Annotated in this window: 49 protein-coding genes and 1 pseudogene (2 of these 50 running past the window's edge); 21 read left to right on the top strand and 29 right to left on the bottom strand. The window is 49.4% G+C overall.

Annotated elements, in window-relative coordinates; all coding sequences use genetic code 11:
- The 3 genes in view from P2G85_RS06955 to hpaH are tightly spaced (at most 22 nt apart) and all read right to left on the bottom strand, a layout consistent with a single transcriptional unit that may run on beyond the window.
- Positions 1-567, bottom strand: partial view of a fumarylacetoacetate hydrolase family protein gene (locus tag P2G85_RS06955; RefSeq protein WP_275863377.1) — the 5' portion only. Its footprint begins 84 nt before the window's first position; only the first 567 of its 651 coding nucleotides appear in the window; the start codon lies at positions 565-567; its stop codon lies beyond the left edge, outside the window.
- A 22-nt stretch (positions 568-589) separates the two neighbouring features.
- Positions 590-1390 carry a 4-hydroxy-2-oxoheptanedioate aldolase gene (hpaI, locus tag P2G85_RS06960; protein WP_275863378.1) on the bottom strand — a complete coding sequence of 267 codons (801 nt, stop codon included), beginning with the start codon at positions 1388-1390 and terminating at the stop codon, positions 590-592.
- A gap of 11 nt (positions 1391-1401) precedes the next feature.
- The gene (gene hpaH, locus P2G85_RS06965) at positions 1402-2205 is read right to left on the bottom strand and encodes a 2-oxo-hept-4-ene-1,7-dioate hydratase (RefSeq protein ID WP_275863379.1); all 804 of its coding nucleotides are present in this window, start codon (positions 2203-2205) and stop codon (positions 1402-1404) included.
- Positions 2206-2705: 500 nt separating this feature from the next.
- Here hpaH and P2G85_RS06970 point away from each other — a divergent pair, with 500 nt between their 5' ends.
- From P2G85_RS06970 to hpaR, 4 genes are all read left to right on the top strand, one after another.
- Positions 2706-3731 (top strand): TRAP transporter substrate-binding protein, encoded by a 1026-nt coding sequence (locus P2G85_RS06970; protein WP_275863380.1) that lies wholly within the window; start codon positions 2706-2708, stop codon positions 3729-3731.
- Between the two features lie 5 nt (positions 3732-3736).
- Positions 3737-4264 (top strand): TRAP transporter small permease subunit, encoded by a 528-nt coding sequence (locus tag P2G85_RS06975; RefSeq protein WP_275863381.1) that lies wholly within the window; start codon positions 3737-3739, stop codon positions 4262-4264.
- Positions 4265-5563 (top strand): TRAP transporter large permease, encoded by a 1299-nt coding sequence (locus tag P2G85_RS06980; protein ID WP_275863382.1) that lies wholly within the window; start codon positions 4265-4267, stop codon positions 5561-5563.
- Positions 5564-5716: 153 nt separating this feature from the next.
- Positions 5717-6139 carry a homoprotocatechuate degradation operon regulator HpaR gene (gene hpaR / locus P2G85_RS06985; protein WP_275863383.1) on the top strand — a complete coding sequence of 141 codons (423 nt, stop codon included), beginning with the start codon at positions 5717-5719 and terminating at the stop codon, positions 6137-6139.
- Between the two features lie 49 nt (positions 6140-6188).
- Here the strand turns inward: hpaR and hpaC are convergent, their stop codons facing one another.
- From hpaC to P2G85_RS07000, 3 genes are all read right to left on the bottom strand, one after another.
- Positions 6189-6695 (bottom strand): 4-hydroxyphenylacetate 3-monooxygenase, reductase component, encoded by a 507-nt coding sequence (hpaC, locus tag P2G85_RS06990; protein ID WP_275863384.1) that lies wholly within the window; start codon positions 6693-6695, stop codon positions 6189-6191.
- A gap of 261 nt (positions 6696-6956) precedes the next feature.
- The gene (gene viaA, locus P2G85_RS06995) at positions 6957-8411 is read right to left on the bottom strand and encodes an ATPase RavA stimulator ViaA (RefSeq protein ID WP_275863385.1); all 1455 of its coding nucleotides are present in this window, start codon (positions 8409-8411) and stop codon (positions 6957-6959) included.
- A 9-nt stretch (positions 8412-8420) separates the two neighbouring features.
- Entirely contained in the window at positions 8421-10082 is a 1662-nt protein-coding gene (locus tag P2G85_RS07000) for an ATPase RavA domain-containing protein (protein ID WP_275863386.1), read from the bottom strand.
- Between the two features lie 281 nt (positions 10083-10363).
- Between P2G85_RS07000 and P2G85_RS07005 the strand changes: the two genes are divergently transcribed.
- The 5 genes from P2G85_RS07005 to P2G85_RS07025 all read left to right on the top strand — a co-directional run bounded on the left by P2G85_RS07005 (position 10364) and on the right by P2G85_RS07025 (position 15237).
- Positions 10364-10879, top strand: a complete 516-nt coding sequence (locus P2G85_RS07005; RefSeq protein ID WP_275863387.1) for an NUDIX hydrolase — start codon at positions 10364-10366, stop codon at positions 10877-10879.
- Positions 10880-10908: 29 nt separating this feature from the next.
- Positions 10909-11913, top strand: a complete 1005-nt coding sequence (gene ltaE / locus P2G85_RS07010) for a low-specificity L-threonine aldolase (protein ID WP_275863388.1) — start codon at positions 10909-10911, stop codon at positions 11911-11913.
- Positions 11914-12011: 98 nt separating this feature from the next.
- Positions 12012-12326 carry a cytochrome c gene (locus P2G85_RS07015; RefSeq protein WP_275863389.1) on the top strand — a complete coding sequence of 105 codons (315 nt, stop codon included), beginning with the start codon at positions 12012-12014 and terminating at the stop codon, positions 12324-12326.
- 274 nt (positions 12327-12600) lie between these two features.
- Complete coding sequence (yfcC, locus tag P2G85_RS07020; RefSeq protein WP_275863390.1) at positions 12601-14133, top strand: putative basic amino acid antiporter YfcC; 1533 nt, start codon at positions 12601-12603, stop codon at positions 14131-14133.
- A 108-nt stretch (positions 14134-14241) separates the two neighbouring features.
- Positions 14242-15237, top strand: coding sequence for a succinylglutamate desuccinylase/aspartoacylase family protein (locus tag P2G85_RS07025; RefSeq protein WP_275863391.1), 996 nt, complete (start codon positions 14242-14244; stop codon positions 15235-15237).
- 95 nt (positions 15238-15332) lie between these two features.
- Here the strand turns inward: P2G85_RS07025 and P2G85_RS07030 are convergent, their stop codons facing one another.
- Both P2G85_RS07030 and P2G85_RS07035 read right to left on the bottom strand, forming a co-directional pair.
- Positions 15333-15857, bottom strand: coding sequence for a lipocalin family protein (locus P2G85_RS07030; RefSeq protein ID WP_275863392.1), 525 nt, complete (start codon positions 15855-15857; stop codon positions 15333-15335).
- A 124-nt stretch (positions 15858-15981) separates the two neighbouring features.
- Entirely contained in the window at positions 15982-16239 is a 258-nt protein-coding gene (locus P2G85_RS07035) for a hypothetical protein (protein WP_275863393.1), read from the bottom strand.
- Positions 16240-16606: 367 nt separating this feature from the next.
- On the opposite strand from P2G85_RS07035, the gene P2G85_RS07040 reads away from it, so the two are divergent.
- Entirely contained in the window at positions 16607-17785 is a 1179-nt protein-coding gene (locus P2G85_RS07040; protein WP_275863394.1) for a dicarboxylate/amino acid:cation symporter, read from the top strand.
- Between the two features lie 286 nt (positions 17786-18071).
- Here the strand turns inward: P2G85_RS07040 and P2G85_RS07045 are convergent, their stop codons facing one another.
- The 5 genes from P2G85_RS07045 to P2G85_RS07065 form a co-directional block, all read right to left on the bottom strand.
- Positions 18072-19184: an NADH:flavin oxidoreductase gene (locus tag P2G85_RS07045; RefSeq protein ID WP_275863395.1), complete on the bottom strand. Its 1113-nt coding sequence runs from the start codon at positions 19182-19184 to the stop codon at positions 18072-18074.
- Between the two features lie 56 nt (positions 19185-19240).
- Positions 19241-22300, bottom strand: coding sequence for an SMC family ATPase (locus tag P2G85_RS07050; protein ID WP_275863396.1), 3060 nt, complete (start codon positions 22298-22300; stop codon positions 19241-19243).
- A 9-nt stretch (positions 22301-22309) separates the two neighbouring features.
- Complete coding sequence (locus P2G85_RS07055; RefSeq protein ID WP_275863397.1) at positions 22310-23443, bottom strand: exonuclease SbcCD subunit D; 1134 nt, start codon at positions 23441-23443, stop codon at positions 22310-22312.
- A gap of 219 nt (positions 23444-23662) precedes the next feature.
- Positions 23663-24643: a chemotaxis protein gene (locus P2G85_RS07060; protein WP_275863398.1), complete on the bottom strand. Its 981-nt coding sequence runs from the start codon at positions 24641-24643 to the stop codon at positions 23663-23665.
- Between the two features lie 243 nt (positions 24644-24886).
- A complete protein-coding gene (locus P2G85_RS07065; RefSeq protein ID WP_275863399.1) occupies positions 24887-26221 on the bottom strand; it encodes an MFS transporter in 1335 nt (444 codons plus the stop codon).
- Between the two features lie 449 nt (positions 26222-26670).
- Between P2G85_RS07065 and P2G85_RS07070 the strand changes: the two genes are divergently transcribed.
- Positions 26671-27897, top strand: coding sequence for a M20/M25/M40 family metallo-hydrolase (locus tag P2G85_RS07070; RefSeq protein ID WP_275863400.1), 1227 nt, complete (start codon positions 26671-26673; stop codon positions 27895-27897).
- A 320-nt stretch (positions 27898-28217) separates the two neighbouring features.
- On the opposite strand, the gene P2G85_RS07075 is transcribed toward P2G85_RS07070, so the two are convergent.
- Positions 28218-29105, bottom strand: coding sequence for a DMT family transporter (locus P2G85_RS07075; protein WP_275863401.1), 888 nt, complete (start codon positions 29103-29105; stop codon positions 28218-28220).
- A 243-nt stretch (positions 29106-29348) separates the two neighbouring features.
- Here P2G85_RS07075 and modF point away from each other — a divergent pair, with 243 nt between their 5' ends.
- The 4 genes from modF (at position 29349) to P2G85_RS07095 (ending at position 35888) form a co-directional block, all read left to right on the top strand.
- Entirely contained in the window at positions 29349-30803 is a 1455-nt protein-coding gene (gene modF, locus P2G85_RS07080) for a molybdate ABC transporter ATP-binding protein ModF (RefSeq protein ID WP_275863402.1), read from the top strand.
- Positions 30804-31020: 217 nt separating this feature from the next.
- On the top strand, positions 31021-31755 hold the full coding sequence (locus P2G85_RS07085; protein WP_275863403.1) for an IclR family transcriptional regulator: 735 nt from the start codon (positions 31021-31023) through the stop codon (positions 31753-31755).
- Positions 31756-31762: 7 nt separating this feature from the next.
- On the top strand, positions 31763-32602 hold the full coding sequence (locus P2G85_RS07090) for an arginase family protein (RefSeq protein ID WP_275863404.1): 840 nt from the start codon (positions 31763-31765) through the stop codon (positions 32600-32602).
- Positions 32603-32888: 286 nt separating this feature from the next.
- Positions 32889-35888 (top strand): DUF6701 domain-containing protein, encoded by a 3000-nt coding sequence (locus P2G85_RS07095; protein WP_275863405.1) that lies wholly within the window; start codon positions 32889-32891, stop codon positions 35886-35888.
- A 37-nt stretch (positions 35889-35925) separates the two neighbouring features.
- Here the strand turns inward: P2G85_RS07095 and P2G85_RS07100 are convergent, their stop codons facing one another.
- The 4 genes from P2G85_RS07100 to pcp form a co-directional block, all read right to left on the bottom strand.
- Complete coding sequence (locus tag P2G85_RS07100; RefSeq protein WP_275863406.1) at positions 35926-37218, bottom strand: DEAD/DEAH box helicase; 1293 nt, start codon at positions 37216-37218, stop codon at positions 35926-35928.
- Between the two features lie 134 nt (positions 37219-37352).
- Entirely contained in the window at positions 37353-38339 is a 987-nt protein-coding gene (locus P2G85_RS07105) for a GTP-binding protein (protein WP_275863407.1), read from the bottom strand.
- Positions 38340-38444: 105 nt separating this feature from the next.
- The gene (locus P2G85_RS07110; protein WP_275863408.1) at positions 38445-38708 is read right to left on the bottom strand and encodes a hypothetical protein; all 264 of its coding nucleotides are present in this window, start codon (positions 38706-38708) and stop codon (positions 38445-38447) included.
- A 174-nt stretch (positions 38709-38882) separates the two neighbouring features.
- Positions 38883-39521 carry a pyroglutamyl-peptidase I gene (gene pcp, locus P2G85_RS07115; protein WP_275863409.1) on the bottom strand — a complete coding sequence of 213 codons (639 nt, stop codon included), beginning with the start codon at positions 39519-39521 and terminating at the stop codon, positions 38883-38885.
- Positions 39522-39684: 163 nt separating this feature from the next.
- Between pcp and P2G85_RS07120 the strand changes: the two genes are divergently transcribed.
- Positions 39685-39933: a hypothetical protein gene (locus P2G85_RS07120; protein WP_275863410.1), complete on the top strand. Its 249-nt coding sequence runs from the start codon at positions 39685-39687 to the stop codon at positions 39931-39933.
- Positions 39934-40121: 188 nt separating this feature from the next.
- Here P2G85_RS07120 and P2G85_RS07125 read toward each other — a convergent pair whose 3' ends face one another.
- Together P2G85_RS07125 and P2G85_RS07130 are read right to left on the bottom strand one after the other, a co-directional pair.
- A complete protein-coding gene (locus P2G85_RS07125) occupies positions 40122-41135 on the bottom strand; it encodes a linear amide C-N hydrolase (protein WP_275863411.1) in 1014 nt (337 codons plus the stop codon).
- A gap of 99 nt (positions 41136-41234) precedes the next feature.
- Positions 41235-42128, bottom strand: coding sequence for a LysR family transcriptional regulator (locus P2G85_RS07130; protein WP_275863412.1), 894 nt, complete (start codon positions 42126-42128; stop codon positions 41235-41237).
- A gap of 199 nt (positions 42129-42327) precedes the next feature.
- Here P2G85_RS07130 and guaD point away from each other — a divergent pair, with 199 nt between their 5' ends.
- Complete coding sequence (gene guaD, locus P2G85_RS07135; protein ID WP_275863413.1) at positions 42328-43647, top strand: guanine deaminase; 1320 nt, start codon at positions 42328-42330, stop codon at positions 43645-43647.
- A 112-nt stretch (positions 43648-43759) separates the two neighbouring features.
- Here guaD and P2G85_RS07140 read toward each other — a convergent pair whose 3' ends face one another.
- Both P2G85_RS07140 and P2G85_RS07145 read right to left on the bottom strand, forming a co-directional pair.
- Entirely contained in the window at positions 43760-45088 is a 1329-nt protein-coding gene (locus P2G85_RS07140; protein ID WP_275863414.1) for a diguanylate cyclase, read from the bottom strand.
- A gap of 18 nt (positions 45089-45106) precedes the next feature.
- Positions 45107-45526, bottom strand: coding sequence for a hypothetical protein (locus P2G85_RS07145; protein ID WP_275863415.1), 420 nt, complete (start codon positions 45524-45526; stop codon positions 45107-45109).
- Positions 45527-45934: 408 nt separating this feature from the next.
- Between P2G85_RS07145 and trpB the strand changes: the two genes are divergently transcribed.
- Positions 45935-47158 carry a tryptophan synthase subunit beta gene (trpB, locus tag P2G85_RS07150; protein ID WP_275863416.1) on the top strand — a complete coding sequence of 408 codons (1224 nt, stop codon included), beginning with the start codon at positions 45935-45937 and terminating at the stop codon, positions 47156-47158.
- A 159-nt stretch (positions 47159-47317) separates the two neighbouring features.
- Here the strand turns inward: trpB and P2G85_RS07155 are convergent, their stop codons facing one another.
- The 4 genes and pseudogenes from P2G85_RS07155 to P2G85_RS07170 form a co-directional block, all read right to left on the bottom strand.
- Positions 47318-47662 carry a TrkA C-terminal domain-containing protein gene (locus P2G85_RS07155; protein ID WP_275863486.1) on the bottom strand — a complete coding sequence of 115 codons (345 nt, stop codon included), beginning with the start codon at positions 47660-47662 and terminating at the stop codon, positions 47318-47320.
- A 9-nt stretch (positions 47663-47671) separates the two neighbouring features.
- A pseudogene (gene rimK / locus P2G85_RS07160) lies at positions 47672-48529 on the bottom strand (30S ribosomal protein S6--L-glutamate ligase); the annotation flags it as partial.
- Between the two features lie 78 nt (positions 48530-48607).
- On the bottom strand, positions 48608-49060 hold the full coding sequence (locus P2G85_RS07165) for a RimK/LysX family protein (RefSeq protein WP_275863417.1): 453 nt from the start codon (positions 49058-49060) through the stop codon (positions 48608-48610).
- A gap of 373 nt (positions 49061-49433) precedes the next feature.
- A complete protein-coding gene (locus P2G85_RS07170) occupies positions 49434-50339 on the bottom strand; it encodes a LysR family transcriptional regulator (protein ID WP_275863418.1) in 906 nt (301 codons plus the stop codon).
- A gap of 88 nt (positions 50340-50427) precedes the next feature.
- On the opposite strand from P2G85_RS07170, the gene P2G85_RS07175 reads away from it, so the two are divergent.
- Positions 50428-51438: an NADH:flavin oxidoreductase gene (locus P2G85_RS07175; protein ID WP_275863419.1), complete on the top strand. Its 1011-nt coding sequence runs from the start codon at positions 50428-50430 to the stop codon at positions 51436-51438.
- A 668-nt stretch (positions 51439-52106) separates the two neighbouring features.
- On the opposite strand, the gene P2G85_RS07180 is transcribed toward P2G85_RS07175, so the two are convergent.
- From P2G85_RS07180 to P2G85_RS07190, 3 genes are read right to left on the bottom strand one after another with little or no spacing between them, the layout of a single operon-like run.
- Positions 52107-52823: an ABC transporter ATP-binding protein gene (locus P2G85_RS07180; RefSeq protein WP_275863420.1), complete on the bottom strand. Its 717-nt coding sequence runs from the start codon at positions 52821-52823 to the stop codon at positions 52107-52109.
- On the bottom strand, positions 52804-53559 hold the full coding sequence (locus P2G85_RS07185) for an ABC transporter permease subunit (protein ID WP_275863421.1): 756 nt from the start codon (positions 53557-53559) through the stop codon (positions 52804-52806). The genes P2G85_RS07180 and P2G85_RS07185 overlap by 20 nt, the downstream gene beginning before the upstream one ends.
- Positions 53534-54535: an MqnA/MqnD/SBP family protein gene (locus tag P2G85_RS07190; RefSeq protein ID WP_275863422.1), complete on the bottom strand. Its 1002-nt coding sequence runs from the start codon at positions 54533-54535 to the stop codon at positions 53534-53536. The genes P2G85_RS07185 and P2G85_RS07190 overlap by 26 nt, the downstream gene beginning before the upstream one ends.
- Before the next feature lie 204 nt (positions 54536-54739).
- On the opposite strand from P2G85_RS07190, the gene P2G85_RS07195 reads away from it, so the two are divergent.
- A complete protein-coding gene (locus tag P2G85_RS07195; RefSeq protein ID WP_275863423.1) occupies positions 54740-55294 on the top strand; it encodes an NAD(P)H-dependent oxidoreductase subunit E in 555 nt (184 codons plus the stop codon).
- Positions 55291-57671, top strand: partial view of an NADH-quinone oxidoreductase subunit NuoF gene (gene nuoF, locus P2G85_RS07200; RefSeq protein WP_275863424.1) — the 5' portion only. It continues 757 nt past the right edge of the window; the window shows 2381 of its 3138 coding nt (coding positions 1-2381); the start codon lies at positions 55291-55293; its stop codon lies off the right edge, out of view. The genes P2G85_RS07195 and nuoF overlap by 4 nt, the downstream gene beginning before the upstream one ends.

Genomic DNA, 57671 nt, shown 5'->3' on the forward strand with positions numbered 1-57671 from the left:
AACACGTTCCCCCGCAAACCCTACCGCTATGATGTCCCCTTTTTCCAGGGTCATAATGTGTGAGATTTTATTGATCAACTGCTCAACCGAACGCGCCTGACGGTTCAAAGGAAACCCGCTTTTGACTATCCCGTTCACGGCTGTGATGAGCTCCAGGCTGGTCAGGTCTTCAATATCCGAACGCGGCACCGGTGCCGACAAAGTCGCAGAGCCATCCATGCACTTGCCCTTAATGTCCGGACGGTAATAACTGGTTTCTGGCAGAGAAAAGTCATGCAGCAGGGCATAACCTTCAACGTAATCCAGCGCCTCGGACTCCGACACCCGGCAACAGCGCTCGCCGATGATCACCGCCAGACTGGCCCCGACCACCAACTCGTTATCAGTATGCGGCCAGTGGATTGGCGCGTCATTTTGATTCCAGGTATTGTGGGGTTTGAAATAGAGCACGGGCTCTTGTGGCGCTTGTTTATACGGCGCCTGGCCAAACGTCTCCGAGAGGTTATCCAGTTGCTGCTGATCATTCAGAGCAACACAAACTACCTTTCCTTGTAATCTTGCATTCATAGTGGTTCCTGCGATTTGTAACCTAGTAAACGTTATCGACAACCGGGCTGTCAGCGTCTTGATTGTGTTTCAGCTGGTAGGCCAGACTTTCCGCCCCCAGACGAAGAATAAGGGTATCGACTCCCGCACCAATGAACTTAACGCCCTGTCTGGCGTACTGCTTTGCCTCTGCTGGATTGAGAGAAAGAATGCCCGGAGCCTTGCCGGCCGCTTTGATCACTTCAATCGCGTGATTAATGGCCGCAACTACTTCAGGATGGCCGGGATTGCCAATATGTCCCATCGAGCCGCACAGATCAGAAGGCCCGATAAAAATCCCGTCAATGCCCTCAACCGCCGCGATCTGCTCAATATTGTCGATGGCTTCTTTTGTTTCGACCTGGACGAGCACGCAGACATGGTCATTGGCGCGATGCAAATAATGTGGAATCCGGTTCCACTGTGACGCACGGGCTAAGGCACTACCAATCCCACGCGTCCCCAGAGGGGGATAAAAACAGGCCTGAACAACTTCACGCGCTTGCTGCGCGTCGTTGACCATCGGTATTAAAAGTGTTTGCGCACCGATATCAAGCAGGCGCTTAATCAAAGTCGGATTGCCGTCTTCAGCCCGGACAATCGGCGCCGCACTATGAGGAGCGAGTGCCTGTAAGTGATGTTTGATTTCGGTTAACCCAAAAGAGCCGTGTTCCCCGTCAATCAGTACCCAGTCAAACCCGGCGCTACCACAAATTTCGGCGCAGCTGGTATCCGGCAGACCCATCCACAGGCCCCACAAGGTGTCATCACTGTTCAGTCCTATCTTAAATCTGTTGCCAATCATCCTGCTGCTCCCTAGACAAATTTCACCGAGATACCGCCCAGTGGACCAAAGTCGGCGTGGATCGTGTCACCTTCTTTGACTGCCACCGGACGGGTGAAAGAACCCGCGAGAATAACCTGGCCGGGTTCAAGCGAGACACCATGGGGAGCAAAACGCTTACACACCCAGCATATGCCGTTAGCCGGATGGCCAAGTACACCCGCTGCCAGTCCGGTTTCCTCAATCTGGCCGTTGAGATAAAGCATTGCGCCGGCCCAGCGTAGATCAATTTCATTAGGCTTGATCGGTCTGCCGCCGAGGATAATGCCCGCATTCGCGGCATTGTCGGCAATCGTGTCATACACTTTGCGTTGGTAGCCGGTTTCCGGGTCGGTGCGATGGCAACGCGCCGCAATTAGTTCCAGCGCAGGTATCACATAATCGGTGGCATTAAGCACATCAAAAATGGTGATGTTTTCCCCTTCCAGCTTGTCCTTCAGGACAAACGCCAGCTCCACCTCAATCCGGGGATCGAGAAAATCTGCCACCTTGATCTGTGCGCCATCACTAAAGAACATATCATCTAAAAGGACACCATAATCCGGCTGATCAATGTTCACGGCCATCTGCATTGCCCGCGAAGTCAGGCCGATTTTGTACCCTTTCACCTCAGCGCCTTCCCGCTGTTTGCGGCTCACCCAGTTGTTCTGAATCCGATAAGCATCGTCCATCGTCATATCTGGATAATCGAGAGTAAGCGCTGCAATTTGCTGGCGGTTTTTCTCCGCTTTATACAGGCGCTCGGCTGCAACCTGGATTTGGTCTTCTGTTAACATGTCACTTCCTTTTGTGTCTAAACTGACTCTTTGGCCATTCCATCTGGCAAGCCGTGTCAAGTAATTTTCACTGACCAGACCCACACTTAATTAACATGTTAAATACTTTAGTTAATATGTTAATTAAAGTCCAATCGCCAATCTTGTATATATAAGCTCATGTTTTAAAAGAATATTAGTTCAAAATCGAATTAAACAGTTTGTTAGACTGTAAAATGATTGCAGGATTAATGTGGTTAAGCTCACGTAAAGTGACTACTTTTTCATCAAGCTAATTGTGTTCGCCCTCATCCACGAGTGTTTGTACACAAAGTCATTTTCGAATAATTGATCTAGTTAACATATTAAGCATTATCACTACATTTAATTAACATTACAGTGTCGATTTCATGAGCACTTAGTTAATATATTAAGTAATAAACATAACGACTCACTTTGTGGGCATTGCTCAGGGAAATCATCGAGCAAAACAATAAACCGTGAAACGAAAGGAAAATGTTATGCGAGTAACCAAAGTCGCCTCACTCACCACCGCTGCTCTACTGTTTTTGAACTCGTTTTCCGCCAACGCCGAGCCGGAAAAAATCATTAAAGTCAGTACCTGGGGCTCCCCCAACCATGGCATTAACAAAACAGTCTGGCCCACGTGGGGTCAGTGGATAGAAGAAGCCACTGAAGGACGTGTTGCGATCAAAGTAGAATATGATCTGGCGCCTCCTCATACTCAAATTGACGTTGTCACGGACGGCATCGGTGATGTCACCTGGATTTTCCATGGTCACAAGGCAGGTCGTTTCAAACTGACTCAATTACCTGAAATCCCAACCTTCTTAGAAGGGATGAGCTCTGAGCTGATGTCTCAGGCTTACTGGCGTACCTATGAAAAATACCTGCAAAAAGGGCGTGAGCACCGAGGCGTTGAAGTGATGGCACTGAGTGTGCACGGTCCCGGCCAGTTGATCACCAAAGGGCCGGTTAAATCGCTGCAAGCCATCGAAGGCAAAAAGCTGCGTGTTGGTGGTGGCGTAATCTCTGAAATAGCCAAAGACATGCAGGTTACTCCGGTGTTTATTCCGCCAACCAAAGTGTACGAATCCATCTCACAAGGTGTGGTTGAAGGCGCTTACCAGCCGGTTGAAGCACTCAGCTCCTTCCGACTTGCCGAGGTTGCCGACAACACTTTAGTGGTTCCCGGTGGTTTATACCGTGGCAGTTTTGCGATTGTCATGAACCGCGATGCCTTAGCTGACCTGTCAAAACAAGACCGTGAAGCGATCGAGAGTGTCTCGGGTGAAAAGCTCTCGCGCTTATTTGGCAAGATGTGGGATGACGCCGATGTCAGCGCCTACCAAGCGGCTGTCGAAGGCGGACATACCTTTACTCCGGCAACACCAAATATGATAGCCACTCTCAAAGAGTCCAGTGCTCCGCTACTGGATAACTGGTACAAAGTGGCGAAAAAGCGCAAGGTAGATGGGCCTGCTGCTTACAAATACTTCCATCAACAGCTTGAACAAGGATTGTAGTCATTATGAATGGTTTTAGTCTCGCTAAGACCATACGGCGAGGGCTGGAAACCCTCGCCGCCATCAGCCTACTACTCATGATGTTGATTACGTTTGTTGATGTGACTGGTCGTTATTTTTTCAACCACCCAATCATGGGCTCAACTGAGCTGATTGAAGTGCTGCTTGCGGTCATGGTGTTTATGGCGTTCCCGCTGGTGTCGTGGCAAGAAGAAAATATTTGTGTCGATTTGCTGGACAATTACTTTCCTGAAAAGTGGGTGAATATACGTCAAATTGTCATCAACCTGATCTGTTCGGGCTCACTCATTCTGGTCGCGCTGATGAACTGGAAGCTAGCCGGACGTTCGTTAGAGTACGAGGAAGTCACCGAGATCCTGGAAATGCCGCTCGGTTATGTCACTTATCTTATATCTATTACTGGTTTTATCGGTGGCCTGCTGACACTGCTCAATGCCATCGTCTATACCAAGAGTTGCTTTACTAACACGAAAGCACACGACTATCTTTCCACCAAAAACAAGGAGGCCTAAATGATTGAGTCAATAATTGGGTTTACGGTACTGATCATCATGGTACTCCTCAGGTTGCCGCTGGCCTTCGCGATGGGCGTGGTTGGCTTTATCGGCTTCTGGTACATCAATGACTATAACTGGACTGCCGCCATGTCGATGGCTGCAAGGCGTATCATCGATACCGGCCAGGATTACGGCCTGTCGGTGATCCCACTGTTTATTCTGATGGGCAACTTTGTTACCCGTGCAGGTTTGTCCAATGAACTGTACCGGGCATGCAATGCCTTTGTCGGCCACAAAAAAGGCGGCCTGTCGATGTCGACCATTCTGGCGTGTGGCGGGTTTTCAGCGATCTGTGGCTCTAGCCTGGCGACGTCCGCGACCATGTCTCAGGTGGCAATGCCGCCAATGCGCAAATATGGTTATTCTGACGCCCTTGCCGCCGCTTCGATTGCCGCGGGCGGTACGCTGGGTATTTTGATCCCGCCAAGTGTCATGTTGGTCATATACGGGCTGTTGACCGAAAGCAGTATCCGCGAGCTGTTTGCTGCCGGCTTTATCCCCGGATTGCTCGGCATCGCGCTTTATCTGGCGGCGGTGCAGTGGGTGGTCTTCCGCTCTCCGGACAGTGCTCCTCCCGGAGAAAGAGTTGCATGGAAAGATCGCTTTATCGCACTTAAAGGCATATTCTCGACCTTATTGTTGTTCGTCCTGGTCATGGGTGGCATCTATATCGGTGCATTTACCCCGACGGAAGCGGCCGGGATTGGTGCGACTGGCGCGTTTGCCCTCGCCGCCTACCGGCGCAAACTCAACTATCAGGTACTGCGCGAGATCCTGGTCGATACTGCCAAAACTTCCGCATCCTTATTTGCGGTGGTCATTTGTGCGCTGATCCTGTCAAATTTTATCAACCGGGCCGGGTTGCCGGTCGCATTGGTTGAGATGATCCAGGCAGCCAACGTCTCTCCAATGATGGCACTTGGGTTGATTCTGTTGGTCTACATCATTCTTGGCTGCGTATTTGAAAGTATGTCGATGATGCTGCTGACCGTGCCGATTTTCTTCCCGGTGGTGGTTGAACTCGGTTTTGATCCTATCTGGTTTGGTATCGTGGTCGTGGTCGTCACCGAAATCAGCTTAATTACGCCGCCGGTTGGCCTGAACGTATTTGTCCTTTCAGGTATCATCAAAGACATTAATACCGGTACCATCTTTAAAGGCGTGTTCCCGTTCTGGGTTGCAGATATGGTCCGCCTCGCCATCATCGTGCTGATGCCGGCACTGGTATTGTTTTTACCCAAGATGCTTTACTGAAACAAAAGAGCTTTCTGCCAGAAAGCTCTTTTTGGTTCCGGGAAATACTTATCCACAACAACTGTAGGGAAATTAATTAATAATCAATGAGATGACTTATTTTCCCTACTGATATAACTTGTATCACAATTACAACAAAATAAGGGGCTGCCTGTGACAAAGTATGAAGACTCATTACCTCTACAGTTAATCCGCGCCCGTGACGTGGCGATGGATTACTTTCGTCCGGTTCTTTCCGAAAATGACCTTACCGAACAACAATGGCGGGTGATGCGGGTACTCGATACCAAAGGCGAAATCGATTTCACCACCCTATCGCGAGAAACCTGCATCCTCAGCCCAAGCCTTACCGGCATTATCGGCCGACTGGAAAAACTCGGCTATGTTGAAAAAAGAAAATGCGCTCACGATGGCCGTAAATCTTATATTTACCTCACACCAAAAGCGCTGAATTTGGTTGAACGACTCAGACCACAAATTGAAGAGCAGTATGTCTCGCTGAAGCAATCCATTGGCGAAGACAAGTATCAACAACTCTCTGCACTTTTGAACGAACTTATTGACTCTAAAAAATAAAAACACTCACCATTGGTGAGTGTTTGTTGTCGCTATCCACCGCTAATTCTTAGGCTACTTGCGCGACTTCCACCTCTGCGGGCAGATGTTTAAACTGGCGGTCAAAATACATCAGTGCATCTTTATTTGTCGTCGTTATCGACTCAACTTCCACAAAAAATACCGTATGGGTACCGACTTCATTCATCAGGCAGATTCTGCCTTCCAGAGTCGCAAGTGCATCTTCTAAAACCGGTACCTGATGGGCGTTAAGGCTCCAACCCGGCAACTTGAATCTATCCGCCATTTCCAGGCCTGTCATACCAGCAAAGTGCATCGACATTTCCTGCTGTTCACTGGCACAAACATTCACGCACATTCTGCCGTTCGCCTTAAATATTTCATTTGAAGCACTATTTCGGTTAACGCATACCAAAACAGTCGCCGGACTATCGGTTACCGAACAAACCGCCGTTGCAGTGATCCCAACCGTGCCTGCCTCTCCGCCTGTGGTAATCACATTAACGGCGGCAGCCAGTTTGGACATCGCGTTTCTGAATTCTTGCTGTAGAGACATGGTATCTTCCTTTATCGCTGAACATTTACTGGCCTTCTTCGCTGAAAGCTCGTTGAGTAATGCTAGTGTCGTTCAAATTGATGTGGGAGAACATAGACATAACCCTCAATCGCTTGCACTTTTCGTAGGGTACAACCATAGACAGCAGATAAAGCCAGTTACAAAAACGGCCGCCAAGTGATTGGCGACCGTCATCAGTCAAAACTAGCAATTCATCATTGTACCGACGGCACCTGGTAAAGGGAAAACCGGGTCAGCAAATCAGGCATTTGAAACCCGCTTCAGCAACCGGCCCACCACATTCGGATGATACGACCAGGTGTGATCAAACATCGCCATCAACGCCGGGTTACCGTATTTGGATAAACTGATCGCGTGGAAACGGTTTTTTTTCACTTTGAGGCTGGCAACTTTCTCCAACACTTCTTCCGGCTGTTTCGGGGCAATAAAATCAGAAATCACCACCATATCGGCATTTTTATATTTGTCGCTGCCCATCAGGTCGATCGACTTGATGAGCACCGGCTCTAAATCGGTGCCGCCATGGAAGCTGTAACTGAGAAAGTCAGCCGCTTCACGCAAGCCGTCCTGCCTGGTCAGCTCATAAGTAATATGCTCACTGGAAAAAATGATGATGTAGCAATCACGTTGCTCAGCCAACGCAATTTGCATCAGCGCATAAGCCATCGCTTTAGCGCACTGCTCAGGAAAACCGCTCATCGAACCGGACGCGTCAACACAGACGATAAACGGCCCCTTATCAACATCCATCTGTTTGTTTTCCGGCCGGTGGGCTTTCACCTTTCTTAACGTGCGAGACTTGCCCTGGGTGCGATAATTCATCAGGCGTTTATCGACCAAATGCTTGTAGAACACCACTTCCAGTTCCGGATAGGCCAGAAACATCGTTTCATTGGGCAGCAGTTTGTTAAGATCGTCACTTTGATGGATACCGACAATATCATCGGTCGCTTCATCGCATTTTTCTTCAACCATCTGCAGCTCTTCAGCAGGTGCACGGTTGAGATCCGGATCATCCACCTGGCCCGCCATGCGGCCAAGTTGCTCGGCAATCTCTTGTAATCCCTTATGTTTTTTCAGGAACTCCGCATGGCGCTTCATGATGCTCAGATCCGTCTTACTCAATTTTGCCGATGCCATATCCCACAGGCGACCGACACTTGCCTCATCGCCCGATTCCGTCACCTTATCCATACTGCGCATGGTTTCCATACGCTGATAGAGATCCGCCAGCACTTTCTCTTTGTTAGCCTCAAGCTCCGTTAGTTGGGCCTGCTTAAGCGCCTCACTCAGACTCTGATACCACTGCTGACAAAAATAGTGAGGAAACATAGGGTTATCCAACCCTTTGTTTTTCTCTAACATGCTACGGGCCTGCATATAGAATGCCGAGTGCCACTCGAGCTTTTTCACCACCTCATCAATACGCGCAAAGAACTCATCTTCACTCCAGTAGATTACCTCTTGATACAACGTAAGTTCCTGCTGGAAACGCTCCGTTTCACACACTTTGGTGATGCGTTTTTTAACGCTGCCCTGCCATTTCAGCAGGTGGCTTTTAACTGAGGATTTTACGCCCCGGCTTTCGGCCATCAGCATGACTTGAGAACGCGCCATCAGATCATTTACCGCACTGTCAATGATACCGGAGTCGGCAATGGTCAGGGCCAGGTTAAGCCCGTCTGCACCTAGCATAGGGCCCCCTTAGGAGAAAAACTGATGTAAGTTTTTAAAGCGAAGAATGATTTTTTCACTCTCAGCCTGGATAGTTTCGAGCCGCTGGTTAACCTGCTGCAGGCTCGACTCCATCAGACGCGGCAACTCAGGATCAACAAAGCTATGTGGCAGAGCGCCATGGAAGTTGGCCCGGACCTTTCTCATATGATGCTCGGCCTCACTCAACTGGTTCACCGCTCGCTCAGCCTGCGCCAGCCATTTTTGATATAGCTCGACATCCAAGCCCTGCTGAGTAACCAGGCTGACCAACACACCGCGATTAGCAATATCACGAATGACTAAATTGTTAGCAGCGTCGACATCAAATCGCAGACGGCACATGTTGGTGTTGTGGTTGACGTAACCGTACACATCCCCCTTACCTTCTTTGATCACGCGATCCAGCTCATCCTTGGGTACATACACCCAGCGGCTATCGCCCTTCTCTGACTCCGACACCGACATGTTACTTTGCAGCAGCACCAGCTTAACCAGATTGACGGCGGCGCCGATTTTGTAGCTTTTCGCTTGTGAGGTATCAAAACCAAGGACTTCTTTGCGCAATAACCCGGTTGACGGCTCCGAAGTCAGTGTCATGCGGTATTGATCTTCAAGCTCATGCTGGACGTCCGTCAGCGATTCACGACAAAACTCAATTTCCTGCTCTGCCTCTTGCTGGTCAAACGCATATTTCAGCGCAAACTCCTGTATCACCTGACGCACTACGTCACGAGATTCCGGACTGTTCCAGAGGCAATCTTGCAACAGCAGCAGATCAAGCGGATTGATTTCATCACGGCCGTTAAAAAATGCGCTCGCCTTGAGCAACTTCACCGCTTTTTTCCAGCGGCGATCAGAGACATACATATCCGACAGCGCCGGATAACCGTAATCTGACTCTACTTTCGACTCCAGCATCGACTTAAGCTGGTAAAGTTTTTCAAAGGCATTGTCACTTAAGGTGAGTTTATCCAGCTGTTTCAACCACTGGTGATATTCATCATCGGTGATGGCGAGTCCCGGCGGGATTTGCGCTTCTTGTGGCGTTCCCACCGTCAGCATGGATTTGAAATTCTGCTTATTCTGGATCCGGTTAACGAACACCCGCACCAGCATCCGGTCATACAACGCATCCAGCCCGCTGTCTTCATCAGGTAATTCATTCGATGCCGAAATCAACAACCGCATTGGCACACGTTCAATATCACTGCCGTTTTTAAACGTTTTCTCGTTGACTACCGTCAACAGCGTATTAAGGATGGCAGGGCCGGCTTTCCAGATTTCGTCAAGAAAAACCACTTGCGCCGTAGGCAGGTAGCCGTCAGTCAGGCGTACGTAGCGGCCGTTGTCTTTCAACTCCTGGATGCTCAGGGGGCCAAACACCTCTTCCGGGGTGGAAAAGCGAGTCATCAGATACTCAAAATAACTACTGTGATCAAACGCCTGGATTAGGCGCTTGGCAATCAGGCTCTTCGCAATGCCCGGAGGTCCAAGCAGGAAGACACTCTCCCCGGACAGAGCAGCCAGCAAGCACAGTTTGATGGTGTGTTCGCGCTCATAGACACCGTCGGTCAACGCCTTGGCCAGTTTATTAATTCGTTCTGAAAGTAAGGCTTTTTCAGCGTTTGACACAAAGGAAGGTTGGCTCATACGTGCTCCGGCAACAGGACTGACAGTGTATGCAATCACCCACACTTTTGTTATGTGATTGTTACAAGTGAATTTTTCAGTGAATAGCTCTTATAGCAGAAGCCGTTCATTCTCATACTGCAGCAATCAAAGTTTGCAATTTTGAGACATCTATCACTGTATGTGCAATGCAACAAATTGCGTTGCTTTATTTTTTCTTTTGTTTGGCTGATTTTGTCGGTAATGTGCTATGACTTCATGGCCCCGAACGGGTCTTCAGTTTCGCCAGGAAACCACACCGTATGAGCAAAATAATCCATAAATGGAAAAACATTTCGTTAGTCGAAGAAGCGGTTATACTGCCCACCGGACAAGCCATTAGCCACACCACCATCCAGCATCCGGGAGCGGCGGTTATCTTACCGCTCACTGATGACGGGGAAATCGTACTGGTCAATCAGTTTCGTCCGTCGCTGAACAAATGGCTGCTTGAACTTCCGGCCGGCACGCGCGAAGCCAATGAAGATCCGCTGCATTGTGCACAGCGCGAGTTAGAAGAAGAAACCGGCTACACAGCTCAGGATTTCATCCCGTTAGGCCAGCTGACACCGCTGGCGGGCTTTTGTGATGAAATCCAGTACCTGTTTATCGCCAAACAACTGCAGCAGACCAATCGTCTGAGTTGTGATGACGACGAAGTGATAGAAGTGGTGACGTTGTCACCAAGTGAGCTTGAACAGAAAATTACTGACGGCTCAGTTACTGATGCCAAAACCATCGCCTGCCTGAGCAAAGCACGACTTTGCGGTTATCTGTAACCCTGGCGACAAATAAGGAGAGACAATAGATGGACTTTCGTTCAGACACCGTAACCCAACCCACTCTGGCGATGCGTCAGGCCATGATGAACGCGCCAGTCGGCGATGATGTTTACCGTGATGACCCTACCGTTAACGATTTAGAGCAGTTTGCGGCTGAACTGGCGGGATTTGAAGCGGCGCTATTTACCACATCAGGCACGCAGGCCAATTTACTTGGTCTGATGGCTCATTGTGAGCGGGGTGATGAGTACCTCTGCGGCCAGCAAGCGCATAATTATCGTTATGAAGCCGGTGGTGCGGCGGTTCTGGGGTCGATTCAACCCCAACCGGTGGAAAACAACCCTGACGGCACCCTGCCACTGGATAAACTAGAGGCCGCGATCAAACCAGACGATTGCCATTTTGCCAGAACCCGGTTACTGAGTTTAGAAAACACCATTAACGGTAAAGTACTGCCCCTGGCCTATCTCGCCCAGGCGCGCACGTTCACCCACAAACACGGTCTGCAACTCCACCTTGATGGCGCGAGGGTGTTTAATGCGGCCGTTGCCTTAGATGTACCAGTATCTGAAATCGGTCAGTATTTTGATTCAATGACAATTTGTCTCTCCAAAGGCCTGGGCGCGCCTGTCGGCTCACTGCTGCTGGGCAGCAAAGACTATATAGCCAAAGCCCGCCGTTTAAGAAAAATGGTCGGTGGTGGTATGCGTCAGGCCGGAATTCTGGCCGCCGCGGGCAAACTGGCTCTCACTGAGCAGGTGGCGCAACTGCAGCAAGACCACCATAACGCCAAAGCTCTGGCTCAAGGTCTGGCGAAATTACCAGGTATTTCAGTGAATCCCGATTTCGTCGAAACCAATATTGTGTTCGCCAAACTGGCCGAGCACATCGATATCCATGCCATAGCAGCGCAGCTCGAGCAAGACGACATTATCATCACGCCGGGCAATCCCGTTCGCTTTGTGACCCATAAAGATATTTCTCACCAGGACGTCAACGTCTTTCTCGCCAAGTTTGCCGACTTGCTATAATTCATTGGTTTAACATTGACTTTGATCATTGAGCTTCCCCTTGGGGGAAGCTTTATGGTTGACTCACACGGTTACTCTTAATTAATCATGGTTCTGGTATGCTGAGACCCTCAATACTGTTGCTTGCGCTTATTTCCGGTTCATCCCTTGCCGCCGCTTTCGGTGATGCCCAGCAAGGTAAAATCAAATCCCCGAGCTGTGGCTTCTGTCACGGCACTAATGGCATCGCCAGCAACAGCGAATATCCCAATTTGGCCGGACAAGATCCTCAGTATTTGTTTAATGCGATGAAAGCATATAAAAACGATCAAAGAACAGGCCCTTTAGCAGAGATGATGAAAGCCCAGTTAAGCCGGTTGAATGACGATGACCTGCGTGATGTCGCGGCCTTTTACGCCGAACAGGCAAAATAACATATAACCCATTTCTGATTACTCCCAGTCTGGCTAAACTCTCTCTATGTAGTGTGTGTAACCGCATGATATTGGTGTAGCCATTAGTCAGACAAATACCCTCCAAGCAAACCACTCATAGCAGTTTATTAATTCAAGTTATGAGTAAAAACCGGGCGTATACGCCACAGATCAAATATTGACTGAATTTTTAACATGAAAACGCTCCAATTATTGACTTTATATTCTAACTTTATGATATTTCATGTTTTATAACTCATACGTGAAATAAATTATGTCACATACACACGCGCAAGCTGTTGATTCAGCAGTCACCAAGCGCTCATGGCAGATGCCTGATACCCTGATCCTGATATTGACGGTCGGGATTATTGCAGCACTACTTACCTACCTGATCCCTGCTGGCCATTTTGACAGCCAGGACATCACTTACATGGTCGATGGCGCGGAAAAAACCCGTACCGTTATCGACCCGACTTCTTTTACTTATGCAACCGATGATAACGGTGATTTGGTGTACAACCGGATTGGCCTGTTTGCCTCTGGTGGTGGCATTGGTTTGATGAACTTCCCATTTGAAGGTTTGGTATCCGGCTCCAAATGGGGCAGCGCGATTGGCGTGATCATGTTCATGCTGGTGATCGGCGGTGCTTTCGGTGTGGTTATGCGTACCGGCACGATTGATAACGGGATCCTGCGCCTGATTGACAAAACCAAGGGCAGCGAGTCGCTGTTTATTCCTGTGCTGTTTTTGTTGTTCTCTTTGGGCGGTGCCGTGTTCGGCATGGGTGAGGAAGCGATCGCATTTGCGATTATTATTGCCCCGTTGATGGTTCGCCTGGGTTATGACGGTATCACCACCGTCATGGTGACCTACATTGCCACCCAAATTGGTTTTGCTACCTCGTGGATGAACCCTTTCTCAGTTGCCATCGCGCAGGGTATTGCCGGGATCCCGGTACTATCGGGCATGACCGTTCGTATGGGCCTTTGGCTTGGCTTTACGCTGATTGGCACCGCCTTCACCATGATTTATGCGGCACGTGTAAAAGCCAACCCTAAAACGTCATACAGCTACCGAACCGATGAACACTTCCGTAACCTAAGCACTGATGAGCATACATCACGCTGGGGCTTGGGTGACACACTGGTGATTATGACCGTGATCGCGACTGCGGTTTGGGTTGTTTGGGGGGTCGTTGCACAAGCGTGGTACATTCCTGAAATTGCATCTCAGTTTTTCACCATGGGATTTGTGGTAGCGATCATCGGTACCCTGTTCCGCCTGAATGGTATGACTCTCAACTGCGCGGCCGATGCGTTTAAGGAAGGGGCATCCGTCATGCTCGCGCCTGCACTGCTGGTTGGCTGTGCCAAAGGGGTTTTACTCCTTCTGGGTGGCGGCAATACCGGTGAGGCAAGCGTACTGAACTCGATTCTGAACAGCGCCGGCAGTCTGATCAGCGGCCTGCCGGATGTAATGGCAGCGTGGCTGATGTACGTATTCCAGTCCATCTTCAACTTCTTTGTTACATCTGGCTCTGGTCAGGCCGCGCTGACGATGCCACTGTTATCACCACTGGCTGATATTGCCGGCGTTACCCGTCAGGTCGCCGTGTTGGCGTTCCAGCTTGGTGATGGCTTCACTAACGTAATTGTGCCTACCTCTGCTCCGCTGATGGCAACACTGGGTGTGTGTCGAATCGACTGGGGCGACTGGGCAAAATTCTGCTGGCGATTCATGTTGCTGCTCTTTATCCTATCCAGCTTCGTCGTGATTGCCGCCCACCTGATGGGTTTCGCTTAAGCGAGTGATGAATGATATTAAGGCGGGAAAAATTCTCGCCTTTTCTTTATGACACAATACAGCTGAAAACGTATAAACATCTGTAAGTAGTTCGGAGTAACAACATTAATGACAATGCAATACTTGGATGATGTAATTCAAGGTCAACCGGTGATCCAATCTTTGGATGTGGACGCTCTGCCCGCCGGTGAGCACAAGTTTTGGTTTCGCGTCGCGACGAATGCGCTTGGCCAGTGGCAACACTTACCGGTGAGCATTTTTAAAGGCGCTAAACCCGGTAAAAAAGTGATGATTACCGCGGGTGTCCACGGTGATGAGTACAATGGTGTCCTCAGCGCACAGAAAATGGCGCGTATATTACAAGGCCGTGAAATTGCGGGGACGGTTATCATCGTGCCAACCATCAACATGACCGGCATGCTAAACCACAGCCGTGATTTTTATTCTTCCGACCCCGATTGTTCACCGGCGAACTTAAACCGTTTCTTCCCCGGCGACGCAGACGGTAACGAAGCGAATCGTTACTTGCACACCATCTGGACGCAACTGCTCAAACCGAATGCTGACGTGGCGATCGATCTGCATACCCAGACCAGTGGCACAGTTTATCCGCTGTACGTGTTTGCAGATTTCCGCATTGAACCTTCACTGGAAATGGCACGACGGGTTAATCCCGATGTGATCCTCGATGATCCGGGTGATGCCGGTGTGCTGGAAACCGTCTGGAATCAGGCCGGGATTCCAAGTATTACCATAGAAGTGGGAATGGGCCGATACACTGAGCTTGAGCTGGTTGAACGCACGGTCAATGGAATTGTCAACATCCTCACCCATTATCATATCCTGTCAGGCGCACCGGAGCCGATCTCGCCCTGCCTTGAAGGCAGCCGGATCATCAGCATTCGGGCTAAAAGCGGCGGCTTTATACTTCCGCAGGTCGAGATGTTACAGCGTGTTGAGCCGGGTCAGTTACTGGCCATTCAGTACGACAGCTTTGGTGATGAGCTCTACCGTTATACCGCCCCCGAAGAAGGTACCGTGCTGAGTTATAATATCGAGTCAATGAGGGCTCCGGGTTCACTGGTGGTGCGCCTGATCAAGTAACCCTGTAGCATAAAGGCCTCAGAGTAACCGTGAGGCCTTTTCAGTGGTGCAGTCAACCGGAACCTTTTCAGTGGTGCAGTCAACCGGAAGAGGTACTACGGTTGCGCTTGCTCGACCATGATTAAACTCGTCAGGTCAAATCCCTTCTCTGTTGCAACCGCCTTAAAGCGCTCAAGCAAAGCCGGGGCTACTTGTGGTGTCCTCGACAACAGCCACAGATAATCATGATTGTAGCCAGACACAAAGGCGTAGTCGTACTCTTCGCCAAGTTCAAAAATGACATAAGACGAATAGAAAGGACCAAAAAACGACACTTTCAGGTGGCCGGTACTTTCACCGGCAACAAAATGAGCTTTTCCTTCCGCTTGTGACCATTGTTGCTCCTCCTCGGAATAACCCCGGTTCAGCACCTTAATACCCCCGTCAGGCAACGGCTGATATACGGCAGAAACCTGCGATAAGCCGCGCTCAAAGGAGTGATCAAGGCGTGCGATTTCATACCACTTGCCCAGATAGGGAGACAGTTCGAAGTTTTCAACGGGTTCCACTGAGTCTGGTTTAGCCGTACAGCCCACCAACATCAGTACACTCAAAGCCAGGAATAAATTGAACGTTTTCATATCGCACCTTTCATGGTTATCTGGCTGATTTTACCAATAATAATCGAAAAAGGATCACTGTGTCGACCTATCTTGCTTCCGCTAGCCTTGATGCCAAATCCATTACAACACCGGATTAACCAACTCAGTTGGCGATATCACTGGTCTGCTGCTTCGATTGCCAGAGTTCGAGAAAATACTGACCGTAAACCACTTCGGTTTGTAGGTGCATCAACAGCAATGCCAGTAACATACCCCAGTTAAACCAGCGATTGACCCTGGTCCTGACCCTGACATCAAATACTCCAATTTGAATCGCTACCAGCGCAAACGGGTAACCAATCAATAAAATTAGCAGCCACCCCAGATAGCTCGACATGGCCATTTCTTCTTGTCCAATCATCCCGCCCCACCCACAGCTCCGATCTCATAAGCATAATCTAACACTATTGATGCCCGGCAATGATTGAGTGGTGTGATATTGCGACGCATCTATTATCAGCGCCAGTGATTGTACTCCGTAACACTGACATTCCGAGCGAATACATAGGCCAGTACACAACCATTACTGCCAAACTTACTAAAATTTTTCAGTATGACTTCAAAAATAATGACATCTCATCATGAAAATGCTAAATATGGCTTACGGTTTAAAATAATACTCCAGATTATTACATCATTAAAAAACATAATGCCAACAAGTGCATATCAATGAACAATTAAAATATTCTGGTTTAACCGTTACCAAACACACATCAGGAAATAACTTAATGAAATTAATACTGAAATTAATTGCCGGTATTGTCGCCGGTATTTTGCTTGGTTTTTTTGCCCCCGACAGTGTGATTCGCATTCTGCTGACCGTTAAATTGCTTGGTGGCCAGCTGATCGGGTTTACCATTCCACTGATCATTCTGTTTTACATTACCAGCGGCATTGCCAGCCTGCCGAAAAACTCCGGCGACCTGTTAGGTAAAACGGTTGCACTCTCTTATGGTTCAACAGTGATTGCCGGCAGCCTGGCGTTTATTGTCGCCAGCTCCGTGATCGCCGGTCTACCGGCACCGGAACAAGCCGCAGCCGATGCCGGCGCAAAGCTGACAAGCCTGATCCATTTAGAAATCCCACCAATGTTCGGTGTAATGACCGCGCTGGCAACGGCCTTTTTATTTGGCTTGGGGATCAGTATCACCAACAGTCTCCGCCTGAAAGAAATCGCCGATGATGGCCGCAGTATCATTGATCTGCTGCTCTCGAAAGTAATCATTCCCATGCTGCCGTTCTATATTTCGGGTATCTTTGCTGAAATGGCGGCAGAAGGCACGGTATTTACTACCTTAAAAACCTTCGGCGTGGTACTGGCTCTGGCTGTCCTGATGCACTGGCTATGGATCACCGTTCAATATACGATTACCGGCCTGGCTCTGGGTCTTTCCCCGCTAAAACTGATCAAAAACATGCTGCCAGCGTATTTTACCGCCGTCGGCACCATGTCTTCTGCCGCAACGATCCCTGTGACTTTGCGTCAAACCAAAGACAATGGGGTGGACGAATCCATTGCGAATTTTACTATTCCGCTATGCGCAACCATCCACCTGTCAGGTTCAACCATTACTCTGGTTACCTGTTCAACCGCAGTGATGGCACTCAGCCAACATATTGCGCTGCCTTCTTTGCTTGAAATGCTGCCTTTCATCATGATGTTAGGTATCACCATGATTGCCGCGCCGGGCGCGCCGGGCGGTGGCGTAATGGCCGCGCTAGGACTAATGGCTTCCATGCTTGGTTTTGGCGAAGCTGAACTGGCTCTGATGATTGCCCTGTATATGGCGCAAGACAGCTTTGGTACCGCCTGTAACATCACCGGTGACGGTGCGATTTCACTATGGGTAAACAAGTTTGCGAACAAGCAACCTGCCCCGGCCTGTTCATCACAGCAAGCTGGTTAATAATATAAATACTCAACGGCGAAAGAAATCAAGCCCGTCATCACGACATATAACCGGCACAGATACATAGTGTTTGTGCTGGCTTCTTCTCTCCTGTTTTGATCATCAAGCCACCTCTCTCGAGGTGTTTTTTTTGTCCGCGATTTCACCCGGTAACACGCAAAACCCAATGCCTATGGCCTCTCCTTGCGCTGAACCAGACCGGCCTATAACTTCACCCAGGAGAAAAAAAGAGTAAGCCGTGACTGACTTACTCATTAGGAAACCGTGACAGGTGGTGGCAGGTTTACACGCTCGCTAACTGCGATTTTCGTTCCCTATTTACAACACAGAAGTTGCCACGCTTTGTGCGACATTTTGAGCATCTTTCGCACTCCACCGGTGCTCTGTCACCTTCTTGCCAGCGCCTGATCAAATGCGGCTCAGACAATAACGGTCTTGAGAGAGCAAAATATTGAATATTGGTGGTATTAGCGATCTGTTCTATCGCATCGATATCCGTTAACCCGCCCACGGTAATCACCGGAACGTCAACTTCCTGGCTGATAACATTTCCGTACTCATGGAAATAGCCCTCTTCCTGAATAGTATGGCCGTCAAACGATTCACCGATCATCGAATCGGCTTTGCCATGGATATTGCCCGAAATAATAATCGCATCCACACCAATCGCTTGTAATTTCTGACAGATGAGCCGGGTTTCGTCGAAAGTTAACCCACCCTCAAAAAACTCTGACGCCGTCAGTTTCACTAAGATCGGAAACGCATCACCAACCAGCTTTCTGGTCGCAGCATAGATCTCTAACAGGAAGCGCATACGATTGTCTAAACTACCGCCGTATTCATCTTCCCGCCGGTTGTAATACGGGCTTAAAAACTGATTGATCAGGTATGTATGGGCGGCGTGGATTTCCACCCCGTCAAACCCGGATTGCTGCGCCCTTCGGCTGGCCTGGGCAAAGGCATCAACAATGTAATCAATTTCTTGCTTGGTCATCGCTTTGCCTAATGTTTGTGTGCCTCTTTCGCACACTTCACTTGGCGCATAAATCACCCTTTCACCGACATTGTAGGTAGTTTTAGTCCCACCGTAGGCCAGTTGCATGACAACTTTAGAGCCATAACGATGGACTAACTCGGTCAGCTTTTTGTATTCTTCAACAAACGAGTCATTGTACATGCCCATCATACCGGCATTGGGTTTCTCTTCTGCTACTATATTGGCGTAACCGGTTACGATCAGGCCGACTTCGCCTTTAGCGAGCTCTTCATAAATACGGTACAACTTATCCGTCATATGGCCATCTTCAGTCGCCATATTTTCCCACGTGGCGCTTCTCATAAAACGGTTTTTTAATACCATGTCGCCAATGCGGGTTTGTGTAAACAAAGTGCTCAAGTCCAATCCTCGTAATTATCGTTATCTATTGTTCAGTTTTCTTCAGGGGACAAGCCCTACACCACCGGGTCAGCCAGCAGTGAGCGGACTCTGACCGTCGAACCCAACCTTGATGGCTCAACATCAATCCGTGCCGCCATCTGTTCTTTCAGCTCAGACACATGGGAAATCACCCCAATCATGCGCCCGGTCTGTTGCAGATCGATCAAGGTCTGGATCGCGAGATCGAGTGATTCCGGATCTAAACTGCCAAAACCTTCATCGATGAACAGCGTATCGAGACGGATACCGCCACTGTATGACTGCACCACATCAGAAAGCCCCAACGCCATTGCCAACGCAGCCATGAACGATTCTCCCCCGGATAAAGTGGCCACATCACGCATTTTGCCGCTGTAGCTGTCTTCCACCACCAGATCCAGGCCGCGACCCGCCGCCCCTTTAAAGCCATCGGTTTTGCGCGCTAACAGATAGCGGCCTTTACTCATAAGACTGAGACGCTGTGACGCCTGGATCAGTACATCATCCAGAAGTACACCGAGAACAAAACGGTGCAGACTGACGCGGCTGCCGGTTTTGCCGCTTGCCACATCATACAAGGTGCCATACACCTGATACTCCTGCTCAAGCTTGGCGTTTTTGTCATGCAACTGAGCGATATCCCGGCTGACTTTTTCCAGTCGCTCGAACATCGAGCGTATGCCATCCAGCTGGGTGCGTTTTTCTGTGTACACTGCCTGGCACGTGTTTAGGTTCGCGTTAAGCTCATCTAAATCCGGCTTTTCAGCGTCTTGCAATGCATGCTGCAGATCAGTAAACGTCTGCTGCAACTTCACCAGAGCGTGCTGGTAGGCTTCGATCTCTTGCTGTAATGCCTGAATTTGCTGCGCAGTACGCTGACTACCTAAGTACTGCTGCTCATCGGCAAAATGGCTGCTTTCCAGTGCGTTCTGCCAGTCCGACTGCGCAATATGGTGTTTTTCTTCCGCCGCAGTAAGCAGCTGCTGGTTGGTCGCCAGTTGGCTCTGAACGTTAGCATGCACCAGTGTTGCTTGTTGCAACAGGGCTTGTGTGCTTTCCTGCGCTTTTTGTAACGCGTCCGCACTGTGTTTGATGTTAGCGATCTCTGTCTCTACCGCGCTCAAGGTCGGGTACTGCTGATCAAGAGAGGCGTTCAACGCGGTTAATTGTTGCTGATTAGCATCCAGCAGGGAGACATTGGCCGCCATTTGGTTTTGCAGTTCGCAGATTTTGCTCTCACCGCGTTCACAGCGCTGATTCAGTTCCGCTACCGACAGCTCCATCTTAGCCAGGTCCACCCCTGACAGCTGTTGCAGACGAGCGGTAAGTGCCTGCAAATCTTGTTCAACCTGCGCAGGTAAAACCGATGCCTTCTCCCCTAACTCCTCAGTAAACAGCTCTAACTGGCGCTGCGTTTGCGTGACCAGCGCGCTGTGCTGGTCAAACTGATTCGAGGCATGATTCAGTTCCTGCTGGGCCTGTCGTTCGCTTTCCCTGGCTGCCTGAACCTGCTGTTTACTCACTTGTTGATCAACAAACTGCGCCGGTGCCGGATGCTCACTACTACCACACACCGGGCACGCCTCCCCGGCCTGCAATTTTTGCGCTAAAAGCGCTGCCTGACCACTGTGCCAGTGCATTTCCTGCTCGTCCGCGACCTTTCTTGCGCGCTCATAAGCCTGCTTCGCTTTAGCTACCCGCTCCTTTTTGCCTGATGTGGCGGCCGTCAGTTGCGACAGCTCATCTTTGAGGCCTTTCAGTCTGGTCAGATCGCGACTCAAACGCTGTAAACGTGAAATGTCAGCTTCGACCTGGCCAGTCTGTGCCACCTCTAAGCGCGCGTTATCCAACGCCTTTTGTCCTGACTGTGCCTCTTGCGTCAGTTTTTCTTTATGCGCAAGGTAATTAGCTAACGTCTGCTCGTCTTGCTTTTTCTGCAACTGGCCATTGTGCAGTTTGCTTTCCAGCGCTTCTTTTTCCACCAAGCGGGTCTTGATGGTTTCCAGCCGGTACTGGGTTTCCGTCAGAGCAGGAATGCCCTCAGCCTTGGTTTTGGCCTCATCAAATGCCTGTTGCTTAATCTGCAAATCGCGGTCTGTAGTCTGCTGCTGTTGCTCCAGCGTAATAATTGTCTGCCTGAACTCGTTGACCTGCTTGCCAGCATTGACCCAATTGGCGTACGGCAGTTCGATTTTCGCCGCACTGCCGGCGCTCTCAAGCTGAGTTTGCTGTTGTTGTACCTGTTCTCGCTTTGCATCATGCTGTTGCAGTGCCGCTTGTGCCTGGGCCAACTTGGCAAACTCGTTATTAAGTGCCTCCGCCTTTTGCAGCTCCGCCTTGGCCTGATTCAACTTTGTCAGAGCTTGCTGCTCAGCCTGCTGGGCGGCGGCCAGTTCTACTGCCTGACTTTCCCGCTGCTGATTCAGCTCCAGCTCAGAACCGGCTTCTGCCACTTGCAGCGCACCGCGGATCTGATTATCGAAGTCATTTTTTGCTTTGCTGATCGCGCTGGCTTTATCTTTCAGCGCGAACTCAATTTTCTTATAAATATCGGTCTGGAATAACTGGCCGAAAATCTCTTCACGTTCTTTTGAGCTCGCCAGTAACAGCTCCCGGAATTTTCCCTGAGGCAACACCATCACCTGACGAAACTGGGTTTCGTTCAAACCGATGATCGCCGTGATTTCCGTTTTAACCTGGGTGGTTTTGCTGGTGATGAGTTTCTCTTCAGCGGTGATCTCATAAAGCGCGGCAGTGTGCTTACGCACGGTCATACCTTCCCCCCGCGCTTTCGGTGCCGACTGTTCCGGGGCACGAGTAACCCGGTATGTTTTGTCGTGCAGAGAGAACTCAAGAATTATTTCGGTTAATAAATCCGCTGGAGCAAGATCACAGCGCATTTGCATACCCTGGCGCTCATTACCGGTGGTTTCACCATAGAGGGCAAAACAAATCGCATCCAGAATCGAGGTTTTACCCGATCCGGTTGGGCCGTTGATCAAAAATAATGGGTTCTGGCCCAGTTTTTCAAACTCAATCACTTCGGTTTTAGCAAAAGGACCGAACGCCTGCATTGTCAGTTTAATTGGTTTCATGCCCGCTCCTTATTGCTGAGATAACTGTTTGATGATCGCGCTGATGGCCTGATCCTGTTGCTCGGACAACTCACTATCCTGCGCTTCGAGGAAAAAGTCCCGGAACATATCCATTTCACTGCGCGCCAGTTTGGCCTGAGCCATCTCCTGCTCAACACCAATCAGCATGCCGGGCTTTTCCAGATGCAGAACATTCGGATACACCGAGCGCAACTTTTCCATCGGATTTAAAATCGCATGCTTGTCCATCAGGCGGACCAATAGGTAATCTTCATTTTTGGGATCGGTTTTACCCTGCTCAATGATCTGCTCCAGTTCGCCTTCAACAATACGCATCTCATGCGGCGCAATCAGCTCGACGTTCTCAGCGCTGACAAACCCGTCAGCATCGAGCTCAACTAAGGTGAAGCCCTTCTTATGGTGCTGCTCACCGAAACTGTATTTCATCAGTGAACCAGAATAACGAATGTACTCGGTACCCTTTTGCTGTGGCTGATGCAGATGCCCCAGCGCCACGTAATCAAAGTCAACAAAATGCTCATGGCTGACCCGGTCTGATCCGCCAATGGAAAGCGGCCGCTCTGACTCAGACTCAATCGCACCATCAACAAAACAGTGGCTGATCAGCACATTTTTATCGGCAGGCTGACACTGCTGACGAATTTTTTCCACCAACAATTGATGCGCTTCGTCGTGGGTGGCAACCTTAGCCTGAAAGGCAAAACGCACCACTTCAGGATCGCTGTACGGCATGCCGTACAAAGCCACATTGCCAGCGGATTTGCTCTTGATCACTACCGGCTCAAGCATGTCCGCAAAATTACTGATAATGTGCAGGCCAGACAGTTTCATTTGCTCTGAGCCAAAGCCCAGTCGCTCGGCCCCATCATGGTTACCCGGAATCACAATCATCGGCGTGTTCAGCTCACCACAGATTTGATTGACCACCTGATTGAGCAACTCAATCGCGACAGTCGGCGGTACCGAGCGATCATAAATGTCTCCGGCAATGACTACCGCATCAACCGGATGATTGCGGATGTACTCCACCATCTGTTCAAGCACCGCTTTCTGATCATCTATCAATGAGACGTTATGAAACTGACGGCCAAGGTGCCAGTCTGAGGTGTGGATAAACTTCATTCGAATTCACTTTCTACCAGTAACAGGTGAGCGATAGCCTGACGCTATCTTGTTATGCCTACTAGGATATCGCGACTGCTGCCGCTTTTCATGTGGTTTGTGAGCAGGATACAGAGAGGTGCAGTTAGAATCCGCACTTGAGATCCAGTGCGGATACAATATGGCTATATTACCGCCAGATCGGGCTAAAAAAACTCAGGATAATAAACTAATCCCGGTTTACGCCAGATTGAAGAGATACTTATCCATCATGTTCACCATCTTACCGATTTCAGGTTTAGTGATGGTGTCATTCGCGCCAAGTGACAACGCTTTGGTACGGTTATCTTCACTCATCAGCGACGAAAACATAACGATCGGCAGTTTCTGATAGGCCTCGGTGTCACGCAACCTCTTCACCAGGTGCATGCCATCCATACGCGGCATTTCAACGTCGGTAACGACAGCGTCCAGCAGTTCTTTGACCGGTAGCTGCTCTTTTTTCGCCACCTCAATCAGGTTCATCAGTTTCTCATAGGCTTCCCCGCCATCTTTACACGTAATGACGTTATAACCGGCAGAGGCTAACGTATCCTGGATCAGCGAGCGAATAAAGGCGGAATCATCCACCACCATGACCGTTTTGGCATTACGTTTGCCTACCATCCGCTGATTAAGATCCACCGCTTTATCGACGGTAACATCGTATTTCTCCATACTCAGCTCAGGGTTGATGTCGGCAATGATTTTTTCAAAATCGAGGATCATGATCAGGTTACCGTCTTTACGCACCACCGCGACCACACAATCTTGTTCGCCCGCTTCAAGAAACTGACTCGGTGATTCGACATCATTCCATGAGATACGGTGAATACGGCTGATACTGTCGATAAGAAAACCGTTGGTCATCTTATTGAAATCCGTCACGATAACGAATTTGCGCTCTAAATCTTTCCGGGTCGGTACACCCAGCCAACCGGCCAGATCCACCAATGGGGTCAATATTTCCCGGGATGAGAACACCCCGACCATGTGGGGCTGTGCATTTGGATAGTCAGTGGTTTCCGGTACACGAATGACCTCACGCACTTTCGCGACGTTAATACCGTAGTAACAGGTCTTGGTGCTGCCATCCGGCTGGGTCTTTTCTAGGTGAAACTCGATAATCTCAAGTTCGTTGGTGCCGCTTTCGGTTAATATTGTGCTGGTTGCGTTACTCATAAACCACTATTCCAAACTGCACATCAATATCGGTTTGATGCTTACTCAAACTGTGTATCTTGTGAGCAAAAATGCCAAGTATCCTTTTTAGACCTTGCGGAACCATTTGTAAATAAAGAAAAAGTTGCCAACCGCACACTTCTGGCTTAAATCGTGAAATATCGTCTTATTTTTGAACAATCGTTTGGCTAAGCGAAACACGGCGGGTTTAGCCGCCGTATTATGGCCGGTTAATAACCGGTTTTACGCCGCTGCACTCTGAGGCTCATCGACCGTGTTAGGTTCATCTTTATCTTCGACAAAATGGACCATCATGCCCGCCAGCATCATAGAACACCCGCCCAGGACAATCGCCATCATGGTATTGCCCGAGAACACAGCACTGGTAAAGAAACCCAGGATCCCTGCTGCCAGAATTTGTGGCAACACAATAAAGAAGTTAAACACGCCCATGTAGAAACCCATCTTTCTTGACGGCAATGCCCCGGCCAAAATGGCATAAGGCATACACAAGATACTTGCCCAGGCCAGACCAATCCCGATCATATTGACCATCAACATGGTCGGATCTTTGACCAATGAGAATGTCACCAGGCTGACACCACCAATGATCAGGCTTAATGCATGGACAAATTTACGACTGGTGCGCGTTGCCAGCCACGGCAGGGCAAAGGCGGCCAGGGCAGAAATACCGTTATAAACTGCGAAGCATACCCCGACCCAGTCCGCACCCTGGTTATACAACGCCGAGCTGGTATCAGTAGTACCATAAATTTGCGAGGTCACCGCCGAAGTGGTGTAAATCCACATTGCGAACAAAGCAAACCAAGAAAAAAACTGCACCACCGCCAGTTGCATCATGGTCTTAGGCATCTGTCTCAGATCAGCCAAAAGTTCCGCCAGGCTGGCTTTGCCATTCTCCTCTACGGCCTGGTTTTCAAATGCCGCCATTTGCTTGGGTGAATATTCTGAGGTCTTAAATACCGTCCACAAGATGGTGGTAATGAATACTGCAGCGCCACACAAAAATGAGATTTTAACCGTTGGCGGCACTTCCCCGATCGGTGCAGTATTAGCAACGCCGAACACATTACTCAACAGGTATGGCATCGCAGACGCGACCACCGAGCCGACACCGATAAAAAAGGTCTGCACCGCAAAGCCCTGGGTGCGCTGATCAGAAGGCAGTTTATCGGCCACTAAAGCACGAAACGGCTCCATTGAGATGTTAATGGACGCATCGAGCATCCACAGCATACCGGCAGCTACCCACAGATAAGGGGAATACGGCATGATGACTAAAGCCAGTGATGACAGGATCGCGCCAAGTAAGAAGTAAGGACGGCGGCGGCCCAGCATGCACCAGGTACGGTCAGAAAAATAGCCGACAATCGGCTGGATCAGTAAGCCGGTCAGCGGCGCGGCAATCCATAGTATGGGGATCTGATCAATGCTCGCCCCCAAGGTTTCAAATATCCGACTCACGTTCGCGTTCTGTAAGCCAAAACCGAACTGGATCCCCATAAAGCCGAAGCTCATATTCCAGATTTGCCAAAATGACAGACGAGGTTTTTCCATGATTCTCCATCCCCTCAAATGATTATGCGTTGTAATTTAATTGGAACTGTAATTATTGTTTTTGCTTTGTTATGTATAGGGATACCAGAGTCAGAAAGTGATGCCGTATAACATGCCCTATCCTCCTATTTGGTGGCCGGGATGCTATTTCAAATGCACCCACACATACTGTGAGCAGTTTCACATGATTTATTTAGAGGCTAGAAATATTATCTGACTGCTTAATTTTTAAGTCTCTGGCGTACCAAAAACCATCAGCTTATCTATTGCTTCCTCATTCCCGGAGCGAGATAAGTCACTGTGTATGATGCTTTGGGCTTGAGGCTGAACTTAACAATGTTTAAGGTTTATAACTTTCGTTTATGTTAAATTTACATATCAATCTGCTGGCATATAGAAAACCGGCAGTGAGAATGCGTTACACATTGATTGATAAGAAGAGCCAAATAATGAGTTTAGACAACAACACAGAACAGCAACACGCCTGGCAAACTACGATGCCACACGACCAATTTGAGTTTATGAAAAAGGTACTTGCCTCGCCTTCACCAATTGGTTTTGAAGCCGCAATGAGCTACGGCGTGATCAAACCTGAATTTGAATCTTTTATGCCTGCCGGTTGGGGGATTCATCAGTTTAAAGGCAATGCAGGTTTGGTGTTCGATTCTCATCCGGGCCGCGATGATCTGGTTAGCGTGATGATCGTTGGCCACGCTGACAAAATCCGTATGCAGGTACGTAAAATTGATGACGACGGCAAAGTGTGGATTAACACCGATTCTTTCTTGCCAACCACTCTGATTGGTCATGAAGTCAAAGTATTTTGTCAGCACCCGGATGAAACGGGTAAGTATAAAGTCATCGAAGGCTGCACCGTTGAAGCGCTGGGTGCGATTCACTTCTCCACTCCGGCTCAGCGCACCGGTGAGCAAGGGATTAAACCAGAATCGATTTATCTGGAGCTGCACACCCATGGTGATGATCGCAAAGCGCAGGTGGAAGCGCTAGGGCTGCGTGCGGGTGATCCGATCATTCTGGACCGCCCAATTAAGCGTGGTGTATCCCAAGATACATTTTACGGTGCTTACCTGGATAATGGCCTGGGTTGTTTCTCTGTCACCGAGATCGCACGTTTAGTCGCCGATGAGGGTCTGGATAATGTTCGTGTCCTGTATGCCATTGCCACCCATGAAGAGATTGGCCGGTTTGGCTCTACACAGTTAGTCGGTGAACTGAAGCCAGACGTATTAATTGCAACTGACGTAAACCATGACTACGAAGCGGCACCGGGTATTGGCGACCGTAAAATGACCCCGCTGAAGATGGGTGACGGCTTTACCATCGGCCGTGGCTCTGTCGTTTCAGAGTTTTTAGTTCAGTCTTTAGAAAAGGTCTGCCGTGAACAAGACATTCCTTACCAGTTGGACTTCTCTGGCCGCGATATGGGCACAGATGGTATGGCTGCGGCATTGGCCGGCGTCGACAGCGCGGCAATCACCATTGGTTACCCAATTCGTAACATGCATACCGCATCAGAATCAGCACACACGAGTGACCTGCTTGGTTCTATCCACGCGCTTGCCGGATTACTGCGCCAGTTTAATGCGCTGAATGATGGTAAAGGCATTACCCATGACGATCTGAAAAACAGCCATATCCGCCTGGATCACATCTAACTCACGGTTCATTCCAATTAGAAAAACCAGAGGCGCATTATAGCGCCTCTTATACTTGCCACTTCCTTTAGCATTGTGACGATTTGTGTTTCGATGTCGGGTGTTTTTCATCCGGTACCGATTTATTCTGGTAGGAAGAGAGCAAAGCTTACTGGAAAAGACTGGCAAAAAACGGCGTCGTTTCCGAACCAGTGCCCCCCGAGATGATGAGCCCGGACTACGGCTACAACAAAAAAAGACGTGATAATTTTGTTGTTTATATACCCAAGCAACCTCAAGGTGCCCTTGGTGGGACTTCTAACCTCTTGATACTTAGTCTCTCACGTATTTACCGCCAACCGTCTAAACAGTAAAGGAGCACCACGATATAGCAACAATGCCGACAAAATCATCAGGCAACCACTGAGTTTATGCATCGGCATCTGCTCTGAGTACCAAATCACGCTCAGCACGACCGTCCATACCGGCTCCAGGATCATGATAATTGCCGCATTGGCTGCCGTACTGTGCTTCTGTCCCGCGGTTTGCATCACATAACGCAAGCTAGTCGCAACCAACATGCTCAGAGAAAACCACATCCAGGTCGTATCACTTACAGCTTCCGGCCAAGTTTCTGTCAACAGTGAAGCCAATAGCCCCATGCAACCAATCATAAACAGCTGCAAACAGGTTAACAGCAATGTCGGGATCCGGCGGGCATATTTACCGTTGAAGTTAAAATGCACAGCCAACATCAGCGCTGCCGCAAGAAACCAAACCTGGCTTGACGATGCCTCCCAATCTACACCGCCCCCGAGCGAGAGCATAAGCAACCCGGCTAGCGCAACCGGCAGCGCCAGCCAGAACAATCGATTGGGTGACTGCTTAAACAGCAACCAGGCAATGAGCGGCACAAACAGCATCGAAAGGCTCATGATAAAAGCCCCTTCGCCCAGAGTATCACTAACCGAGATGGCATAAATCCATAACAACAGCGCCGAACCCAGTAGTGTTCCAACGCCCATCGCTTTGTAAATATCTGTTGACTCTATCTGGCGGAAATGACGATAGCAAAATGGCAATAAACAGGCTGAGGCCAGCACAAATCGCAGGCCAATAAACCCAAATGGCGGTAAACCCTGAATCGCCTCTTTAGAAAAAATCCATCCAGCGGCAGCAAGAATTGTTGTGAACACCAATATGATATCGGCGCGTCGTTCCTGAGTCATGAAACCCCTGAGAATAACTTGGTATGATAATTAGCCACAACGTAACTGAATCACCAGCCAGTGACAAGCAAAAGCCAAAAAACCGATCACTACGCCCGGTTAAAGCGCCGCTTTCAGCCAGATCACCGCACGTGATTTTGCTGAGGCATAAGCCACACTCGGAGATCAGAGAATTCCCAAGCTCGTGAATAACTTGGTATAACCATCCTATTAAGACAAAAAAACAGCAAAAGGAAGTGCAACGTGCCAATCACATTTAACCAGCTTGAAGCCCAGGGCAAGGCAACCAGATTAGAGATCAACCAATGGACGCTTGAAACAGGCCAGTCCTGGGGAATATTCAGCGCCGCCGGTGATATCGGCGCTCTGCTGGGCGACCTGCTTTGCGCAGAAATCACGCCTGAACAGGGCAGCATCGAGATTACTGGCCAAAGCGTGGCACAAGTGTCCCTCACCGAACAACAGCGCCTGCTGGATGTCGAACTGGCGAAAGACGACACAGACTTTCTCGATCGCATCGATCATGGCACCAGCGTATACACCCTGGTGTTTGAGTGCTGTCACAACGCCCGACTGACCGAACAACTGCTTGACGATCTGGATCTCACCCAACTGAAAAGCAGTGGCTTTCGCATGCTGTCTACCGGGGAAACCCGGCGTGTGATGTTAGCCCGGGCACTGGCACAGCAGCCGGATTTGCTGGTACTCGACAATCCCTTTTCAGGTTTAGACATTCAGCATCGACAATCTCTGGCGGATTTTCTTGAACGCCTCGCCACGACTACACCGATGCTGATCACCTTTTCACGTGAGGAGGACATGCCAGAGTGGATTGAACACATCGCCTTGTTTGACCACGGCCGCCTCGACGCCACGATGAACCAGACGCAGTGGCAGCAACACCCAGTTATCGCGCAGATTAAGGCCCAGTCTCAACAGCAAAGCCAACAAATGATCGCCCTTATCCGTCGCCATCAGCACTCATCATCCCTGAATAACCCAATTTTTGAACTGAGTAACGGTGAGGTTGCATATCTGGAGAAAACCATCTTTTCAGGCTTAAACTGGCGAATTGAGAAGGACCAACACTGGCAGGTAAAAGGCCCCAATGGCTGCGGAAAAAGTACTTTGCTCGGGCTGATTTTTGGTGATCATCCTCAGTGTTACAGCAACGATATCAAAATATTTGGCCGCCAGCGTGGCTCAGGTGAGAGCATTTGGGAAATCAAACAGAATATTGGTATGGTCTCTTCCGCGATCCATCTTCAGTACCGGGTCAACTGCCGTGCACTTGAGGTGATCCTGTCTGGGTTTTATGACTCGATAGGCCTGTATCAACAACCTTCGCGCAAGGAAATTGACCTGGCGCGCGAATGGCTGGAGATTCTGCACATGAGTCAATACGCGAATACCCCTTTCAAGCAACTTGAGTATGGCCAGCAACGCCTGCTGCTCATCGCGCGGGCGATCGTCAAACAGCCTGCCTTGCTTATTTTGGATGAGCCGTATCAGGGACTGGATTATCTGGGCCGAAGGCTGGTAAAAAACACCCTGGAACTGATCGCGCGGGAAAATTTAAGCCAGTTACTGTATGTCTCCCATTATCAGGAAGACAGCCTGGACAGCATCCACCACTACCTCCAGTTCGTTTATGATGAAGCGGCCCAATGTTACCGTGGCGTGATCGACGAGTTCTGAACACATGCTGTAGCCACGCCAAATTTAGATTAACTTAGCCAGTTTGTAGTACCCAGTGACAGTGACGCTCACGCTCAGAGTTCACTGTCACGCCCCTCCGATTTATTATCTCAGCAAATTCTCAATATATAAGAATATGCATTGGCAATATCCTTATGTTTCTCGTCAAATAAGAATTATAGTTGTTGCATAACAAAGACTAGGTTACAACATCCACATGACGACAAATAAAAGCAATCCGAACCCAATAAACGAGAAGGCCCTGCAACTACTGATGCAGGTGGCCGTCAGCCCATTTCCGGTAACGGCCAAACAGCTGAGTGAACAGTTGGATATACCGTTAAGTAGCCTTTACCGCCACTTAAAACTGCTTCGGGAATGGGGCCTGATTGAAGAAAGCATTTATGACAAAGCGTATGTGATCGGGCCTGCTGCACTAATGCTGATGCGCAGCTACGATACCGCGCAGCATGGCCTGGATATGGTCGAGAACATTCTTGCCCGCTTAGTCCAGCAGACCGGTGAAATGGCGGCTTATATGGTGCCGTCCGGCTACCGGGCGCTGTGTGTCAGACAGAAAGAAAGTATGCAGGCGCTCCGATGCAGCTACGTCCAGGGTCAAAGTCAACCACTGCTTCGGGGGGCCTCATCCAAAGTGATGCTGGCATTTATGCCTCAGGCGCGTTGCGAAAAGATATTGCGCCACTTTGGTGAAGGACATCTTCTCAGCGATTGGCAAAGTGAGCTTGATGTCATCAGGAAAAATGGATACGCCATCAGTACATCAGAAATAGATCCTGGTGTATCTGGTATCAGCGCCCCGGTGATGAAAGGCACCAAACTGGTCGGCGCACTCTCGGTGATGGCCCCGGCGCACCGGGTAGAAAAAGATAAACAGCGTATCGTATTACATGTATTACAGGCAGCGCGTGCCCTGCCACCAGAGAGGTAAGAACCGTATGTTCAGCTTTTTCAAACGCTACCGATGCCATCCGGCCAAAAACAGTAGCCAACCTCGCTCTTTTACCTTTATGACCGTGAGTGAATACTGTCCGCCCATGACGCAGGCAAGTTTTGAATCTGCTGACTTCAGTTTGTCCTGTGCAGGCGACTGGCTAAACCAACGCCAAGGCAAGGCCGGAGCAACTCACTCTGATCATTTCAGCGGCACCGCTGTGCAAGTGACACCATTCCAGCGTGCGTTATCTGATTCACGTAACCAACATGCCATTCCGGTGGTGATTTCGAACTGCACCGAAACGATGCTGTCGATATTACCGGCCATCGCGGATACTGATGCTGAGGTCGGTATCATCCATATCGGACATCAGCTGCATTTAGATCAAACCCTTGAACCAAAGCTGGGTTCGGCGTTTCACTTTGCCTTGTGCCGCTACCCTAATGTACGCCTGTTTTTTGCCGGGGTGTGTATTGAAGAGAGTACGCTCGCCAGCCTGGACTATGCCGAAGACCAGGGATGCGACTGGATAACCGAACACGAGTACACTTTCCGTAACCGTCATTCTGTTAAGCAGCAGATCTCCCATTATCTGAGCCATTGTGATCAAGCGGTAATTAGCATTGATCTGCGGGCCCTTTTTACCAAAAGCGGTTTGGAAGAGAACCATGCACTCGACATTCGCATGGTACTGAGAACACTGCGTAATTGCCTGATGAGCGGCAAAGTCACAGCGATCAACCTCGTGGGGGACAAAGAGTACCTGATTTACTCCAAGCACACTAAATCCATTTTGGAAGAAATCCATCTTCAGGCCGAGCAGGTCACCCACGCCGCCTAACCTCGCCTGGTGTTAAAACGCCGTCTGTCAGCCACGGCGTTTTTCCTTAAATCACGCCTGTTCATTCATTTTGACACCAAATTACATAGTAATATCGACACATATCACCTGCCTACCTTGAATAGCAACCCACTATCCGGTCTAATAGGCCCGTCACCGGTTATTTCTTACTGTTATAAAAGAAAAACCGGTAGCAGTACGGCCATAAAATACAAGCAAACTCGCCGCACTATTGATTTTTTACTTCGCTGACTGCCATTGAGTTCCATCTGTTTTAGGACACTTAATGATGCGCAGAAAACACCTATTTTGGATGTTAGCTTTTTTACCGCTGATGTCTGCGGCAACCACTTATGATGTTGCTGATCTTCCCTCACTCAACCAGATATGCAGCAACGCCAGTTTTGTGGTTCAGGACAACGGGAAAACATACTCATGCCCTACCGAAATAATACTGCCTGCAGGTGATACGATCATTTCCAGCCTGGCGGAGCCAAACGTGATCTTGCAAGCACATGCCGGGATCACGCTGCAGGGAAACAATCGTGTTGGTTCAGCAACTAAGCGTATTTCACTTAACTCTCTGGCTATCAGGTTATCCATCGAGAACAGCACCGCTAAAGCGCGTGAATATCAGGATCACCATTCGGTCATCTATGGCGATCTGACTTCTTCCTATCCGATGTCGCTCAGCAATGTCCTTATAAACGGCGACATCAATCTGCTTGGTGCGACACTCACCACCAACGGTCAGTACAACAGCATCACCGGTAACATCACCACTCTTGGTAAAACCACACTCAACAACACCAATGTCTGCGGTAATATCAGCGCCGAAGGTGGCCGGTTTGAAATCAAAACCCAAAACCCCTTAACTGCTCACTTTGTCGTTGGTGATATTACTTCACTGCATTCTTTGGATATTCAGGATATTTCGGTGTTCGGTACTGCCACCTCTCAGGGCCAAACCGGGCGTCTCTCCGGAGAGTTTTACGCGCCAGAGATGGCTGTCAACACTTTTTATCCGCTGAAGATGCAATCAGAGTCCGTTGTCTGTGGTGATATCAAGACGCATGGCAACAAACCCGACAACATCAGTTTTTACTGCGGCTTAGACCAGAGCAGTTGTGATTATGCCAGCCAGCACTGCCCGGTGGCCAGTAGCGAAACACCAGTCTGCACCATGACGCCTCCGGGCAAAGAAGATGACCTTGCCCTGGTCTTGTCACCCGAAGACGACATGACCTTAATGTGCGGCGATAAACACCCGACGTTTAGCGCCACTACAACCAACCAGGGCAATCCGGTAAGCACTACAGTCAATGCAACCCTGTCACATCCATCACTATTCGAAATAGACATGCTAAGCGGCAAACAGCAAATCAGCCCGCTGCGTTTTATCTCTGGTGAAAACGGCGAATTAATACTCAGTATTCGGCCCCTAGACATCACCGCAATTTCATTAGAACAGCGTTACACCCTGACCTTGACCCTGGCGCGCGACAGCAGCAAAACCCAGACCGTCGAGTTCATGTTCACGCCCTATCAGTTTGAAGCCTATTCACCAAACTCAGGCGAAGCGATCAATGACATTGCGGTCATTGCCGGAAAAAGTGAACCCGTCCACGTCCGGCTGCTAGCCTGTGCTGACGAGCACCAGCCTGTCGTCGCCACCAGTTATTCAGGCCAACCCGATACTAACCACACCCTGTTGCAACCCCAGGATGGTCACGGCGGCGGGTTCTCCTATCTACCGAAATTCCGCAGTGGGGTTTCTCAAACGCCCCTGCTGACCCATGAAAGTGGCCGTTTTCAGGTTAAACTCTCCGACAGCTTTGACTGCAGCTCTTTCCTAGCATGCCCTGACTCTGGTGTCGCGCAAGTCTTCGGCTATTTCGGTGTCAGATCTCGGCCATGGACTCTGGCGATCTGTGAACACGAGACGCCGCTCAATAATGGTAGCTCGGAAAGTGGCGGTGGTTTTATTGCCGCTGGCGAGCTGTTCTCAGTGGCAGTTAAACCGATCGTCTGGCAATCAGAGGGAAACATAACCGGGCCAGTTGATATCCAGGCTTCTCACTGCCAGGCAAAGGTCACACGCAACTTCATGTTGAGTGATGCCCCGGCGGCCAGTGTTCACCTGACCAGCCGCCAGCATACCCCAAGCCAGAATGCAGCCATGCAAACCAAACTGTTGCAAAGCCATTTGTCTTTGCAACAAGTGAATACGGCCAGCCAGGGCAATGACTATCTTTTCGAACAGTTGTACTGGCGGGAAGTGGGCAGTCTAACACTGGAAGCTCAACTGGCCGGCCCTTATCTGGGCATGCCGGTCAATCAGGGCGAACGGGCCGTCGGCCGCTTTTACCCCAAATACTTCGAGGTGCGGGATCAAGAATGGCTCTACCCCTCCGGGCAGAACTTTGCTTACATGAATCAGCCATTTGAGCAGGTCAGTTATGAGGTGGCGGCGCTGAACGCCAATCAAGAGGATCTTGAAAACTATGCGTATTTTTCACCAAGCCTACACCAGCATTTTGACCTGGGAGAACTGGGTGACTACATGGATCGCTTTATTCCACCAACGGCGCAGCTGCAAGAGTGGAAACACGTTGATAAAGCTAGTATCGGCTCGTTTGTGATCAAAAACAGTACCGGCACAACAACCTGTGCCAACAGTGCCTGCTGGATAAAAGACGCTACCAGCGCAAACTACCCCGATGGCCCGTTTAACACTCCGGGGCCGTCACAGCCAAGCCAGATCGGCCTGATTTTTACCACTCCGGTTGATCCCGTCGCGTTCTTTGATGACAGCCAGCTGCTGGCTGAGCAGCCGGACATACGCTTTGGCCGCCTGCGGTTCTCAGATGTCGGCGGTGCGCAAGGCAAGCAAGTCCGCGTACCACTCAGCGTTGAAATCTGGCAGAACAACCGCTTCCGCACCAATGTTGATGACAACACCACTACCGCCGATGGCAGTTACTACATCCAGACGCCAATCTGGTCTGCCGCTTCAGCCAATAATGCTTACCTGAGTGGTCAAGCATCCCTGACAGCCGGTCACAGCCAAGAAATTACCGCGAAACAGATTGATGCCGCCAGAGAACAAATCCGCTTCTGGTTAGATTTGGGCCAAACGGCCAACAACCTGCCCTGGCTGAAATACAACTGGGATACCAGCACTGCGGAGGAAGACAATCCGCCTGCCGTGGTGACATTCGGCATTCATCGCGGTAACGATCGGATTATCTATCGTGGCGAGCCAAACTTAGTCGGAATGAACTGATAAAAAAAACCACCACGTGATGTGGTGGTTTTGCAATTTACTTGCTTACGCGACGTGCCTTAAGGCGTTTTACCATCGCCAGACGTCGCTCTGCCGCACCTTGGTCTGAAGCAGATTGGTTCGGGTTATTACGGCGCCCCTGACGATTCTTATACGCAGGCTTAGAATGCAGCTTATCAATATAAGCATCACGTGCTTTTGGCTCGTAACCTGCCAGTTCAATCCGGCGGATACGCTGCTGGATCAGGTTTTCAACCTGAACCACCGTCAGCTCTTCTTCACGGTTAACAAATGACACTGCGTGCCCTTGCTTACCGGCGCGGCCGGTACGGCCAATACGGTGCACGTAATCTTCAGCCAAAAACGGCATGTCGTAGTTGACTACGTGTGGTAAATCTTCAATATCCAGTCCGCGAGCCGCAACATCGGTGGCGACCATCACGCGTGCCTTGCCCGACTTAAACTCTTCCAAAGCCCGGCGTCGGGCACTTTGCGCTTTATCACCGTGACAAACTACCGCTTTGATCCCGTCCAGCTTGAGCTCACGCACCACTTCGTTGGCGGTTTCTTTGTAGTTGACAAACACCAGGACCTGTTGCCAGTTCTTACGCCCGACCAACTCAGAAAGCAGCTCGGTTTTGCGCTCCTGATCAACCGGATAAAGCACATGGGCTACGGTGTGTGCGGCGGTATTAGCGCGCTCAACTTCGATACGTTTCGGTTTACGCAAAATGTCATTTGCCAACAGGTTCAACTGGCTCGAGGTTGTCGCAGAGAACATCATGATCTGGGGATCGGTTTCCACTTCCATCATGATTTTGCGCACCGGCTGAATAAAACCCATGTCTAAGATTCGGTCTGCTTCATCGAACACCAAAAACTCTAATCTGGCGATAGAGGCATTTCCCTGCTCAATGTGCTCTTCAAGGCGGCCCGGGGTCGCAACCAGAATATCCACGCCATTTTCCAGTGCCGAAATTTGCGACGACATCTTACGCCCGCCAAATACCGCAGTTACCGTCAGATCGGTATACTTGGTATAAGCCTTAATGTTGTCAGCAATTTGCTCGACCAACTCACGTGTCGGAGCCAGAATCAGTGCACGCGCGGTTTTACGTGAAGCGCTGCGGCCAGAGTCTAAAAGCTGCTGGATCAACGGCAGAGAAAACGCCGCGGTTTTACCGGTACCGGTTTGCGCCGTTGCGAAAATATCATGACCTTTGCGAGCCATTGGAATCGCTTTTTGTTGAATCGGCGTTAACTTTTCATAACCACATTCTGCCAGTGCTTTTACCACTTCTGGCGCGAAACCTTGAGATGAAAATGACATTGAGCGTATTCCTTAAAGAGATCACATAAGTTGCATTAAAAATGTTAGCCGTGAACTATAACTGAAATGGAGTGATTTATCTCACTTTTTTATGCATAAACGGTGAAATACCCCGCCACAACCAACCGTTCTGGTTATCGTGCAAGCCCACATAACGTCAACAAGATCAGCTCCAACTGATCCCAGGGCATCAACTGAGAGTCAATCACTTCCAGACGGGACTCAAACCCTTCAAGGCTCATTTTATTCACTGAAACAACACCGTTTGCAACATTGAAGGCAAAACAGCCTTGATCGGTGTTCACCACCGCTTTTACCCGCTCTGCCGTTAAATCTGACAGCATAGAAAATAGTTGGTCGAAATTAAAAGTGAGTTCCGCTCCGAACAACCAGCCGCAGCTGTAGTACCCCTGCCCCTTATTCTCTTTACGAATAAACGCCTCGCCCGGCGGCAACTGGAACTGCGGTTCTTGCTGGGCGTGCTCATGATGGTGAGAGGCAATATGTGCCGAAGCGCCACCGTGGACACGCTCAATATCCAGCACCTCAACCGGCAGATCACCATCGTGGATCAGTTTACTGAAGACTTTAGCCGGAACCTGATCGGTAACCCATCCGTTAAACACATCAATATCATGGCTGCTACACAAGTCCACTTTGCTGCCAATCACCACATCGGCACTGTCGAGCTGATCAATGAAGTTTTGGTTTGACAGGTATTTGTCATCACTTAAATGACGCGGATCGACCAATGCAATAGTCGCCTTCAGGTCAACGTACGGTGCATACTGCTCAGAGGTGAGTGTGGCAATGACCTGCTTGGGATGACCAAGCCCGGTCGGCTCAATCAACAAACGATCAGGCTTTTGACGCAATAACGCGGTGATCCCCACCGACATCGGCACCCCGGCGGTACAGCACATGCAGCCTCCCGGCACTTCTTTGATCAGCGCGCCTTGATCAGTCATCAACGCGCCATCAATACCAATTTCACCGAATTCATTAACCAGAACCGCCCAGTTCTCATCTTCAGGCTTGTTCTTAAGCAGATTAAGGATAGTTGTGGTTTTACCCACGCCAAGAAATCCGGTCAGGATATTGGTAGGGACTCGATTAGGCATGCATTTCTCCGCCATTGGTGCTGAAATTTTCCTAAAGTATACGAAGTAACATGCCTGTACTCCAGTGGTTTCAATACCATGCAGGTATAAATACCACCGGTTGAATTACGGTTTTCTATCGCGAGTATTCAGGCCACGTTTGAGTGCCAGCGCTTTGCTATGCGGTGAGCCCTGATAAAAATCAAACACACTTGAGTTAGGGGCACCAGACAAGTGCAAGCAGGTATAAATGATACAGACAAAAAAAGCGATGATCGCAATCAGGATCGGGAGTAAGCCTAAGCTGTTTTCAAATTTGAGTGCTGCAATTGCCAACGCAAACACCATCGCAGAGGCAATAGCAATGTTTCTACTGTTCGAGTGTTTCATAACTATTCACCCTTCTGAACTAAAATACAACAATTCAGAGTCAAAGTATTGAATTTATAAAGAAAACACTATAATGCTAGCCCCTTTTCAGCGCACAGAGTTTGAACACGCCAGCAAATCAGAAAACCGCTGCAGCGAATTCAGGTAAGTTTCAACGGCACATCACAATTTAGCTCAACATACCTGACCCGCACTAATCATGACATCCTGCTCATGCTCAATCGTTGCTTGCGCAAGCAAGCGCAGGCCTTCGACTATCGTCTCTAACGCCATGGTTGGCTGGCTACCATTGGTATTCTGACCCGGCAACAACGGGATATGCACAAATCCGTGCCTGATGTTTGTTTCGCGCAGAAAATGCTGGATAGCATAGAACAGATGGTTACAGACAAACGTACCGGCGGTGTTCGACACCTGGCAAGGGATACCATGTTGTTGCAGTGTTTGGCTAATCGCTTTGATCGGCAGAGAGCTAAAATAGGCTGCCGGGCCTCCATCAATAACAGGTTCATCTACCGGTTGGTTACCCGCGTTATCAGCAATGCGGAAATCATCAAGATTAATCGCGACACGCTCCGGAGTGATCGCAGCGCGGCCCGCCGCCTGGCCCACAGTGATCACCACATCGGGCTTATACTGCTTTATCGCCCCTATCACTGTTTGCACCGACTCATAACGCACCACCGGAACACTGCATGTAACAATTTCACCACCATCTAACCGGGCTACAGAGAGTCGCTGTATCGCTTCGAGTGCCGGGTTAATAAGAGCACCGGCAAAGGGTTCAAAACCAGTGATCAGTATTTTTTTCATAACATTCTTGGATTCGGATACCATGGTTATATCTTATCGATCATTGGCTTAGAACAACACTCTTTCCCAAATAGAATTTTATTCCGACAAGCCTTGGTTTATCCCGGGTTCTTGGGTAGAGTACGCCCCTATGATGTAATCGCACTTCACGAGAAGAAATACGATGAATATTGAAAATGAAGTCATTGAGAGTTTAGAAGAGCTGGAATCTTTTCTGCTGATGGTAGAGAGCGGCGCACTTGGCTTAAACGGCGTTGCAGGGGTGGCCTTAGCGACCACCAATACGGACGGCCGCCCGTTTGTTGCAGTTCTGGGTGAGCAGCATCAGCTGCTGCTGGGCCGCTGGGTTTCGCAATATGTTTACGAGCATGGTAAAGAGATGGTACGAAACGGCCCTCAGCGTAAACACTAGCAAAATCAAATAAAAAGCTCGCAGATAAATGCGAGCTTTTTTATAACAGTTTGTGTTTATCGGCAAATCACAAGAAAGGCTTTGTCCCCTTCTACTCTGGATTAGACAATCGGGTTAACAGTCCCTCGCGCAATCTACACCACTGGAACTACGTTACTAACCAGTCTTGTTTCTTCAGCGAAGCCACATTAATTAGTACTGAACTCCAGCTGTCCCATCGAAGAAGTATTCAACGGAGCACGGAAAGATTTACCCATCAACTCATACACGTTATAACGAACGGTGTTCCAGTTTTCGCCAAAGTTATACTCAAAGACACTGTCACCCGTTTCCAGGCTTTGTGACAACGTCCATTCCGTGGCGTATCCTGTCATGCCCTGACCAAAGTCCATATATGGTGCATCAGCCGGTACACGATACGCGACGGTTGAAAGTTTCATCATACCATTTTGTGCACTGCTGGGTTCGTCGAGCCAGTTAAGGAAGTAGCTTGCATGGACAAAGCGGCTGCGTGATGCACTGTTACCGTTTGAACCAAAGGCAAGGTTTCGGTCAGCAACTTCCCACGATGGCTTGATTTCTTTTAGATTGTCGATGTGCTCTTGCATTGACGGATCGTTGGTCATAACAGCCGCTTCTTCACCGCGGTAGATCTTCAGACCATCCGGATCCATTTCAATCACCGCACGATCACCACTTTTATCCGTAATTGACCAGTGCAAAGTAATATCAACCGGCATCGCCTCAAGTTGCATCGCCGCATAATCCAGTGATGGTAATGCAGTGACAACCTCTTCAACTGATGCATAATTGGTCAGGATATATTCACCGAGTGTGAACTGAGAAATTTGCTCCGGGCTGGATACCGCTTCCATGGTCATGGGACGGTAAAACAGCGTGTTAACCTGTAGGCCTTCACTGTTTACGCCATCATGAACCAAATCCAGCTCACCATAGGCAAGGATCGCAACAACATCATATTTTACTGTGTATTGAGTGCCGACACCCGGGCCTTGGATATAACGTTTCTCACCTTTAACAATGCCACCCAGTTTTGGGTTAGTTGACTCCATCCAATCGTTAGTGCGGGTTGTGATAGTGCCGTGGCTTTCGGTGTTCCATGCAATAGAGGTACAGGCATGCGCCGCGCCAGCAGTCATTCCGGCCATCATAATGCTAAGGGCAAGGGCTTTTAATTTCATCGTATTTCCTGATTCGTTGTTATTGGATATGTGACGTATCTTAGTCACCCAGAACATTCCAACCAACTCAGGACATGAGGACCAAACCCTCACATAGCATCATATAGCCTCATATTGAGGAGAGTACTGCTTAATTAACTCGATAATGTATGAAGCAACTGGCCCCATTGAGGTTGACGTCTGCCAAAGCACAACCGGAAACCGCAGCGCCGTACCAAGCTCTTTGAGGGGAATTTCTTCCAGCTGTTTGCACTCCAGCGCCGGTTCAACGCTATGCGATGGCAAAATGGCCCAGCCCTCTCCCGCTTTTAATAGCTGAAGCAGCAAATGCAAACTATCAAATTTCTGGATGTAATTTGAGGTACAGACCGAGCGTGAGATCCCAGAATGATAATAGTCATTCAGCACTAACTGAGGTAACTGCTGCAATGCCGCCAGACCTGCGGGTTTTTCTTTTTGCATAAAAGCGGGACTAGCGCAAAGAGAAAAAGGCAAACTCAACAAATAGGTGAAATCTATCGAACTGACGGCATCGCCATTGGGACACACCACCAGCGCCAGATCAGCCTGGTTGTCTTGCAACGCGGCTAATATCTCTGCATTACCACCTTTCAGCCAATGAACCCTGACCTGACTGTAGCGCTTGCGCAGCTGCTCCATTATTGTGACGATGAGTTGTGCTGGGATCTGCTCGGAGTAATAAACGATCAACTCAGTTTCAATGCCTTTCTCCTGATACAGACATAGCTGTTCAAACGCGCTGCTTGCGGCAGATAACGCCTTAGCTTGCTGGTACAAGGATTTGCCTTCAGAGGTCAAGATCGGGTACCGGCCACTGCGGTCAAACAAGGGCATGTTTATCTCAATCTCCAGGTTGGTGATCACCTGGCCAAGAGTGGTGCGATGTTTGCCCAGTTGTTTGGCGGCCGCACTGAAGGAACCCGAATCGGCAACCGCAACAAACGCCTGAATCTGCTCGTAACTAATTCTCATACCATTAGGATAATCGTGTGATGTGAGGAGATGATAAACAGGCTACTCGTTACTGTCCAGCTGAGTAAACCGCAGAACTAACATCAATACTCAGCTTCCTGTCAAAACCCGGACCACCTTCTGCGATATTGCCGTCAAACAGACTAAAGTTGGATTATATTTATTAAAGTGGTGGCTTATTCCTGCATTGGAGTGATTTATGAGATCGTCAGCATCCCGCGTTATTCGTGCAAGCTTTCTCCACTTTTTAACGGATCCCAGCAAAATCGATCCCGTATCGGCATGTTATGAGTATTTTGACGATGGCTTGCTGATTATCGAAAACGGCCTGTTCACAACCCTCAAAACGTATACTGACGATGCCGCTAAGGAGTACCAACACATTGATGACTTGCGCGGAAAACTGATCATGCCGGGCTTTATAGATAGCCACATTCATTACCCGCAAACCCAAATGATCGCGGCCTACGGCGAACAACTGCTGGAATGGCTTGAGACCTATACCTTCCCGACTGAGCAACAATTCAAAGACAAACAACACGCCGAAACCATCGCGACCTTCTTCATCAACGAACTGCTCAAAAATGGCACCACCAGCGCAATGGTGTTTTGTACTGTGCATCCGGAATCCGTCGATGCGTTATTTGCACAAGCCGCAGAAAAGAACATGCGTCTTATCGCCGGTAAAGTGATGATGGACAGAAATGCCCCGGAATACTTGCTTGATAGCGCCGACTCCAGCTATAGCGATACCAAGGAGCTCATTGACAAGTGGCACAACCAGGGCAGGCTGCACTATGCCATTACCCCGCGTTTTGCGCCCACGTCTACCCCCGAGCAGTTAGCCATGGCAGGTAAATTAAAAGCAGAATACCCTGATGTTTATGTCCATACTCACCTGTCAGAACACAAAAATGAAGTCGAATGGGTGCAATCGCTGTTTCCCGAGCGGAAAAACTACTTCGATGTTTATCATCATTATGGTCTTACTGGCGACAGATCGATCTTTGCCCATGCCATCCATCTGACCGAACACGAATGGCAGGTGATCACCCAGACTAACTCGGTGATTGCATTTTGCCCGACGTCGAATCTCTTCCTTGGCAGCGGCCTGTTTGATGTTGAAAAGTCCCAACAGCACAATATCCGGGTGGGATTAGGTACCGACGTTGGTGCAGGCACCAGTTTTTCCCTGCTGCAAACCTTGAATGAAGCCTATAAAGTTGCTCAGTTACAAGGCGAAAAACTGTCGGCCTTTCAAGGCCTCTATCTGGCAACCCTTGGGGGGGCCGCCGCACTGAGCATTGACGACAAAGTGGGTAACTTTGCCCCGGGTAAGGAGGCCGATTTTGTTGTCTTGAACTGGTTAGCGACCGATCTGCAAAAACTGCATGCCCAATACTCCACCAGTCTTGAAGATCGACTGTTTGCCCTGATGATCCTCGGAGACGATCGCAATATCGATTCTACCTACGTTGCCGGTCAGCTTGTCTATACCAACAAAGCGGCAAAATCCTAATGGATTGCCTCTCATAAAGCAGCACCATCATTCGATATCACACATAATGGTGCTGTTGAGTGGGTGACTTCTCGCTTCATTCTGGCTCCCCAGGCCGCACATACCTCTGGCATCAACTGATAATTTTATCCCGTCCGCTGCTTTTCGCCTGATAGAGTTTCTTATCACTTTCGTTGATCAATGTCTTATCAGAGACTGCGGAAACACTGGTTAGGTGGGAAACACCGAAACTCATCGTAATGTGGTAGCTGCCAAATACAGGATTTGGGGCGAAAGAATGACGTATTTTCTCCAGCCTCGCCAGAACCTGGGCCTGCTCAGCTCCAACAAACACCAACGCAAACTCTTCGCCACCATAGCGAGCGACAATATCTTCTGCACGAACATGGCTTTTAAGATTATCAGCCACAAAAGCAAGTGCGCGATCGCCAAGGTTGTGGCCATAATTATTATTCACACGTTTAAAGTGATCGATATCGCACAAGACAAATGTGACTGATTTATGATGCCTCTGCGCGCACTCTAACGCCTGCCTAAACACCTGATTGAATCCACGTCGATTGTAGAGCCCGGTGAGTTCATCGGTGTGGCTCTGCTCTAACAGCCCCTCATTTTCTTCTTGTAGATCAGACGTCCTCTGGGCGACTTTTTGCTCAAGATTATGCATAACATCAGACAAATCATCCGCCATACTCTGTAGCCCACTAGCAAGGGAGTTAACTTCAGAAATACGGCTAATTGGCTGAGGCAGGTTTTGAATGCTTTCCAGCTTGCTGTTATTCGCTGCTACATTCAGTTGCTGTATTGGTAAGCCGATATAGCGGGCAACCAATGAGCCAACCAAGGCAATACCAATGAACAGTACCAGGGTGATCCATGCCATCGAATAGGTATACTCATCTAACAGTTCAATGTGGTGCGCTTCCGGAATAATCACACCGATAATCCAGGTTTTGTCATAGCCAAAAGTAATTGGGCGTATCTGGTAAAGGTAGGATTCCCCATCTACTTCAATACTATGCGCACCGGGAACAAAACTCTGACCGACCTTGCCAAATACCCGGTTAGCGTGAGTGGCTAAAGTAAGACGCGTGGTCGTTCCATCCGTGATTTGATACAGCTCGTCTGGCTGAGAGGTGGCAATCAGCGCCCCGTCCTCCTCTGCAATAAAGGCGTAGACATTCTCAACCAAATCAATGGAGGCTAAATATTCATCCAGTTCAATTAAAGCGAGGCTGGTAGCCGTTACTCCTAACAGCTTACCCTGCTGGCTGTAAATCGGCGTAGAAAGTCCAATCCCCAGGGTTGGGTAGCCAAAGTATGGGTGGATCGGGCTCCAAACCACATCCTGAGCTTTTACTGCGTCGAGAAAAAACGGCCGGACTCTTGGATCGTAGCTAAAGCTTGGATCTAACTGAATTTTATTGCCAATAAAATGCACAGGATCGAACTCAAACCCTTACATAGTGAAAGCGTTATTGACATAGTTCGCGGCAATACTGTGCTGAACTCGGCCGATCGGATCCCTTGATGAAGCGACATAACGCCCGTCCGCCGTCGCGACGGAAATAAACGTCATCTGGGGATAAGGCACCGCCTGCTCATAGAATCGCCCTCCTACAGGGGCAAGATCATCAAGCAGTTCTGGACGATAAGAAAAAGCATCACGGTTTATCTCCACGATAGAGCTCAGTGGAGCCATAAAATTCAATACGCGATCATATATCCGGCTTTCAACTTCCTGGATGTATTGCACACCAACACTCTTGGCTGCATTTGCAATGGTCGACGTCGAGAGCAGGTACACGGTCATGCCGGAAATGAATACCAAAACCACAAAAGGGATGATAATCAGCCAACGCAATGAATATGTTTTCACTTATTAATCGTCCTTAATTCCGTCTAATCTAAAACAATATGCAAATTATCATCATTTTGTTTAGAACATGTTGTCAGAACTCAAGTTTCATTCCCGCAAGTTGTCACAGCGCGCGCAATTATAACCAGCACTAATCGCCCTGTTTTACAAGCAATAGCTACTTATGCCAGAGATCTAATACATACAATGCTCGACAACAGCTTTTCACATCCCCCCATCTGCCAGTTCACATTAATAACCCCAACATAGCGCCTCATCCGCCCAATATACTGTTCAAAAAAAACACGCAAACCGTACTATCAAACTAGTTCACGAGATCAGCGTCACGATTTAAGCAACTGGTCACACACTGTCATCTCAAGTTTAGGTATAACTGCATCACTGTACTCATTAACTAGGATGTAACTAATGAAAAACTCTTTCGACCACGCAATGCCCAACAACGACGGATACTTTGGTGAGTATGGGGGCAGCTTTGTTCCGGCCGAGCTCGAACAAATCATGCGTGAAATCAACGCTGCTTATGAGGAATGCTGTAAAGATCCGGAGTTTCAAACCGAGCTGGCACGCCTGTATAAACACTTTGTTGGACGTCCTAGCCCTATTTTCCATGCTGAGAATCTGTCAAAAAAATACGGGGTAGATATTTACCTTAAACGAGAAGATCTTAACCACACCGGCGCTCACAAAATTAACCACTGCCTGGGTGAAGCCATTCTGGCCAAAAAAATGGGCAAGAAGAAACTGATCGCGGAAACCGGCGCGGGTCAACACGGCGTCGCCTTAGCCACCGCTGCGGCTTTGGTTGGATTAGAGTGTGACATCTACATGGGTGAAGTCGATATTGCCAAAGAACACCCGAATGTAGTGCGGATGCGGATACTTGGTGCCAACGTTATTCCTGCTACCCATGGGCGTAAAACGCTCAAGGAGGCCGTAGACGCTGCTTTCGAAGCCTACCTCAAAGATCCGATTACCCAGCTTTACGCCATCGGTTCTGTGGTCGGGCCGCATCCATTCCCGAAAATGGTTCGCGATTTCCAATCTATCATCGGCAATGAAGCCAGAGTCCAGTTCCAGGAAATGACCGGGAAATTACCGGACAACCTCGTTGCATGTGTTGGCGGCGGCTCAAATGCGATGGGACTGTTCAGCGCATTCCTGGAAGACAAAGACGTGGCCATTCATGGTGTTGAGCCGGGCGGGCGTTCTCTGCAACAGGTCGGCGAACATGCCGCGACTCTGACTCTCGGCGAACCGGGCATCATGCACGGATTTAAGTCCTACATGTTAAAAGATGAACAAGGCGAGCCACAAGAAGTGTACTCAGTCGCCAGCGGGCTGGACTACCCGTCAGTCGGGCCGCAGCACAGCTACCTGAAGGACATCGGCCGGGTAAATTACGGTACGATCACGGATGATGAAGCGATAGACGCTTTCTTTGAGTTGTCACGGGAAGAAGGCATTATCCCTGCGATTGAATCGTCCCATGCGGTTGCTTACGCGATCAAACTTGCCAAACAAGGCCAAACCGGTTCCGTTCTCATCAACCTTTCGGGCCGGGGTGATAAAGATATCGATTTTGTGGTAGAAAATTACGGTGCTAAATACGGTATTGAGTCTCTGCTTTAGACCCGCTACCTGATCAATACTGGTTTTTCCAACCCATCATCTTGTAGAAAAAGGGTTAATAACACCAGACTACACAGGGGACCAACCCGGTCCCCTTCTGCATCCGATAAACTTGCCAGCGGTTACTGTGCTGCCAACCGGGTAATAAACAAGCCAGACTCAATCATCTTCAGGCCCTTCCGCTTTAGGCAGGTGATCCGGCAATTCTACAACCTCTGGGCTGCGGCGGCGGCGGGTTTTAGCCGGAATCATTGCCCGCATGGACTCCATCCTGCCGAAACAAAGCAACTTATCTTCAGCCTCCAGCAACCTTTCTTTACGTGGGTTAGGAATAACTTTACTACCCCGGTACAAGGTCAGAACATTAATGTCTTTCTCACTTAACTGGGTTTCGTCGATAGTTTTGCCCACAAAATTAGAGCCTTCAGGAATATAAATTTCTCCGACTCCATAACCTCTACTGACAGTAAGACGCTGGCGGACATCAATCTCGGGGAAATCCACCTGAGCCGCAATATACTCGATAATCGCACCCGCAACATCAAGCCCGGTGCAAGTCTCAATCCCCTCTAAGCCTGGTGATGAATTGACCTCCATGACCTGTGGCCCGGTGTTACTCTCAAGCATATCGACACCCGCCACCTGCAGCCCCATTATCTGAGCAGCCCGGACTGCGGTTTCCTTGTACTCATCCGTTAACTCAACCGCTTCGGCAATTCCCCCACGGTGGACGTTACTTCTGAACTCCTGCCCCTGAGCCACCCGCCGCATGGCCGCTACGACCCGATCACCAACCACTATCGCACGGATATCTTTCCCCTTACTTTCGGCAACAAACTTTTGAATCAAAACGTTCTGCTTCTGACTCTGCAGCAGCTCAATGATCGATTCAGCAGTTTTCACTGACTCAGCTAAAAGCACCCCAATACCCTGGGTGCCTTCGATCAGTTTGATGATGACCGGAGCTCCGCCAACCCGCTCAATCGCAGGCAAGACATCTTTTTTGTCCCTGACAAAAGCCGTGCGAGGGATGCCAATATGATGGCGGCTCATCAACTGAAGGCTACGCAATTTATCCCGGGAGTTGCTGATTCCGTGAGCCGTATTGGCGCAAAAGACATCCATCTCCTGAAACTGGCGCACCACCGCTGTACCGTAATAGGTAATCGAAGCGCCAATTCTCGGCAGTACCGCGTCATAGTGACTCAGTACTTTCTGTCTGAAATGAAGATCCGGTACACCACGTTGTAAATCAATAGCAAACTTCAAAGTATTAAGAACTTTTACGTTATGCCCACGCTGAATCGCCGCCTCTTTTAATCGTTGCGTACTGTAGCAGTTGGGTCCACAAGACAAAATGGCTAGTTTCATGTTATCTCTTCCTTAATAAATATCGCCAAAGTGTGTCAACGCTCAGCACGATTGATTCACAGGCGCGGTACGGATTGTTTAAGAAGATGAGACATCTTCTGAGACTAAAAACTCCTGGCTGGGATCCACCAGAATATGCGCTTGCATCGCTTCACGGCCCAACAACATTAAATTTTTCATCGTCGAACGATCTGTCAAGGTGAGTTTGATTGGCCACTCCCGCCCGCCCAGGCGAATATTGGTTTTAATCACAAATCGTTTCTCTTTATCCGCAGTGGAGCTTTTAACCACCTTTCTTCCTTTTAATAACAGCGTTTTGTTAACGACCCGGTCTACATTGTGGACATCGGGATGGATATCAAAATTAACCCAGCGCTTACCATCTTTGGTGAACTCTTCGATGTTATCGACATGCAGTGACGACGTCGTAGCACCAGTATCCACCCGCATCTGCACGCCAGATAGCTCAAGGTCCGGTAAGTCACAACACTCAAGCGCACCCACAAAAAACTTATTCTGTTGTTCTGTCATATGGTTACGAACTCTAAAAAGAACATACATTTAATAGTAGTACAAATTTTGTAAACCGTTGAATTTGTAGCTCTATTTAAAAGAATTACTTATTTAACCAAACAAGGTACATTTCCGTAGTTACGCTCGATGGGATTGAGCATCAGCTCCCGAACGAAGAGCAGAACACCGCCAAAGTCGATAAATTCAATGCCTGTCGGCTCTCCCTTTACATGTGTAAAGGAAGAGCTGATCACAGAACCAGCTTTTAGTTCCCTTCTATTCTTATGCCGAGTTCAGGTTAAATAGTATATCACCTCTGCCCGCTTCAATATGAAGACCGCCAACGTTGGCGGTCTTTTACTTTGTTCTCAAATCCAATAATAAACTCACGCTATAAGTCTAGAGTTTGTAGCCAATAGTGTTGATGTTCACTCTGTCGACATAACCAGATGGTTTGTTCGCAGCTATATGGGCACCCGATAACAGGGATCACCTGCAAACCATGTTCTCGCGCCACATAGTCGGGTAAATAAGCGAGCAGCGATTGATGCTTCACTAGGGTTATGAGCGTCGAAATAGTATCCACTCTGGCGGTGATACGTCGACTAAATGCCTCATCATGCCAGCCATCCAAACTACGATGTGTCGCCATCGCGCCGTATATCGGTTTAGAGGGTACAACAAAGGGAAACGTAAGCAAGGTCTCTATGGGAGTTGCTGATATCACTTTCTCTCCATTCCTACAAAGTGGATGGTGCGGGTTTGTGACCGTGACAAATTTAACTTGGCATAGTTCGGTTGCGGTGATCTGGCGCTCAGTCGGCGGATATCCTGTTAGACTCGACACCAGTGCCACATCTACCTCATGTTTTAGCAGCATCGATAAATCTTGTGACGTTTTAGTCTCCAAAGTCACATCATGATTGCGCTGCGTTAACCTACTCAAAAGCTCAGGAACAAAATAACCTAATACCGCCTCCGAGCCACTCACACGCATATGCGGCCTTCGAGGCTTACCCAACTCACGTTCAATTTTGTCGTTGATTGCGAGCATTTCTAGTGCACGCAGAAACAACATCTCTCCGGCCTCCGTTAGAGACCAATGGGCTCCTTGACGCGCGAACAGTTGTTGCTGGTAATGATCTTCTATTCGCTTGATCTGCTTAGACACGGTGCCAGGCTGAAGCCCCAACAATTTTGCCGCTTCTCTCAAACTGGGCGCTTTCGCCACCTCAACAAAAATCGCTAAATCATTTAGCTTCAAAATAGCCTCTGTCTCACTCTTACCCGTTTCCATTTTGGAAACGAATGATGAATTAATGTTTCTTAATTTTATCACGACTTACATTTAAAATAAGCGTCTATCACTTAGAGAAAGGAATGACATGCGACGCTTTAGCCCCCTAAACTGGCAATCACACACCTTAGATAACAGAATTGTCGTCCCACCAATGGCCTCACAAACCGCAACAACAGAAGGTTTTGCTACTCAAGAAACCATTGAGCACTATCGTAATCTTTCTCGTTCAGGCGCTGGCTTAGTGATGGTGGAGTACAGCTTCGTTAATACATCTGGAAAAAGTGAGCCCAACCAACTAGGTGCACACCTCGATGACTGCATTCATGGAATGGCAGCGATCGCCAATGCTATCCATGAGTCCGGCGCGAAAGCGGGATTCCAACTGACGCATTGTGGTGGTAAAGCCCAACTTGATGTTTGCCCTAACCTAATGGGACCATCCGGTATTAAGGTCCCCGCGTACGATAGGACTCTCCCTGAGCCTCAAGCAATGACTTCAGAAGATATGGAGCAATGGCATAGCGACTTCGTTGAGGCGGCAATTAGAGTTGAAAAAGCGGGCTTTAACTTTGTGGAAGTACACTGCGCTCATGGATACGGTTTGAATCAAGTACTCTCACCCATCACTAACCAGAGAGACGACCAATATGGTGGGTCACTTGAAAACCGAGCCAAACTTATTGTCGATATCGTCAAGTCCATTCGCCTTAAAACATCACTGGGTATTATGGTTCGCATACCAGGTCAAGACCTATACCCTGAAGGATTAACTCAAACGGATATGGCTACGGTCTGCGAAATGTTTATTGAAGCAGGAGTATCTATTATTGATGTATCATCCGGCATTGGTGGCTGGAACAGACCAAAAGATCGCAGAGGTGAAGGCTACTTAGTATCAGAATCCACGTACCTCAAAAGAGCTAAACTCGGAGTGCCAATTATTGGCGTAGGGGGCATTGAAAGTGCCCATTATATTGAGCAGGCTTTGCAAGAGGAACGCCTAGATCTTGCTGCAATCGGTCGCGCGATTCTTCGTGATCCTGTTCAATTTTCCGAAAACATTATGACAAACCAAGACTGCGTTAACATTGCCTAATCGTAAGGTTTCCTAGATGGAAGCCTTTTTATTAGCACTCTTGCTATTGATGTCTTTGCTGAGTTTGAGCTAAATATACGCAAAGAACGTCCAATGGAAGGAATTGCAGCAGCAAAGCTTGCAGGGAAGTATAAAGGGCGTAAGCCCATTTTAAAAGAGACCCAAGCGACCATACTAAGGGCTCCATGCCTAACATACCTCAATAGCTGCTATTGCTAGGCAAACCGGTGTCTCTAGGAACACCGTTTACAACACTCTCAGGAATGCATGAGCTATCTCGTTATTGGCCAAAAGTTTGTTACAGCAACTGAACTACCAAGTATTTCTCTGCAGTTCGCAAAAAATGGCTAGTATTGGCGTACGCTACTACTAAAAAATTCTTATGAGTTGGAAAGCAACTGGTAAGGATTGCTTACTTGTTGCCAGCTCAAAATGGGGCAGAAGTAAATCAGTCGCCTTCGTAGGCGCCCCTGCACGATCGAGTTAAGTCCTATCCTCTGAAATGTCAGATCGAGTTTGAGTCACTACAGCAAGATATGTGAACACCAAGCGACTTTGAACAAGATAGCGCGCAACCTCACTGGTCACATGTGCTGGCAGCCATACTGGTGCCACTCTTGGTAGTAGTACCCTCCATCACTATAGAGAGTACACTAACCACGGAGCAATCAGAACAGTAAAAATTCGTACAGTTTTTTCTCTAGTTCCAGCACCCTGGCATCATCAAGCGACAGCTTTTCTGAAATCACCGGGTTATCCAGTATTGTTAGCACTTTTCCGGGTGCAGAAGACATGATAACAATCCGGTGTCCCAGCAGCACGGCTTCTCGCGTATCATGAGTAACATATATCGCCGTGGTTTTCTGCTCTTCCCAAATATCACGGATCAGGTGAATCAGTGTCTGCCTGGTCTTAATATCCTGCCCTTGCAAAGGCTCATCGAGCAATAGCAAACGGCAATCCCGCGAGAACGCTCTCGCCAGAGACAGACGAAATTTCATGCCGCCTGAAAGCTCTTCCGGATAAGATCTAGCTTTATCTGACAAGCCGGTTTTTTCCAGCCAGTCTGCAACCTGGCTAAGGCGCTCTTCCTTATCAGGGAATGTCTTTTTCAGGTTGATTTCCAGATTTTTGCCAACCGTATACCAGGGTAATAAGCGCGGTTCCTGAAAGACAAAACTCATCGATTTTTCATAAGGATTGGTAACCTTTCCGGTAGAAAAACCAGCCAAACCGGCAATGCACCTGAGCAGACTGGTCTTCCCGCAACCCGAAGGCCCAAGAATCACGGTGATCTCCCCATCCGGGATTTCCAGATCAATCTCCCCGAATATCGGCTGATCACCAATGGAATAACTCACCCTGTCAAGAATAATGCCGGACACAGAACCTCCCGGAAAAACGCAGCAGGCGATCAACGCCTCCGCTGGTAATGACGGCCAACAATGTCCAGGCCATAACTTCCGCTGTCGCCAGATTCATCTGGGCATATTGCATTTGGGTTCCTATTGCATAAAGGGGCTGACCTAATATTTCAGCGGCGATGACCACCTTCCATGTCAGCCCGGCATTTGCAATAACGGCACTGTACAGGAATGGGATACATGACGGCAGGTAAATATGCCGGATAATGTCACTTTTGCTCCAGTTATAGAACCGGGCGGCTTCAAGCAGTTTCGGGTCGGTTTCGCGGATGCCCTGCTGAATATTCTGCTCAAAAATAGGAAAGGCCATGAGGAAAGCCACAAACACCGGCACTCGGTCCGATTCGAGCCACATGACAGCCAGAAGAATAACGGCAAGAACGGGAACCGCCCTTACAACAATAATATAAGGCTGGAAAAATGCCCGGCACTCACGGCTGATCCCGCTAAAAACGCCGATAACCAGCCCGGCAGTCATGGAAAGAAGAAAAGCAGCCACGGCCCGCCACAGTGTGGCTAGCCAATGGTGCAAAAAATCCGGGCTCTTCATCAGAGAAGCAAAGACTGCAATGACTTCTTCGGGTGGAGGAAGAATAAGCGGAGAAGAGAGCACTGCCGCTCCGGATTTCCAGAGCAGCAGGATAAATAAAATGCTGATAAAAGTGATCAGGCTAGTATTCGAGGTAAAACTGGTCATCTGGGAGCTTTCCGCCTATTGATTCGGGATCAAGTTTAAAAAGAGCGCCATAAAATAGCTCTAATTCCTTTTTTATCTCCGCAGGTTTACTGAAGTTCAGGTTACAGCGTGGAATGGCTTTCAATGCTATCGCTGCAGGCATGATTCCCTGACGTTCAATCGCAGAGGCCGCTTTTTCCGGGTTATTCAATACCCATTCAATAGACTGTTCATAGGCTGAAAAAACAGCATCAAGGGCTTCTTTATCCGTTATATTTGGCGAAACCACCGCCAGGGAGATGGGATAATTGCGCCCTGTACCGCTTAGCTCCCCCCACTCTTTCTGCATATCTGCAAAAATCCGCGCTTGTGGGTTTTTAGTTAATACCATGGTAACCAGTGGCTCAGGAAGGATCGCATTATCAACCTTACCAGCTGCCATCATCTGGGCTAACTGCTGATGAGAATAGGTGAAACGGAGAGTAACATCCTTACCTTCCTCAAGACCCCGGCCGTTCAAAACGTATTGAGTGAGATAATCAGGTGTCGAACCTTTGGCAATGCTATTAATCGTTTTCCCCCGAAAGGATTCCCAGGTGATATTCTCTTTGCTGGTAGTAAGGGCATAGATCACACCATCTCCGACACTGGCTCCGATAGCGTATCCCCTGGCCCCCATCTTGTTATATAGCTTTGCGGCAAGGTTGACGGGCATGGCGGCAATATCAACCTGTCCTGAAGATATACGGGCCACCATGTCCTGAGGGGTTGCCACCAGTTCATAGGAAAGAGTGATACGATTTCCAAGTGATTCGACCTGATCAATCATCCGGATCATCCCAAATGCTGTCGGCCCTTTCAACGCAGCCATTCTGATATGAACAGGCTTGAGCAAATTATGCGTCTTAATATCAGACGCATGTACCTCCTCACCTTGCGCAGCTAAGCTAACTATCGCCCCTAACATTACAATTATTGAAAATATGATCTTTTTCATGCGATTGCTCTTCCGTAGCCACATCATGAAATTCAGTTTACCCCTCTATATTTCAGCCTTTTGCTCATAAATAATGTGACGACTGACCACTTTTTAAGCACAGGCTGACCCATAATTTCTATATGGGTATCAGGGCGGGCAGGATTATGGCAATACGGCTGATGCGTCTCGAGAGCCCTTGGGTATAAGAAACGGAGATTTCTGATGACGGAAAATGTGACTGGTTGTAACTGTTGCAAGGAGCTGAGCGATCAGGAGATGCTTGACCAACTGGATGAGCTTATTGCAGATTACCTGGATAAACCTGGTGGATTGATCCCCGCCCTGCAGGTTGCGCAAAATCGGTTTGGTTATCTTTCTGAGCGTGTTCTGAAGCAGATCAGCTCCCGGTTCAACAAACCCTACAGCGAGGTTGCCGGCGTTGTCGGCTTCTATTCCTTCTTCTCTACCGTGCCGCGAGGGCAGTATGTGGTCCGGGTATGTCTGGGGACCGCCTGTTATGTGCGGGGTGGAAAAGAGGTCCTGTCAGCACTGAAAAAGGAACTGGGTATCGATGTGGGAGAAACCACCGAAGACCGGCAGTTTTCTCTGGATGTTGGCCGCTGTTTCGGTGCCTGTGGTCTCGCCCCGGTAATTATGATTAATGATGATGTTCATCAACGAATTAAACCAGCCAGATTGGGTGAGCTGTTAAAAGCCTATACTGATGGTTCGGTTGAAAAGCCCTGTACAACGGACGAAATGGAGGATGCCAAATGAACCTGCCAGTAAAGCGCATCTCATCATTTGAAGCACTTCGCCGACTTCCGCAACAGCTCGGCCGGGCCGAGGGTATCAGCCAGATATTGGTTTGTGCCGGTGGCGGCTGTCTGGCTTCCGGGTCAGACAAGGTAGTTGCCGCCCTCCGGGAGCAGATAGCCACACAGCAACTTAATGACCGGGCGAACGTGATTGCAGTGGGTTGTATGGGGCTGTGTGTGGAAGGCCCGGTCATGCTGATGCTCGATGATATGACTTTTTACCAGCAGGTTAAGCCGGAAGATGCTGCAGAAATCGTCAACCAGCACCTGCTGGGCGGCCAGGTGATTGAACGTCTGGTTGCCCGTGACAGCCGTGGCAGCAAGGCTAATCCTTCTATTTCCGATATCGATTTCTTCAGCAGGCAGACCAAGATTGTGTTGCGACATTGTGGCCACATCAACCCGGAAAGCATTACCGAAGCACTAAATGTGGGTGTCTATCAGGCGCTTGGCAAGGTGCTCGATAGCATGACTGCCGATGATGTTATTGAGCAGATGAAGATCTCCGGTCTGCGCGGCCGAGGTGGTGCCGGATTTCCGACCTGGATGAAATGGGATGCCACCCGCAACAGTCCGGCGGATCAGCGTTACATGCTGTGTAACGCCGACGAAGGGGATCCGGGGGCCTATATGGATCGCAGCGTACTGGAAGGCGACCCGCATAGTCTGATTGAGGGAGTGATCATCGGAGCCTATGCCATTGGCGCCTCACAGGGCTATGTTTATGTGCGGGCGGAATATCCTCTGGCTGTATACCGGTTACAAAAAGCGCTCGATGAAGCCAGACAATATGGCCTGCTGGGTGACAATATTCTCGGTTCCGGTTTTTCCTTCAACCTTGAGATCCGGATGGGTTCCGGTGCGTTTGTTTGTGGCGAAGAAACTGCGCTGATGGCTTCCATTGAGGGGCACCGGGGCGAGCCGCGTCCGCGTCCGCCATTCCCGGCGCAGAAAGGGCTGTGGGATAAACCCTCCTGCCTGAACAACGTCGAAACCTTTGCCAGTGTACCCGAAATCATCAACCGCGGAGCAGACTGGTACGCCGCCTTCGGTACCGACAAGAGCAAGGGAACTAAAGTGTTTGCCCTCGCCGGGGCGGTACGCAATACCGGGCTGGTTGAGGTGCCGATCGGCACCAGCCTGGGCGAGCTGATCTATGACATCGGCGGTGGGATAGTCAACAACAAGTCGTTCAAGGCTGCACAACTGGGGGGGCCCTCTGGCGGATGTGTGCCAAAACAGCACCTCAATGTCCCGCTAGACTATGAGTCACTTAGTGAACTGGGTGCCATCATGGGTTCAGGCGGGCTGATTGTGATGGATGATGATGCCTGTATGGTTGATGTCGCCCGCTTCTTTCTGGAGTTTATTCAGGAGGAGTCCTGTGGTAAGTGTGTCCCCTGCCGGGTCGGCACCAAGCGGATGCTGGAGATCCTGACCCGGATCTGCGAAGGCCGAGGCCGGATGGAGGACATCGACCAGTTGCTGGAGCTGGGTGAGCTGATCCGGGAAACCTCGCTGTGCGGACTCGGGCAGACTGCGCCCAACCCTGTGTTATCGACCATCCGCCATTTCCGCGAAGAATATGTTGAGCATATCAGGGACCGCCACTGCCGCGCCGGCGTCTGCCCGTCACTGGTGCGTGCTCCCTGTCAGACCGCCTGCCCTGCCGGAGTCGATGTCCCGGGCTTTGTCTCGCTGGTGGCTGAGCAGCGCTACGATGAAGCACTGCAGTTGCATCGCAGCCGCAACCCGTTTGCCAGTGTGTGCGCCCGGGTCTGCTTCCATACCTGTGAAGAGAAGTGCCGCCGAGCCTCGTTGGATCAGCCAGTATCTATCCGCGGCATAAAACGATTCATGGTCGATCAGGAGCAGGAACCACAACTACCCGAGATCCGGCATAACGACGAAAATGCACGCCGCAATATCGCCATCGTTGGGGGTGGCCCTGCTGGCATCTCCTGCGCCTTCTTCCTTGCCCGACTGGGTTATAAACCGGTTATCTATGAGAAAGAGCCGCGTCCCGGCGGGATGCTGGAGCAGGCCATTCCCGCCTACCGGCTGCCCAGAGAAACCCTCGCCCGTGAGATCCGCATGATTGAAAACATGGGCGTCACCATAAAAACCGGCTTGGCTCTGGGGCGGGACTTCACCATCAAGCAACTGAAAGATGAGGGCGCAGAAGCGGTATTTATCGGCATTGGAGCGCCACAGGGTGTAACTGTAGAGCTTGCTGGCAGCGAGGCTGAGTTTGTCGTTGATGGGATAGCATTCCTGCGTGAATACAACATTCGCGGTTCAGTCCCGGTTGGCCGGAACGTTGCGGTTATCGGTGG

Origin of the sequence: Vibrio sp. CAU 1672 (assembly GCF_029223195.1) — a bacterium.
Lineage (GTDB): Bacteria > Pseudomonadota > Gammaproteobacteria > Enterobacterales > Vibrionaceae > Vibrio.

Coding starts and splice junctions, on each gene's coding strand:
- hpaI (WP_275863378.1), bottom strand. CDS start 1,390: ATGATTGGCAACAGATTTAAGATAGGACTGAACAGTGATGACACCTTG.
- hpaH (WP_275863379.1), bottom strand. CDS start 2,205: ATGTTAACAGAAGACCAAATCCAGGTTGCAGCCGAGCGCCTGTATAAA.
- P2G85_RS06970 (WP_275863380.1), top strand. CDS start 2,706: ATGCGAGTAACCAAAGTCGCCTCACTCACCACCGCTGCTCTACTGTTT.
- P2G85_RS06975 (WP_275863381.1), top strand. CDS start 3,737: ATGAATGGTTTTAGTCTCGCTAAGACCATACGGCGAGGGCTGGAAACC.
- P2G85_RS06980 (WP_275863382.1), top strand. CDS start 4,265: ATGATTGAGTCAATAATTGGGTTTACGGTACTGATCATCATGGTACTC.
- hpaC (WP_275863384.1), bottom strand. CDS start 6,695: ATGTCTCTACAGCAAGAATTCAGAAACGCGATGTCCAAACTGGCTGCC.
- viaA (WP_275863385.1), bottom strand. CDS start 8,411: ATGCTAGGTGCAGACGGGCTTAACCTGGCCCTGACCATTGCCGACTCC.
- P2G85_RS07000 (WP_275863386.1), bottom strand. CDS start 10,082: ATGAGCCAACCTTCCTTTGTGTCAAACGCTGAAAAAGCCTTACTTTCA.
- P2G85_RS07005 (WP_275863387.1), top strand. CDS start 10,364: ATGAGCAAAATAATCCATAAATGGAAAAACATTTCGTTAGTCGAAGAA.
- ltaE (WP_275863388.1), top strand. CDS start 10,909: ATGGACTTTCGTTCAGACACCGTAACCCAACCCACTCTGGCGATGCGT.
- P2G85_RS07015 (WP_275863389.1), top strand. CDS start 12,012: ATGCTGAGACCCTCAATACTGTTGCTTGCGCTTATTTCCGGTTCATCC.
- yfcC (WP_275863390.1), top strand. CDS start 12,601: ATGTCACATACACACGCGCAAGCTGTTGATTCAGCAGTCACCAAGCGC.
- P2G85_RS07025 (WP_275863391.1), top strand. CDS start 14,242: ATGACAATGCAATACTTGGATGATGTAATTCAAGGTCAACCGGTGATC.
- P2G85_RS07030 (WP_275863392.1), bottom strand. CDS start 15,857: ATGAAAACGTTCAATTTATTCCTGGCTTTGAGTGTACTGATGTTGGTG.
- P2G85_RS07035 (WP_275863393.1), bottom strand. CDS start 16,239: ATGATTGGACAAGAAGAAATGGCCATGTCGAGCTATCTGGGGTGGCTG.
- P2G85_RS07040 (WP_275863394.1), top strand. CDS start 16,607: ATGAAATTAATACTGAAATTAATTGCCGGTATTGTCGCCGGTATTTTG.
- P2G85_RS07050 (WP_275863396.1), bottom strand. CDS start 22,300: ATGAAACCAATTAAACTGACAATGCAGGCGTTCGGTCCTTTTGCTAAA.
- P2G85_RS07055 (WP_275863397.1), bottom strand. CDS start 23,443: ATGAAGTTTATCCACACCTCAGACTGGCACCTTGGCCGTCAGTTTCAT.
- P2G85_RS07060 (WP_275863398.1), bottom strand. CDS start 24,643: ATGAGTAACGCAACCAGCACAATATTAACCGAAAGCGGCACCAACGAA.
- P2G85_RS07065 (WP_275863399.1), bottom strand. CDS start 26,221: ATGGAAAAACCTCGTCTGTCATTTTGGCAAATCTGGAATATGAGCTTC.
- P2G85_RS07070 (WP_275863400.1), top strand. CDS start 26,671: ATGAGTTTAGACAACAACACAGAACAGCAACACGCCTGGCAAACTACG.
- P2G85_RS07075 (WP_275863401.1), bottom strand. CDS start 29,105: ATGACTCAGGAACGACGCGCCGATATCATATTGGTGTTCACAACAATT.
- P2G85_RS07085 (WP_275863403.1), top strand. CDS start 31,021: ATGACGACAAATAAAAGCAATCCGAACCCAATAAACGAGAAGGCCCTG.
- P2G85_RS07090 (WP_275863404.1), top strand. CDS start 31,763: ATGTTCAGCTTTTTCAAACGCTACCGATGCCATCCGGCCAAAAACAGT.
- P2G85_RS07095 (WP_275863405.1), top strand. CDS start 32,889: ATGATGCGCAGAAAACACCTATTTTGGATGTTAGCTTTTTTACCGCTG.
- P2G85_RS07100 (WP_275863406.1), bottom strand. CDS start 37,218: ATGTCATTTTCATCTCAAGGTTTCGCGCCAGAAGTGGTAAAAGCACTG.
- P2G85_RS07105 (WP_275863407.1), bottom strand. CDS start 38,339: ATGCCTAATCGAGTCCCTACCAATATCCTGACCGGATTTCTTGGCGTG.
- P2G85_RS07110 (WP_275863408.1), bottom strand. CDS start 38,708: ATGAAACACTCGAACAGTAGAAACATTGCTATTGCCTCTGCGATGGTG.
- pcp (WP_275863409.1), bottom strand. CDS start 39,521: ATGAAAAAAATACTGATCACTGGTTTTGAACCCTTTGCCGGTGCTCTT.
- P2G85_RS07120 (WP_275863410.1), top strand. CDS start 39,685: ATGAATATTGAAAATGAAGTCATTGAGAGTTTAGAAGAGCTGGAATCT.
- P2G85_RS07125 (WP_275863411.1), bottom strand. CDS start 41,135: ATGAAATTAAAAGCCCTTGCCCTTAGCATTATGATGGCCGGAATGACT.
- P2G85_RS07130 (WP_275863412.1), bottom strand. CDS start 42,128: ATGAGAATTAGTTACGAGCAGATTCAGGCGTTTGTTGCGGTTGCCGAT.
- guaD (WP_275863413.1), top strand. CDS start 42,328: ATGAGATCGTCAGCATCCCGCGTTATTCGTGCAAGCTTTCTCCACTTT.
- trpB (WP_275863416.1), top strand. CDS start 45,935: ATGAAAAACTCTTTCGACCACGCAATGCCCAACAACGACGGATACTTT.
- P2G85_RS07165 (WP_275863417.1), bottom strand. CDS start 49,060: ATGACAGAACAACAGAATAAGTTTTTTGTGGGTGCGCTTGAGTGTTGT.
- P2G85_RS07170 (WP_275863418.1), bottom strand. CDS start 50,339: ATGGAAACGGGTAAGAGTGAGACAGAGGCTATTTTGAAGCTAAATGAT.
- P2G85_RS07175 (WP_275863419.1), top strand. CDS start 50,428: ATGCGACGCTTTAGCCCCCTAAACTGGCAATCACACACCTTAGATAAC.
- P2G85_RS07185 (WP_275863421.1), bottom strand. CDS start 53,559: ATGACCAGTTTTACCTCGAATACTAGCCTGATCACTTTTATCAGCATT.
- P2G85_RS07190 (WP_275863422.1), bottom strand. CDS start 54,535: ATGAAAAAGATCATATTTTCAATAATTGTAATGTTAGGGGCGATAGTT.
- P2G85_RS07195 (WP_275863423.1), top strand. CDS start 54,740: ATGACGGAAAATGTGACTGGTTGTAACTGTTGCAAGGAGCTGAGCGAT.